Source organism: Cellvibrio sp. (genome assembly GCF_039207905.1).
In the GTDB taxonomy this organism is placed as follows: Bacteria; Pseudomonadota; Gammaproteobacteria; order Pseudomonadales; family Cellvibrionaceae; genus Cellvibrio.
Genome location: NZ_JBCECX010000034.1, coordinates 1 through 50,641, shown reverse-complemented (window position 1 = coordinate 50,641; position 50,641 = coordinate 1). Strand labels below are relative to the sequence as shown.

Below are 50,641 nucleotides of genomic sequence, written 5' to 3'. Positions count from 1 at the left end.
TCAATGGCCATGTCCTGCGGGCAATATTGCTCGATGATTTGGGTGAGTGAATCAAAAATAACCTTGAGACGCGCGGGCAGCTCATCCGCATCTTTCATGCGGATCACACCGCTGGTGACGTATTCGTATTTGCTGCCGACTACATTAATAATGCCAAAGCCGGTTTTGCGGGAGCCGGGGTCAATACCGAGGATAAGTGCCATAAGTTGTATCTATATACAGTAGTTATGGCGCAGTGTTGCATGATGGAAGGCGGCAGGCAAGCACCTGATGATCACCCATCAGATGCTTGATAAAACAATTAACCCAACTGCTCCATAATCTCTTCCGATATATCGGCATTGGTATAGACGTTCTGCACATCGTCCAAATCTTCGAGGGCATCAATTAACGCGAGAATTTTTTCGGCAGATTCTTTATCAAGACTAACAGTCAGCGACGGGATTTGGGTGATCTCGGATTCGGATTCGGTTAATCCAGCACTGGCTAGTGCATCTTTTACGCGAAAGAAATCTTCGAACGCGGTCATCACATCAAACGAACCGTCTTCATTGCTGACAACATCATCAGCACCTGCCTCGAGCGCAGCTTCCATCAAAGCATCTTCATTGATGCCAGATGCAAAACTGATTTGTCCTTTGCGCGCAAACAAATAAGAAACCGAGCCGCTAGTACCGAGATTGCCGCCTTTTTTATCAAACGCATGGCGCACATCGCCAGCGGTGCGGTTGCGGTTATCGGTCATACATTCAACAATAAACGCTACGCCGTTTACGCCGTAACCTTCATAGGTCAGTTCTTCGTACGCATCGGATTCCGACGTACCTGCACCGCGGGCAATCGCTCTTTCTACTACGTCTTTTTTAAGATTGTTGAGATAGGCTTTTTCAACTGCCGCACGCAGACGCGGGTTATCTGCAGGATTGGGGCCGCCTTTCGCAGCAACGGTAAGTTCACGAATAATTTTAGTGAAGACTTTAGTTCGCTTGGCATCCTGACGCGCCTTGCGATGTCTCATATTTGCCCATTTGGAATGTCCGGCCATTTAACTACTCCAACTGATTTTCCAACTTCTGAATTTCTGAAACAAAAAAGGTGGGCAAAAGCCCACCTTTTTAACCCCCTCATCTTTTGAAGGGGAGGGTCGGGGTGGGGTCTTACATGCCGTATTCAGGTGTATCTTCTGCGGCAACGGCTTTTTCTTTCTTGCGCAGACGGATGTGCAAATCGCGCAATTGCAATTCGTCCACAGTGCCCGGAGCGTCGGTCATTACACAAGCAGCGCTTTGGGTTTTCGGGAAGGCGATTACGTCGCGGATTGAGCTTGCGCCCACCATCAACATAATCAAACGATCCAAACCGAACGCCAAACCGCCGTGTGGTGGTGCGCCATACGCAAGTGCGTCGAGTAGGAAGCCAAACTTCTCGCGCTGTTCTTCTGGAGAAATACCGAGGATTTTAAATACCGCTTGTTGCATGGTTGATGAGTGGATACGAACCGAACCACCGCCCAATTCAGTACCGTTCAATACCAAATCGTAGGCGCGTGACAATGCAGCACCCGGGCTGGCAACCAGCTCGTCCGGTGTGCAACTTGGTGAAGTGAATGGGTGATGGATTGAAGTCCAGCCACCTTTGTCATCTTCTTCAAACATCGGGAAATCAACAACCCACAGTGGTGCCCATTGGGTGGTGTACAACTCAAGGTCTGCACCCAGTTTGCAGCGCAGTGCACCTAAAGCTTCGGTTACCACTTTGTGCTTATCAGCGCCGAAGAAAATCAGGTCGCCGTTTTCTGCACCAACACGCTCAAGGATTGCCGCGCGCACTGGCACTGGCAGGTTTTTAACAATCGGGGATTGCAAACCTTCTTCCAGATCAGACTTGTCGTTAACTTTGATATACGCCAAACCTTTAGCGCCGTAGATACCAACAAACTTGGTGTAGTCGTCGATTTGTTTACGGGTCAACTTCTCGTTACCGCCAGGTACTTTCAATGCGGTAACACGGGATTTTGGATCGTTCGCTGGACCAGCGAATACTTTGAAATCCACTTCGGTAACCAGGTCTTTGATATCAACCAATTCCAGCGGGATACGCATGTCCGGCTTGTCTGAACCGTATTTGGCAATCGCTTCCGAGAACGGCATGTGATTGATCGCCGCAAACTCTACGCCGAGCAAATCTTTGAACAATTCGCGGAACATACCTTCGGTAATTTCCATGATTTGTTCTTGCGACATGAATGAGGTTTCGATGTCGATCTGGGTAAATTCCGGCTGACGGTCAGCACGCAAGTCTTCGTCGCGGAAGCACTTGGCGATTTGGTAGTAACGGTCGTAACCGGCCACCATCAACAATTGCTTAAACAATTGCGGAGACTGTGGCAATGCAAAGAATTTACCGTCATGGGTACGCGATGGAACCAGATAATCGCGCGCGCCTTCTGGAGTCGCACGAGTCAGGATTGGAGTTTCAACATCGAGGAAGCCGTTGCGATCCAGATAGTTGCGGATAACGCTGGTCACTTTGCTGCGGAAACGCAGGTTTTTCTGCATTTCGGTGCGGCGCAAATCGAGGAAGCGATACTTCAAACGGGTCTCTTCGCCCACGTTCGAGTAAGAATCCAATGGGAACGGCATGGTTTCCGCTTCGTTCAGGATAGTCAGCGCAGTGCCGTACACTTCGATCTCACCGGTCGACATATTCGGGTTAACGGTTGATGGTGCACGCGCACGCACTTTACCGGTTAACTGCAATACGTATTCGCCGCGCACTTTGTCCGCCAAGGCAAAATTCTCTTTTGCATCCGGATCGAACACCACTTGCACAATACCTTCGCGGTCGCGCAGGTCGATAAAGATCACACCACCGTGATCACGACGACGATCCACCCATCCGCAGAGGGTAACTTCTTGATCGATAAACGAGGCATTTAAAGCGCCACAGTATTGGCTGCGCATAGGTAGTTCCTAGTATTTTTAGAAAGTATTGATCAACAATGAATTTGCTTAACGCGGTGATAACTTAGCTGGCAGATGAACTGCCCGACGAATCACCGGCGATGTTCTTTTTCTTGCCCGATTTAAAATCGGTCTCATACCAGCCACCGCCCGACAAACGGAACCCGGCCGCTGAAATTTGTTTTTTGAGGCTTGCCTTGCCGCATGCAGGGCAATCAACCAGCGGGGCATCGCTCAGTTTTTGCAACGCCTCCAAACTGTGGCTGCAAGCTTCACATTGGTATTCATAAATAGGCATCGCCATTACCCCGATTACAACAAGATAGTTACAACAATTGGACTAAACAGGATACCAAGACCCTAAAAGGGTCGCGATTGTAACGTAAATCCCCAGCGGCGAGAACCGCGCCGTACAAGAACAAAGCGATATTCGCGCCACAGGATCGGGGTTTAAACCTTTGGGATTAAGGAATACGGGAGTGGCGCATACGTGCCTGGACGCGGGAGGCGTGTTTGACCACCCAGGCCGGCATGGCTTTTTCATACTTGCGCGGATTGGGCAGCATAACGGCCATACGCGCCGCCGCTGATGGGCCTATCTGTGCAGCCGGGACTTTATAGTAATGGCGCGCGGCGGCTTCCGCCCCGAATACGCCATTGCCCCACTCCACCACATTCAAATACACCTCCAGAATCCGGCGTTTATCCCACACTAGCTCGATCATCATGGCAACTATGGCTTCCTCGACTTTGCGTACATAAGAGCGCGAGGGCGATAAAAACAGGTTTTTAGCGAGCTGCTGGGTGATTGATGAACCCCCGGCAACCGATTTACCCCGACGCTGATTTTTCTCCAGCGCCTTTTGGATGCCGCGCAAATCAAAACCATGATGCTCCATAAAGCGATCATCTTCCGCCGCAACCACGGCGCGCTTCAAATGCGATGAAATTTGGGGATAATCGACCCACTGGTGCTTTAACTCTGCTTTTGGGTTTTTCTCGCGCAGCTCATCCAGCCGGATCGACATAAAGCTGGTTTCGCCGGGATTCACCCACTTCCACAGCAACACATGGCCAAACAACCACAGCTGATATGCCAGTAACAGCAGCAATAGCCACTTTGCTATTCGCCAAGAGAGTCGCCATGAAATGCGCCAGAACTTTCTCATCGTCCGCTACTGCATCTGCTCCTGTTGTTGCACGCGCTGCTTCATCGCCTCAGCTGCTGCTCGAGCCTTGTCCAATGCGGACTCAGAACCTGATTGTTCGTTGGCAACTGCGGTCGCAGTTGATTTTTTGACCTTATCATCAGGCTCGGAGATAGCGTTTTGTATTTTTACTTCGACTTGTTCGGCACCCGCTGCCGTTGGCTTATCACCAAAGTGAACCTGACCATTGGCATCAGTCCATTTATATACCTTGGTAGGTGCAGCTGGTTCGGAACCGGAGTATTTATCTGCAATCCCTTTAACAGCCTGCTTGGCATCGGTTGCCAATTGATCTGGCGACACACTATCGCGCAGCCCTGCGAACCAATCGCCACCAAATTGATCGCGCATATCCCGCAACGGCATATTGCCGGTTTTAAGGTAGATCAAATAATTGCCAATCCCGAAAACCAACAACACCACAACCAGCGATTTAAATAGTAAACGTCCCATAGCAGTCCTTATTTATTATCGATTTCCAAACACTCAGCGAAGCTCAACTCCGATAGTGTTTCCCTCATAGATTAGCGGTAAAAATTGCAGTGCTTGCGCACAAACCGGGCTGCGTGAGCGCCCCGTGGTTAAATCAAATTCAATGCCATGCAGCGGGCAACGCAATGCGTTATTACTCAGACTGGCGTGAGTCAGAGGCGCGCTGGCATGCGGGCATTGATTTTTTATCAACAGGGTTTTGCCATTTTCTTGCAGCAGGAGCAAATCCTGCCCCGCCAGTTTAATCGGCTTGCGATAACCATCGAATAACAGGTGTAACTTTTCCAGCGCAACAAAAGGCATATCACTACCCACCGCAATAGAGCCACAAAAACAGCTCAGCTAAACGACGATCAAGCCAAAATCGCCCCATTCTGGCGATTTATCCAGCAAGACGCTAGCGCCAAAGCGGTATACGACAAATTCTGGCCACAAATGCCGAGCAACCAGATAGAATGGCGGCATTCCAATAGCAACAATGTTGGGTGTTTTTGCACCTTGGTATTCGGCCTGTTCTTGCACTTTTTTGTGGCAGCCTTGTTATGACCGACCCAGTCTATCTGGAGCGTTTAAAGCAGTTATCGACGCGCCTGGTATCCTTACAAAAACCGATTCGGATTCTCGACGCCGTTAAATGGCCTGCTGGTATTGAGCAGCGCTTTCGCGAACAACAAGGTAAAGAATTACCTGCACTGGATGCCGATTTTTATCAGCGCCAAAAATTGGCGTTTGATCCGGAAACCGTTAACCAATTATTAAAAGAATTAAAAAGCGATGTGCGCCGTCAGCTCGGGCGCGATGATGCGTTAGGCAAAATCCTGCAAGCAACCATTGATCAATACCAAATCGTTATTGAATTGTTGCGCGCACGCGGCACTCAGCAGTTCGGTCATTTCAGTCGCCAACTTTACGGTTCCGCCAGCGACAACTTACGCGGTGATCGTAAAACCTTGCGGCAGATGGGCGAGCAGCTTTGCCACATTTTTTCGTTACCGGCCGTAGAGCATTTGAATCGCCCCTACCCTAACGACATCAGTTCCGAAGAAGCAGTAAAAGTATTGCGCGAGCGCATGACGAATTATTTCGGCGCGGGCGAAGTGCGGGTGCAGATCAGCGACGATATTGTTTCCGATGCTTCAGCCGGTGGCGATTGCATCAAAGTGAATCGTCGCGCGTCTTTTTCTGAATTGGATTTGCAAGTATTGGAGGTGCACGAGGGTTGGGTGCACATAGGCACAACATTGAATGGCCGCGAGCAACCTTGGGCAACCTGGTTGAGCGTGGGATCACCGCGCATCACCGCAATTCAGGAAGGAATGGCGGTGTTGATGGAAACCTTGACCTTCAGTTCATTTCCACAGCGCGCGCGCCGAATTAGTGACCGCGTAGTCGCCGTGGATTTAGCCGAACAAGGCGCAGATTTTTGCCAAGTCTATCGCCACTTTTTAGAGCGCGGAGTGAGTGAGCACGATAGCTATCGTGTTACCCAGCGTGTATTTCGCGGCGGCACCCTTACCGGTGGCTCCGTGTTTACCAAAGATATTTCTTATGTAAAAGGATTTGTTGAAAATGTGAATTTTATTCGCAGCGCAATTCAATCAGGTGTGCCGGAAATTATTCCCATGCTATTTGTGGGCAAGGTGACACTCGATGATTTGCCATTGCTTTATGAGCGCTATTTGGAAGGTGTTATTGCTGCACCTAAATATTTACCGCCCATGTTTAAAAATTTGAATGGATTGTATGTGTGGTTTGGTTTTTCAAGTGGGATATCGCTGATGAATATCGCGCGGGTGCAAGAGCACTTCAGCAAGTTATTCAACAAACTGCCCACACCGGCCTACTTGCCGTCAAACCCCGATGCCGAAATAGACTGAGTTAGATAGTAAATTATGACGTATTACAAAGTTGTTCTCTCAGGCGAGAATATTTTTTTTGAAAACTCCAGTGATGCTCCAGACCCCGTCATTGGTTTTATTAGTTGCAAACTAATCAATACCGACACGGAAGAACTCGCCATCGCCACAGCTAAACGGGATTTGCTCGTGCACTGGAATCACAGCTTTAATTCCGACCGCAAATTGGGTATGCCCAAATTAGCGGTGGAACACATTGCTGAAGTGCGCGGTTGGTTTAAACCAAAAAGCAAACACGACTACTATTGGTTTACCGATGAAGAGCACAAACAAGCGCAAATTGAAGAATTGACACAACCACCGCGCCAATGGTTTTGGCGCAGTGCAGGCAAGAAAACCAAATCATCTACAGAAGAGTAAGAAAATCAGGAAGGAAAACGCGATGCAGCCCTGACAATCGCTAGGGCATCAATCAGGCAGTTGCTGCAACTGCCTGCGCAGGATCAATCAAATTCAAAAGAATAGTGCGCAGACCGGTGGACGTAATTTCTTCACTGCGCGCCGACAAAGGGGAATTTCCCACCCACTCAAAACGCCAGCGAAACAACTGGGTAGCATCGCCAGCTTCACGCACCTCAATCAATTCAAAACGACGGGCATCCAGATCAAATTTTTCGCGCAGCTGGAATGCAAATGGCTCTGCATTTTTGCCGACAAAACTGGAGGCTTGCTGGGTAGGTGCGGCGACAAACACGTAATCGCGCCCCTGGTACTGCAGATGGCAAACACCGAGACGGACACCCTGTCCGAGACGATTGCTTAAAGAAGTATCCACGAATAAAGGATTCATCAACATAAAGGTTCCGCTGCGCTTTTTATAGTGAATCTATGCATGTTGCTGCATTGATTCACAGGTTGATTATTCGCCACCCGGTTCCGTAAAAAGTCCCTCTGCTGCGGCGAGGCGGCAGTCTACGCACAATTTATGACAGTTCAAGTAAAAATCTGCCAATGACACCTTCTCGCCAACATCAGGAATTACTTTGTTACTTTATTGCCAAGTACTGGAAACAGGAGTGACAAACCTACCCTCTTTGGTTTGTGTCAGCACCAAGGCAATCTGGTAAAGTTAAAGCTAAGGCTGCGCGCTTCCTGAATAGTTCCTTAATATTTGTCGTCTCAACCGATTTATTTTTTGAACACTTTTTAGCCTACCAAAACCTGTTAGCTCACCAAAACTATATATAAAAGCTCGTAAAGGAATAGCTATGAATTTCAATCACCTGCGTATTGCGTTGCTAACTTGTATCGGCCTCACCACCGCTTCCGGCTGTACTTATATCTCCCAAGGTGTGCTCGTTGATAGCGACCGCCACGCACAAGTTGCCGCTGCAGATAGTTTCGGCGATAGCGCTGAGCGCGTGGTGTATCCAGATCAAAACTGGAGCGGCGCCGATAGCTTGTGGTTTTACAACGTTAGCCAGGGTTCAAATCTGATTCCCTACCAGCTGTTCCTGCATTTGGAGATGCCGGACAGCGAGTTGTTGTTTCGCAGTGATAGCAATATGAATCACCTGCGTTACCTGCCCCAACGCGCGTCTGTTTCCAATCCCGATGGTTTACCCGTTGGCTGGGTAAGGGATAAACACGCTGGCAAAGAGTTCGTTGGTTTTACCTGCGCGGCCTGTCACACCAGCCAGATTAATTATCAAGGTGTTGGAATTCGTATCGATGGCGGCGCGGCGCTGGCCGATATGGAACAAATGCTAAACAGCTTATCGGCATCGTTAAATGCGAGCCTGATAAACCCTGAAAAGTTTGATCGCTTGGCTAAAAAGGTATTAGAGAAAAAATATCCTGCTGATAAAGAGATATTCCGGGCAGAGCTCGCAGACACAGCAAAACAAATCGCCACTTACAATCAGATTAACGAACCGCGCCACGGCGACCAATCCGTTGCTTACGGTTATGCGCGGCTCGATGCATTTGGCCGCATCTACAATCGCATACTCGCGCACCTCACCCCCAAAGAGGACAACTTCAATCCCGCCAATGCGCCGGTGAGTTATCCCTATTTATGGGATACACCGCAACACGATTTTGTGCAGTGGAATGGTGTGGGTGACAACGAATTGGCGGGGCCGCTCGGGCGCAACACCGGCGAAGCGCTGGGCGTATTTGCGCAATTTAATTTGGACAAACAACGGGGCGATCTCGGCTATCGCTCGTCAGTCATAGTACGCAACCTGACCCGGATCGAACGCCATCTGGAAAGCCTCTGGTCACCCAGTTGGGAGGAATTGGCCAAACAAAAAATATTGCCGCCGGTTGATCCCGTACTGGCTGCAAAAGGACAGCAAGTGTTTGTTGAGTACCAGTGCCATACCTGTCATGAAGCGATTGATCGCACCGATTCCAAACGCCGCATCACCGCGCAATTCTCCAGCCTGCAAACCATTGGCACAGATCCGTTTATGGCGATGAATGCGCTCAAGTACACAGGCAAAAATGGTTATTTTGCAGGGCAAAGAATTGATCCACTAAAACTCAACTCGCCGCTCTTTCAAGAGACCGGCCCGGTATTACCGGCATTGAGCCTCGCGGTCGCAGGTGTGATAGTGCAGCCGGATCACGACAAAAGTGCAATCCGCCGCTGGACTGAAAATACTTACGACGTATCCACATCGATTTCCGACAATCCGATCCAGAGGACGGAGCGCAATCTGGACTTTGAAGTCGTCAACAAGAACAACCCAGCCACGCTGGTTGCTTATAAAGCACGTCCGCTCAATGGTATTTGGGCTACCGCTCCTTACTTGCATAACGGCTCGGTGCCGAGCCTCTATGAACTCTTTATGCCGAGCTGCAGTGACGAGGAAATCGCGAGCGGAAAGGTCTGCCGCCCGAACCGCTTTATCGTTGGTGGACGCGAACTGGACCCGGTCAAAGTCGGTTTTGTGCAGCGGGACCCAACTGAGTATCCAGGGCTATTTGTGTTCGACGCGCGCCTGCCCAGCAATTCCAATAAAGGCCATGAATATGCCGCTGGCGTGACTCCCGTCTTTGTATTGGATGCCCGTGGTCGCCCGGTAAAAGATGCAGAAGGAAAACCGCAGATGCGCACACTCACCCCAATCACTGCCGAGCAACGCCTAGCGCTAGTGGAATACTTAAAAACACTGTAATCCGCGACTGCCAATCGCCCTCATCCACAACCAAACCGGATGGGGGCGATACAGTACCAAGCGCCAGGTTTCACAATTGCTCACAACTTACTGCTTATATTTACACTAAATTGTCCCTTTCATCTGGCGCCACTGAACCAATCCAACGTTTTGGCGGTCTTTAGGCCACCTCGCTGTGCGTGAGGAAAACGCACTTGAACCCTAATATTGCAGGCGATTGATTGACACCAAGCGCCGCGACACACAGAATCACCGACCAGTTTTAAACCTCAGGAACCTGCTGAATGAATATTGATCGTTTCTCACCGCTGTTGAAGCGCACCACCCTGCTCCTGTCGCTCTTGGGGGGGATAACTTTATTAACCGCCTGTGGCGGTGGTAGCGACAAAAAATCCTCGGCAAGTTCGTCCTCGGTTAGTTCATCTTTACGCAGCAGCTTCGCCGCCGCGTCTGTGCCTGCTAATGGCTCAGGTGTCTGGCCGAGCGTAAAAGTGGAAGCACAAAATCCCAAGGTGCTCACCTTCCAATGGAGCGCAGTTGACGGCGCAACCCACTACAAATTATTCAAACACGACGCTGCGACCGGCGGAGTGGTTCAAGTGGGCGACGACCTGACCACCACCACAGCAACGGATGAAATAGGCGTTCACGTTCACGACTGGGTGAACAATTACTATTATGTAGACGCTTGTAATAATGGCGGATGCCAGCGCTCAAGCCTGACATTCACTGCTACTGAGATGATCAAAGCGATTGGTTACGTAAAAGCATCCAATACCGAAGCGAATGATTTCTTCGGCTGGAGCATTGCACTGTCTAGCGATGGCAAAACTCTCGCAGTAGGTGCACCGGCAGAAGACAGCAATGCTGTTGGCGCTAACGGCGATCAAACCAACAATGAAAGCACTAACTCCGGTGCGGTGTATATCTTCGTAAAAAATAATGGCGTATGGGTTCAGCAAGCTTATTTGAAAGCATCCAACACCGAACAGCTGAACTTAAACCCATACCGTATGCTTGTTAACGACCGTTTTGGTTATAGAGTTTCGCTGTCAGATGACGGTAATACTTTGGCGGTATCAGCGCTACTGGAAGACAGCCCGTCATTCGGTATCAACTGTAATCAGAACAACTACGAAACAACGAGCCGTATTAGCGTTAGCTCCAACTCATCTGCATCTTCAGATCCATCCGGTGACTTTATTGCTGCACAAGATTTTAATGTAGGAGCAGTTTATATATTTAGCCGCGAGGGTAGCGATTGGACGCAAGATGCTTATGTAAAACCCTACTACGCAGTGAACCACGCCTTTAACAGTACTGGCACCGTGGAATTACGCTTCGGCGAAACACTTGCCCTCTCTGGCGATGGCAAAACCCTTGCGGTAGGTACAACCAGTGATTTCATCGCCAGAAGCGGTGTATTCAATCTGGTTCATAATTCAGCCAGCAGTAATTCGTCTGCGAGAGAGTGTTTGGAGTTTTACCCATCAAGCCCGTCATCAGCTAGCAGCTCTTCAACGTCGACCAGCAGCTCCTCATCGTCAAAAAGTTCTGCATCGTCCACCAGTAGTTACAACGGCGGCTCAGGTTCAGGCGCCGTTTATATTTATCGATTGGAAGCGGATGGATGGAAAGAAGATACACACGTAAAAGCATCGAATGCACAATCAGGCGACGCATTTGGAGCCAGTGTTGCCCTGTCAACTGACGGTAAGACCCTTGCTGTTGGTGCTATTGGTGAAGACAGCCAAGCCAAAGGGGTTAATGGCAATCAGGCAGACAACTCTTGTTTCTATCAGAACAGAGACTTGCTCTACATTATGGATCTCGGCTGTGAAGACGCTACTTACGGAACCTACGGTATCAACAATGGCGCCGCTTATGTATTTACTCGCGGCGAGATTGATTGGGTTCAAGAAGCTTATCTGAAGCCAGCATCCACCTTCTTCTCTACACTATTCGGTTCAAGTGTTGATCTATCCGGTGATGGCAATACCTTGGCAATTGGCGCCAAGGGCGATGCTGGTGGCACACTTAACACTGATGACCCCAAAAAGATCGACAGAGACCAGGTGCAAGAAATTGCCAAATCAGTAGGTAATGGATCAACTTATGTATTCAGCCGCACCGGCTCAACCTGGGCTCAACAAGCCTACCTGAGACCATCCACCATTACTTCCGGTGGTGAGTTTGGCGGTGATGTGGCCCTGTCGTTGGATGGCAATACTCTGGCGGTCGGCTCCTTCCGTGAAGCAAGCAATGCCAAAGGTATTAACGGTGATCAAGGCGATACCAGCCTTGAGCGTGCAGGTGCCGTGTTTGTATTCAAACGCGATAACGCCGGGTGGAGCCAACAAAGTTACGTTAAGGCCAGCAATACTGATTCTGACGATCGCTTCGGCTTGAACGTTGCGATTTCCGGTGATGGCAAAACCATGGCAGTTGGAGCGCACCGCGAATCGGGCCGTGGCTATGCAGCTGCATCCAGTGGTGCCAGCACTAGCTCGGTAAGCAGCAGCGGTGTCTTGGATCAAAACGATAACTCGGCTACCGCAGCGGGTGCCGTCTACCTCTTCTAAGTGGTAGCTGGCTAAAAAAACGGGATGCAATTGCATCCCGTTTTTTTTGACCTATTATTTTTCAAACAGCGCTTGTATTGGATATTTTATTGCCAGATTAATCGATAGCCGTCTTCATCCTCAGCAGCCACATAATCAGCACACACCAATAAATCACCCACCGCTACCAAATTTGCTCCACTGAAAACCAGCGGCACCTTATCGCGCAACCAAGGCTCGAGTGCGTACTCTTGCAACAGCTTTTTTAACGTTTGCGAGTGCGCACGACCTGCAGGCCTGCAGCGTTCGCCTCCTTCGCGATAACGAATTTGCACATCAGGTAAATTGATTTTTAAACGCGGTTTACTATCCACATCCAGCAATTTAAATTGCAGCGTCATCTCCGGTAACCGCAGCGGTAGCGCATACAAACGTTTCTGATAAACCCGTAACGATACATCGCCCCAGTTCACTTGCGCCTGCGCATCCTCACGCCCGTGCAATAATTGTTGTTCGATCTGCTGCCAGTGCAATTGTTCAGGAGTGGAGTGATTCAACAACCGCAACCAGTAACGCAGCAGATTTTGTTGGCGCACTGCGGACAAGCTGGAAAAAATATCCAGATCAATACTTTGCCCAACCCGCTCGATTATCGGTGCTACGCGCAATAAATCCTCGTGGGCGATCTCCTCCACCAATGACTCCTGCTGCGCACAAAGTTCGGCAGTTTGTTGCCACTTATGCCGAAATTTCGGCCAGCGGTTTTGTAATAGTGGCATCACCTGATTGCGCAAAAAATTGCGGTCGTAGTCATCATCAAGATTACTTTCATCATCGACCCACACCAGCCGATGGGCATGAGCGTAGGCTTCCAACTGCTCGCGGGTAAAATGTAACAATGGCCGCACTAAAGACCCGGCACCTAACGCGCGCATTGCCGCCATGGCCCCCAAACCGCGCGGCCCGGTACCGCGCATTAAACGCAGCAATAATGTCTCCGCTTGATCATTAGCATGATGCGCAGTAAACAATACATCATGCGGTGCGATATTTTTTTCAAACACCTTGTAGCGTGCAGCGCGAGCCGCATCTTCAATTCCCTTGCCCGTATTTTCCACACGCACTTTTTCCGCATGGAATGGAATTGCATAACGCGCGCAAAAATCGGCGCACTGCGCTTGCCATGCATCCGCGTTAGGTGAAATTTGGTGATTGATATGCAACGCGCGCAAATGCACGGGTAAATGCAATTGCGCCAGCGCGTGCAGCAGCACGGTTGAATCCAAACCACCGCTAAAACCCACCCACCAGATTGCGCCTGATGCTGGAATCGGTGGCAGATAAATGCGTAGTTGTTCTGAGGAAAAAGCCATAACAACAGCTACCATAAGTAAATCCGGTTGATGGATGCATTAAAGCCGAAACCTGAACAAATAAAAACCCTGCCTTGCCCTTGCTTCATAATGAGAGGCAAAATACCTCATTCTTTGTATTTCTATTTGATTATCTAACATTATGACCAGCACTTCTTACGGCCACTGGCCCTCCCCTATTACCACTGAATTGCTTACCACCCAAGGTGTACGCATCAGCGAGCCACAAGCAGTTGGCGAACGCCTTTATTGGCTGGAATCACGCCCGCAAGAAAAGGGCCGCAATGCATTGGTCTGCGAAACAAACGGTGTACGCAGTGATTTACTGCCAGCACCGCACAGCATTCGTACACGTGCGCATGAGTATGGCGGAGCGCCCTACCTCGCCACAGAGCAAGCCATTTTTTATGTGCTGGATAGCGATCAACGTATTTATCGTTACGATTATGCACAAGAAGAAACCCGCGCGTTAACCGCAGAAGGAAATTATCGCTACGCTGATTTTTGCTACGATGCCAAACGACAAAAATTATTAGTAGTTCGCGAAGATTGCACAAAAGATGCGCACCATCCCGAAAGCAATATTATTGCAGTGGATGTAATCGGCGGTACCACGCAAGTTCTTGCACAGGGCGCCGATTTTTATTCCAATCCACGATTATCGCCCAGCGGCGATCAACTCAGTTATTTGCGCTGGAATCACCCCAATATGCCGTGGGATGCAACCGAGTGCGTGCTTGCCGAATTGGATCAACAAGGTGCAATCACTAACACTAACGTAGTTGCCGATGGAGATCAGGAATCTATTTTTCAACCCCAATGGTCACCGGCTGGCGAATTATTTTTTGTATCAGACCGCAGCAACTGGTGGAATATTTATCGCTGGGATGGAACCACCGCAACTCCGGTTTATAGCGCTCCCGCAGAGTTTGCCACACCGCAATGGGTGTTCGGCATGAGCTGTTATGGATTTTTATCCAACACGGAAATTTTATGCTGTTTTAGCCAACAGGGTTTCTGGCAGCTCGGGGTAATCAATATTGTAGATAAAACTCTGGCCACTATCGCTTCTGACTTTCGCGATATCTCCAGCATCCACTGCCACAACGGTGCAGGCTATTTTATTGCAGCCAGTAATAACCTGGGCGCGCAGCTCTGGCATTACGCCGATAAAAAAATTGCCCCACTAACCACCAGCCCACAAGCGATTAATAGCCAATTTATTGCAGCTGCACAAACAATCGAATTTCCCACTCGCGATGGTGAAAGCGCCCGCGGTTTTTTTTATATGCCAACCAATCCAGATGTAACTCCACCTGTCGGGCAATTACCACCGCTACTGGTGATGTGCCATGGTGGCCCCACTGGAGCAACCGAAAGCTCGCTCAATTTTAAAATCCAATTCTGGACCAGCCGTGGCTTTGCAGTACTGGATGTAAATTATCGCGGTAGCACCGGCTACGGGCGAGAATATCGCGACCGCTTAAAAAATAATTGGGGTGTAACTGATGTCATTGATGTGTGCAGCGGCGTTGATTATTTAATTGCACAAGGTGTTGTCGATAAAAATAAAGTAGCGATTCGTGGTTCCAGCGCTGGCGGTTACACCGTATTAGCTGCACTCACTTTTGGTGATAGTTTTAAAGCAGGCGCAAGTTTGTATGGTATTGGCGATCTTGAAGCACTCGCGCGCGATACTCACAAATTTGAAGCGCATTATCTGGATTCACTGGTAGGTCAATATCCGCAAGAGCAAACTATTTATCAACAGCGCTCACCCATCAACCATATCGAGCAACTCAATTGCCCGGTGATTTTTTTACAGGGTTTGCAGGACAAAGTAGTTCCGCCAGCGCAAGCAGAAGCCATGGTCGCCGCATTGCAACAAAAGGGGATAATGACTCGTTACGTCACTTTTGAAGAAGAGGCGCACGGCTTTCGCCAAGCGCACAATATCCAGCGCGCGCTGGAGGAAGAATTAGCATTTTATTTAACGGTTTTTAGTAACCAATAATTGTTGGAGAGAACTGATGGGACGTTGGCGCCCCCCCAGCGAAAAAGGTTCGGCATACATTACTGCCGCCGGATTTAAACGCATGAAAGATGAAGTCACGCAGCTATGGAAAATCGAGCGTCCGCAAGTGACCCAGGTTGTGCATGAGGCGGCAAAAAACGGCGACCGCAGCGAGAACGGTGATTACATTTATGGCAAGCGCCGATTACGGGAAATTGATTCGCGCGTGCGATTTTTATCCAAGCGTATGGAAGCGGTTACGGTGGTGGATCGCCTGCCCGAAGACCAAAGCAAAATATTTTTTGGTGCCTGGGTTACATTGGAAGATGATGATGGGAACGAAAGTTCGTATCAAATTGTCGGCCCCGATGAATTTGATGTGGCCAAACATAAACTGAGTATGGATGCACCGCTGGCGCGCGCAATGATGGGAAAAAGGCTAGACGACGAGATCGTATTGAAAAAGCCGGAAGGTGAAGAGTTTTTTTATATCGTCAAAATCGAATATAAACCTTACGATGAATAAATAGTTAAACACTGCCATTTTCAACTTGTCGCTGAGTAGCATCACCTTCAACGTAAGCAGCAGGCAAACACAGGGTGAAGCATGCACCTTCACCCGGATTACTGCGCACAACCAAACTACCGCCGTGCGCTTCCGCTAGTTGGCGGGCAATATACAGCCCCATTCCCAAGCCTTCGCGCACTTTATTATTTCCCAACCGCTCGAACTTTTCGAAAATACGCTGTTGCTCGTTCGGTGCAATACCGCTGCCCTGATCTTGCACATGAACTTCTACTCTATCGCCAACAACAGCGAGCGTAATAGCGACAGGTTTTCCGCCACCATAACGCAGCGCATTGGTAATCAGGTTAATGATGATTTGCTCAACCCGAAAATCATCCCAGCTGCCGTACACATTCTCTACAACATCAATAGTAAAGCTGCTACCAGCGGCGACTGCTTGCAAGGTGAAATCACCCACTACGCGCAGCACCAGTTGCGATAGATTAATTTTTTCGGGGCGGATCGAAAGGTTGCCAGTATTAACGCGGGAGACTTCCACCATATCGTTAATCAAACGCACCATGCTGTTGATCTGGCGCGTATCGCGCTCCACCATGGAGTGAAGACGCTCTTTATTAAAGACGGATAGGTCACCACGCTGCAATTGCAACTGGCGCACTTGCGATTCAATGTGCAAAGTATTTAACGGCGTGCGCAACTCGTGCGCAACCAACGAAATAAAGTCATCGCGCATTTTCAACGCGCGCTCCAACTCTGCTTGGGTAGCGTGCAATTGGCGCTGGCTTTTTTCAAGCGCTTCAACTTGTTGTTTAACTTGCGTGCGCTGCTGGTGCAATGAAACAAACACATTCACTTTGCTTTTAACAGCGCCGATGTCCAATGGCTTATGCAGAAAATCTACCGCGCCGGTTTCGTAACCTTTAAATGCATAGTTAAGCTCGCGCCCACCAGCGCTGACAAATACGATAGGAATATGGCGCGTTTTTTCGGTGCCGCGCATCAACTCTGCCAATTCAAATCCATTCATATCCGGCATCATCACATCGAGGATCGCCAGAGCAAAATCATGTTCAAGCAACAATGCGAGCGCAGCATCGCCAGAGGATGCTTGATATATCTCCCGATCGTCTTGCTCAATAATCTTGGCAAGCGCTTGCAAATTTTCCGGCAGATCGTCGACGATCAGCAGCTTGGTACTTTGCATTAACATTGCTCCACTCTGAAAATGAACTTCTGGATTTCCTGTAATGGAAAAACAAAATCCGGATTAAATAAATCAAGTGCCGATTTCGGCATCACCGCAATTTCTGCCTCTGCAGGATCTTGCACTACAGTAAGCCCACCCATCTCATGAATTCGCGCCATACCTTCTGCGCCATCCTGATTTGCGCCGGTTAACAGGATACCAGCAAGTGCTGCACCATAGGCATCCGCAGCGGATGCCATCAATACATCAATCGACGGGCGCGAATAATGCACCGGATCTTCACAGCTAACCGAAAAACTCCGGTCACGTTCAATCGATAGATGATAACCCGGCCCTGCAAAATACACGCGCCCGGGCTTGATGCGGTCTTTATCTTCGGCGATGACTACCTTTGTCGCTATATGATGCTGAAAAACCTCAGCCAAACGAGTTTCGCGCGATTCAGGCATATGCAGCACGATAATAATCGGCACGGGGATATTTTGCGGTAAATTCCCCAACAATCCCAGCAATGCTTTTATGCCGCCGGCCGAAGTTCCAATCACTATGGCTTCGATGTTGCGTTTTTTTATTTTCTCCTCCAGATTCTCACCGGAGGATTCAGCAGTAATTCGTTGTGCACTTTCCACATTCGCCATAGGCTTCCACCTTAACGTTTGCGATAAATACGCTGTGCTTTTACCAAAGGTTCAAATGCGTTGGCATGACCGGAAAAATCGATGCTCTCTTTACTGCCAAGCCCTAAAAATCCGCGGTGGCACAAGGACTCATGAAATAATCCCAGTGCGCGCTCCTGCAATTCATGATTAAAATAAATCATCACATTGCGACAGCACACCAAATGCGTTTCCGAAAACACACTGTCTGTTGCCAAACTGTGATCGGCAAAACTGACATTCTCGCACAGGCTGCGATCAAACAAAGCAGCATCATAGGCGGCGGTATAGTAATCCGAAAATGATTGCTTTCCACCCGCCGCTTGATAATTAGCAGTGTAACTACGCACGCGCTCCAACGAAAAAATACCTTTCTTCGCTTTATCTAATGAATGTGGATTAATATCCGTAGCATAAATAATACTACGATCCAGCAATCCCTCTTCCTTGAGTAAAATCGCCATTGAATAAAGCTCTTCGCCCGTACTGCAACCTGCAATCCAGATTTTCAGCGAGGGATAGGTTTTTAGAAACGGCACCACCTGCTCACGTAACGCAAGAAAGTAATCCGGATCGCGAAACATTTCTGTTGTCGGAATCGTTAAGTACTGCAACAACTCCATAAAGGTATCAGGGTCATGCAACACCTTCGCCTGCAATTCCGAAATAGATTCGCAGCGTAACTGACGCAATGCATGCAAAACCCGGCGCTTTTGTGATGCGCCGGCGTAATCGCGAAAATCATAACTGTATTTGAGGTAAATCGCCTCAATCAATAACTTCAGTTCGATCTCGCTACTCGTAGGATTATTCATCAAACAGGTTCCATTCAATGCAGCTTATCAAATACGCTCAAGCGTCGGCATCCATACGCGCAGCAAGGAATAGAGACGATCAATATCAATTGGTTTGGCAAGATAATCCGACGCACCGGCTCTGATGCATTGCTCCTGATCATCTTTCATTGCTTTGGCAGTAATCGCAATAATGGGCAATTTTTGGAAGCGGACATCGGTGCGGATACGGCGTGTTGCTTCGAGCCCATCCATCACCGGCATCATCACATCCATCAATACCATATCAATATCGGCAACCTCGTTAAGCTTTTCCAATGCTTCAACGCCGTTGCGGGCGATCTCCACCAAGGCACCTTTTTGTTCAAGCGCGCCGGTCAACGCAAAAATATTGCGCATGTCATCGTCGACTAACAAAATGCGGCGACCATCCAACGCGCGGTCGCGGCTGCGCACAGTCTTCAACATATTTTGTCGTTCGCTGGATAATGCCGATTCCACTTTGTGCAGGAAGAGTGTTACTTCATCCAGCAAACGCTCTGGCGAACGCGCGCCTTTAATGATGATGGAGCGCGAATATTTCAGCAGCTCGCTTTCTTCCGCACGGGTAAGGTTACGCCCAGTGTAAACAATGACTGGTGGGAAACAGCAAATATCTTCGGTAGACATCAGTTGCAACAACTCATGCCCCTGCATATCGGGCAATTTCAAATCGATAATCATGCAGTCAAAAATCGTGGTGCGCAGCAAATCAATTGCCTCTTCACCGGATTCAACTGCGGTGATATCGATATCTTCATCGCCAATCAAATGCACCACACTTTGGCGCTGCAGCGCATCGTCTTCCACTAACAAGACACGTTTTACTTTTTGCGTCAGCTTGTCTTCAAGTTTGGTAAATACTTCTTTCAAACGGTCACGCGATGTTGGTTTAACCGCGTAACCAATCGCGCCCATTTGCATCGCTGCTTCACTGCGATCGGTGGCCGATACAATGTGTACCGGGATATGGCGCGTCAGCGGATTCGCTTTTAATTTTTGCAGCACATTCATACCGGATGAATCCGGTAAACCTATATCCAGCAAAATGGCATCGGGAATTAAATCAGCGGCAATTTGCAAACCTTCTGCCGCTGTCTCGGCCACCAGACAGCGATACTGCAGTTCGTGCGCCAAGCTATAGAGGATCTGCGCAAACTCCGCATCATCTTCAATTACCAGTACTGCGCGCTCAGCAAGCAAGGTTTTATCGCGATCATCCTCAAAGAAACGCGGCACAGAAACTGATTCAAACGATGGACCTTTCTGATCGGCAATAACCTGCGCAGCAATTACCGGGGCAACCACAGAAACGTTTGCATCCGGTGCAGCATTTTCTTCGGTCACGGGCAATTCAAGCGGCAGGACTAAAGTGAAGGTGCTGCCTTTACCTGGCGTACTTTCTACAGTAATGCTACCGCCGAGTAATGCGGCAAGATCGCGCGAAATTGAAAGCCCCAAACCTGTGCCGCCGTAGCGACGACTGATGCTGCCATCCGCTTGTTGGAAAGCTTCAAAGATCAAAGATTGCTGCTCTTTCGCAATGCCGATGCCACTGTCGGTAACTGCAAATCCAACGCCGCCCGATGCAGGGAAAATACGCACGCTGATCTGGCCTTGCTCGGTAAATTTGATCGCGTTGGATAACAGGTTTTTAATAATTTGTTCAAGGCGTTGGTGATCAGTAAAAATCGATTTTTCGGTATCGGCATCAATCTGGATATTGAACTGCAATTTCTTTTGCGTCACCAACGGCTCAAACACCAAACGCAAAGACTCAACCAACCGCTGCAGCGGAATATGCTCAGGCGCAAGTTCCAATTTGCCTGCTTCTACTTTGGAGATATCGAGGATATCGTTGATGAGGTTGAGCAAATCATTACCGGCGGAATAAATGCTATTCGCAAACTGGATTTGTTCGGGGTTGAGATTGCCTTTTGCGTTTTCTGCCAAGAGTTTTGCCAGGATCATCGAGCTATTCAGCGGCGTGCGCAGCTCGTGCGACATATTGGCAAGGAATTCTGATTTGTACTTGCTCGCGCGTTGCAGATCGATCGCACGCTCTTCCAATTCGGCTTGAATGGTGTTGAGCGCGATATTTTTTTGATCCAGCGCGACAGCTTGATCGATTAATTTTTCGTTGGTTTGCTCAAGCTCAGCTTTTTGGTTTTCCAACAGCGCTTGCGATTCTTCCAGAATGCGCGATTGTTCTTCCAACTCTTCATTCGCGGTGCGCAACTCTTCTTGTTGCACTTGCAGCTCTTCGTTCAATTGTTGGCTTTCTTCATAAGAATCTTGCAAGCGACGGCGATTGATCGCCATCTCCAGCGAGCTGCCAATATTCGGCGCAACCAATTTCAGGAATTCGATATCGCGCGCAGCAGGCGGATGCAAGAAGCCCAACTCAATCGCACCATTGGCTTGACCATCGTGTTCGAGCGGGACAATCACCAGATAGCGCGGCTGCGCTTCACCAAGACCCGAGGTAATTTTTACATAATCGGCAGGCACATCTTTTAGTTCGATAATGCGGCGAGACAGCACTGCTTGCTCAACCAAACTATCGCCCGACTCCAGAATCTGGTCAGCTTCTTCATACTCTTTGCGCAAGCCATAACTCGCCACGCGCTTTATACCTTTGGTGCCAACGTGGCGCGAATAAAAAGTCGCTGCAGATGCGCCAAGATAATTAACAATAAAATCCAGGCTTGCCTGCCCAAGCGCAGGTTTGGAGGTCTGGCCAATAGTCTGCTCTGCCAAACGCGCTTGCCCCGAGCGCTGCCAGTTTTGCTGCTCAAGAATTAACGAGTGCTGTTGGCGCTCATCAAGCGATTCATTGAATGTTTGCGATAAGCTGACCAGTGAGCGACGCCCGAAGAAACTCAGCAAGCCGGTAACAAGCCCCATAATCACCAGATAACTGACAATCGATACGGTGGTTACAAACCGGGCTTCGTCACGCCGCTCAATCAGCAACTTGGTTTCGGTGGTTTGAAACTCAGTCAACTCACGGCGAATTTCGTTAAATTCCTGTTGGCCACGGCTGCGCACCATTTGTGCGTAGTCACCATTGTCGCGGCGTACCTGGATGATGTTTTCTGCGTACTTCATCCACTCTGTATGCATGACTTCCAAACGGCTAAGGCGATCCGCCTGAACCGGGTTATCACCAACCTGCTGGCGTAATAACTCCAATTCCGCTTTGATCTTTGGACGCGCGATATTGTAGTTGGAGAGGAAACTATCTTCGCCGGTAACAAGGAATCCGCGCAGCCCTGTCTGCATATCGACAAGCAAACGGGTTACTTCATTGGATTTACCCAGTACCGACTCTGTGTGCTCCACCCAGCGCAACGCCGAGAGCAAAAACAGGATCAGGATGATAAATGCCGCCGCATTGATAAGGCCAAACACCAACGGAAAGATGATATTGCGCGCGAGAATCTGACGAAATGTGCTTTGATCAATAGATGAAGGAGCCATTATTGTTCCGTTGGTATTCTAGTTATCAGGAGTATCCAAAACGGTGTTTTGAACTATGGGTGCCTTTTCAGTAGCACGATTCAGTAGCACGAGTCGCGCCAAGGTGTTTTTATAATGTTTGCATGGCTAAAACCGGCTGAATGGGGGGGATTGTCGCCGTATATCACCATAACAACAACCACTTTTGTACAATCACTCATCACTGTAGGTGTCGTCAAAATTGCAAATTTAACAATTTTGCAAATTTGACAAAAATCACACTCCGATTCGCTGCCGCTTATCCAAGTGCTTATTTAATCGCGACCTTGTGCGGAAAAAGCGCCTGAATCAGGACGGGAAAAATGCTATAGTGCGGCGCCTTTTTTGTGGCCGGGCAAAACTATCCCGGCCTCTATGTTTCCGAATCCAACAGGTTTGATCCATGACCCAAACACCACGCAAGATTCTCGTCACCAGTGCCCTACCCTACGCCAATGGCTCGATTCACCTCGGCCACTTAGTGGAATACATCCAGACTGATATCTGGGTGCGCTTCCAGAAAATGCGCGGTATGGATTGCACTTACGTGTGTGCGGACGATGCGCACGGCACAGCGATTATGCTGAAGGCCGAGCAGTTGGGTCATTCCGCTGAACAACAAATCGCCAATGTAAAAGCCGAACACGAGGCAGACTTTGCCGCGTTTAATATCGCCTTTGATAATTATCATTCGACCCACAGCGACGAAAACCGCGAATTGTCGAACATGATTTATGGCCGCCTGAAAGCCAACGGCCATATCGCGACCCGTGCGATTACCCAGGCTTATGATCCGGAAAAGCAATTGTTCCTCGCTGACCGTTACATCAAAGGCACCTGCCCGAAATGTAAAACTGACGACCAATACGGCGATAACTGCGAGAAATGCGGTGCAACTTATTCGCCGATGGATTTGATCAACCCGAAATCGGCGATTTCCGGTGCAACCCCCATCGCCAAAGACTCCGAACATTTTTTCTTCACCTTGCCCGCCTTCAGCGACTTTTTGAAAAACTGGACCCGCGCCGGTCACTTGCAAGATGAAGTAGCCAACAAAATGGCCGAGTGGCTGGATGCCGGTTTGCAGGAGTGGGACATCTCCCGCGATGCGCCCTACTTCGGTTTTGAAATTCCCGGTGAGCCAGGCAAGTATTTTTATGTGTGGCTGGATGCACCTATCGGCTATATCGCCAGTTTGAAAAATCTGCTCGATAAGAAAGGGGAAGATTGGCAGGAATACTGGAAACCGGATTCAACTGCCGAGGTTTATCACTTTATCGGCAAAGACATCGTGAATTTCCACGCACTCTTCTGGCCAGCGATGTTGCATTCAGCCAATTTGCGCACCCCCACCAAAATTTGTGTGCACGGTTTCCTGACCGTTAACGGCACCAAGATGAGTAAATCGCGCGGCACCTTTATTAATGCACGCACGTACCTCGATCACTTGAATCCGGAATATCTGCGTTATTACTTCGCGGCAAAACTCACCAGCGCCGTGGACGATATCGATTTGAATCTGGAAGATTTTATCCAGCGCGTGAATTCGGATTTGGTTGGCAAGGTAGTCAACATCGCCAGTCGTACTGCGAAATTTATTAATAATGCCGGCGGCGTTTTAGCAAATGAAATTGCTGATAAAGCGCTCTGGCAACAATTTATCGATGCGGGCGAAACCATCGCCAACTACTACGAAAGCCGCGATTACAGCAAAGCCATGCGCGAAATTATGGCGCTGGCCGATGCCGCCAACGAATACATCGCCACGCAAGAGCCGTGGAAGTTGGCGAAACAAGCCGGTGCTGAAGCGCAAACCCAAGCGGTGTGCACACTCGGCATCAATATGTTCCGCGCCTTGCTGACCTATTTGAAACCGGTATTGCCAGCGCTGACTACCGACGCGGAAGCATTCCTGGGCGAAACCCTGAACTGGAATGCGCCGGTGAGTTTCCGCTCCGGCGAGAAGATCAACGAATTCAAACCGCTGCTGACTCGCGTTGAAAAAGACAAAGTAGATGCGATGATCGAAGCGGGTAAAGAAGCGCTGGCAACCGCAGCACCTAAAGCGGAAGCAAAAGCATCTGACGTTGAACCTATTGCAGCAGAAATCGATTTTAATGATTTCGCCAAAGTGGATCTGCGTGTTGCGCTTATCGCCAATGCCGAACACGTTGAAGGCTCGGATAAATTGCTGCGCCTGACCTTGGATTTGGGCGGTGAAACGCGCAATGTTTTCTCTGGTATCAAGAGCGCCTACAAGCCGGAAGATTTGGTGGGCAAGCTGACCGTAATGGTCGCCAACCTCAAGCCGCGTAAAATGAAATTCGGCATGAGCGAAGGCATGGTGTTAGCGGCAGGCCCGGGCGATAAAGAAATTTATTTGTTAGAGCCGAACAACGGCGCCAAGCCTGGGCAGCGGGTGATGTAAGTTAATCCCCTCGCCTAGCCGCCCGCGCTTCTCCCCTTGGTTACGCACCCCGTTTCAAAGGGGAGGAGCAAAATTACGTACATTTCCGTTTTTTCCCGGCAGAACATTTTATGACGTTCAGCGAATTGACCATCATTCTGCTCAGTACCGTGCTGGTGAATAACTTTGTGCTGGCACAGTTCCTTGGCCTTTGCCCGTTTATGGGTGTATCCAACAAACTCGAAAGTGCTATCGGCATGGCCGGTGCAACGACGTTTGTAATGACGCTCGCGTCCATTTGTACCTATTTGGTAGACACCTGGATTCTCGCCCCGCTCGACCTGCAATTCCTGCGCACCATCTCTTTTATTCTGGTAATCGCCGCGGTCGTGCAATTTGTGAAGATGTTTATGGAGAAGACCAGCCCACTGCTCTATCGCGTGTTGGGTGTCTTCTTGCCGCTGATTACCGTGAACTGCGCGGTGCTGGGTGTCGCCCTGCTCAATACCCAAAAGGCGCATAACTTTTTTGAATCTACTCTTTACGGTTTTGGCGGAGCGCTGGGGTTTTCCTTGGTGCTGGTGCTTTTCTCAGCGATGCGCGAACGCTTGGCGGTAGCCGATGTGCCCGTTCCGTTTAAAGGCGCCGCCATCGGCATGATTACCGCCGGTTTAATGGCCCTCGCCTTTATGGGTTTTGGCGGGCTGGTCAGCCTGCAATAACCGGCCGATTCCTATGATCGATTTAATCCTCCACAACCCCATAGTTACTGCGCTACTTGCCCTCGGTGGACTCTCGGCTGCGTTCGGCGCGGTATTGGGTTTTGCGGCGGTGAAATACAAAGTCGAAGGCGATCCGATTGTTGAGCGGATCGATGCCCTTTTGCCTCAAACCCAATGCGGCCAATGCGGGCATCCCGGCTGCCGCCCTTACGCGCAAGCCATCGCCGATGGCGAAGCCATCAACAAGTGCCCGCCCGGCGGCCAAGCAACCATTAATGCCTTGGCGGATTTGCTCGATGTGCCAGCGCCCAGCCTGGATGCTGAACATGGCGAACATCTACCGATAAAGCTGGTGGCGTTTATCCGCGAGGACGAATGCATCGGCTGCACTAAATGCATCCAGGCCTGCCCCATGGACGCGATACTCGGCGCCGCCAAGCAGATGCACACCGTCATCGCCGATGAATGTACCGGCTGCGACCTCTGCGTCGAACCCTGTCCGGTGGATTGCATCGATATGATTCCCGTGGAAACTGACTTGCAAACCTGGCAGTGGAACTTGCCCGCCACCAACCAAACCCCTGTTTTCCACGTAGTGGGCAACCTGATTGCGTCTGACTTGCAGCCTGCAGGCAATCGCCTTACCCCAAATCAGGATGACAACAAAGCGGCCTAAAACCGCAACGAGAATCCGTGTACATGAACAGCCCGATCAAAGTCTGGGAACTGCCCGGCGGGATTCATCCGCCCGAGCGCAAAGCCCAATCCCTGCAATTGCCCTTGGGCGAATTACCCCTGCCGCCAGTATTGGTAATTCCGCTCAACCAACACATGGGCACACCGGCGCAAGCGGTGGTGCAAGTAGGCGATCGGGTATTAGCGGGGCAATTGATCGGCGCGGCAGATGGGACTTTTAGTGCGAATACCCACGCGTCAACTTCCGGAACTGTCATCGCGATTGAAGAGCGGGCAATTGCACATCCATCGGGTATCCACAGCGAATCAGTGGTAATCGAAGCGGACGGCAAGCACGAGTGGATTGGCCTCACACCCTGCGAGGATTACCAAAGCCTCGATCGCCTGGATTTGCTCGATACAATCCGCGCCGCTGGCGTGGCGGGTTTAGGTGGCGCCGGTTTTCCCACAGCAGTGAAACTCGCCCCCAAATCCACGCAAGTGATCGATACGCTGATCCTCAACGGCGCCGAGTGCGAGCCTTACATCACTGCCGACGATATGTTGATGCAAGTGCGCGCTGCCGAAGTCGTCTCAGGTACGCTCTTGCTCAGCCATATACTGCAACACCCCGAACAAATATTGATTGGTGTTGAAGACAATAAACCCAAAGCCATAGCCGCACTCAAAGCAGCGATTGCCGGTGCATCGGTTAGCAATCCAGAGGCGGCCAAAATCAGGGTAGTCGCATTCCCGACCAAATATCCTTCCGGCGGTGCGAAACAATTAATCCAGATCCTCACTGGTCGCGAAGTCCCGAGCGGGCATCACTCGGCCGATGCGGGCGTAATCTGCGTCAACGTGGGAACCGCAGTCGCTGCCTGGCGCGCGGTGCGCTTTGGTGAACCATTAGTTTCCCGCGTGACGACTGTTGTCGGCGAAGCCTTAACGACGCAGCGCAATATTGATGTACTGTTCGGCACACCGATTAGTTACGTCCTCACGCAGCACGGCTTTGATATCAGCCGCGCGTCGCGCGTGGTTATGGGCGGACCGATGATGGGTTTCACCCTGCTCGATCTGGATGCGCCGGTCGGCAAAACAATCAACTGTATTCTCGCGCCCGGCAAACAGGAATTGCCCGCACCACAACCAGCGCAGGCGTGCATCCGCTGCGGATTGTGCTCCGAGGTATGCCCGGTTCATTTGTTGCCGCAGCAATTATTCTGGTACGCGCAGGCAAAAGATTTTGATCGCCTTGAAGCGCACAATTTATTCGACTGCATCGAGTGCGGCGCCTGCTCGTACGTTTGCCCGAGCACGATTCCACTGGTGCAATATTATCGCGCGGCAAAAGGCAGCATCCGCTTGCACGATTTGGAAAAAGAAAAATCGGATCGCTCGCGCCAACGTTTTGAATTCCGCCAAAGCCGTATCGCAAAAGAAGAAGCCGAGAAAGAAGCCAAGCGTGTACTGCGCCAAAAAGCAGCGGAAGAAGCGAAACAAAAACTTGCCGAAAAAACCGCGAGCATTGCTGCAGCGAAAAACGATGCAGTTGCAGCTGAGACGACTATTGCACCTGCCACAGGAGCGCCTGCCGCAGGGATGCCTGCCGCAGGGATGCCTGCCACAGGATCGCCTGCCGCAGGTTCGCCTGCCGCAGATGTCATTAGCGCAGCGGTTGCCAAAGCGGCGGTTGTGCCCCAGGCATCAGCAGCGGAACAAAAAGCAAAATTGCAGCGTATTCTCGCTGCAGCAAAAAATAATCTGGAATTTAACCAGAAGCCGTTGATCCCGAATAAAACCAACCCGGTGATCAGCGACGAACAATTAGTCAAACAGCAAGTGCGCATCAAACAAGCGGAAATGAAAGTCGCCGAGGCAGAAAAAAAGCTCGCTGACTTTATCGCAGAGATAGGCGAAGAAATACCCGCCGTTGCAGATTCTGCACCTACTGTAACCGCGGCTGAGATTAATGATCCAGTCGCTGCATCCATTGCACGAGCGCAAGCGAAATTAGCATTTTCACCTGCAGATAAATTGCGTTCAAATCTGGATTCACTGCGCTTGCGTCTAGAGAAGGCAGAAGAAAAAGTCGCACAAGCAAAAGCCGATGGCAGCGCCAGCCTTGAAGCGCTGCAAATGGGAACAGAAAAACTGCAGCAGAAAATTGCCGAGACACTCGCCGAATTAAATGCATTGGATGCTAGCGATAAACCTGTTGCATCGGCAGCTGCCGAACAAACTGCAGCACAAATTGCCATCGCAAAGGCCAAAGCCAAAGCAGCGCGAATGACCACCATGAGTGATGAAGAAAAACACGCGCAGCAAATTCAGGCAATGCAATCGCGCTTACAAAAAGCACGTGAGCGATTGGAAAAAGCCGAAGCAGAAGATGATCCGAATATTGACGCTTTCCGCTTGGGTGTAACCAAGCTGGAAGAACGACTCAACGAGATGAGCTAAGCCGATGGCGTTATTAAATATCACCTCGCCCCACACCCACGGTGCCAATCGCACCGGCCGCTTGATGCGGTTGGTGGTGTACGCGACTTTTCCCGGCATAGCCGCGCTCACCTATTTTTTTGGTGTAGGTGTCATAATCAATGTCATCTTCGCCAGCCTTGCGTGCATCGCATTTGAAGCGCTGGTAATGAAACTGCGCCAGCGCCCTATTGCGTTTTACCTAAGCGATTGCAGCGCGCTGGTGACCGGTGTGTTAATTGGCGTTTCGCTGCCGCCTTATTGCCCTTGGTGGTTAGTGATCAGCGCGGCATTTGTCGCGATTGTGCTCGCCAAACAATTATACGGCGGGATGGGCTTTAATCCGTTTAATCCGGCGATGGTCGCTTACGTTTTACTACTGATTTCATTCCCGATAGAAATGACACAGTGGGCAACGCCGCTGCCGCTATTGGCTGACGGACAAAGCTTGCCCAGCCTCGTCGCCGCATTGGATAAAATAATTTTCGGCACTGCATTCCCTGGGATGATTGACGGCTACAGCTCCGCCACTGTGCTGGATATCATGAAACAAAATCCGGGGTTGGTGCTGGATGATCTCTACAAAAATGAACCGGTATTTAGCGAAGGCCGCTGGGCGGGCGCAGCCTGGGAATGGGTAAACATCGGTTTTCTGATCGGCGGAATTTATTTACTCTACAAAAAAGTATTTACCTGGCACGCGCCGGTTTCGATGTTGTTGGCGCTCACCCTAATGGCTGCCTTTTTTTACGATAGCGGCAGCTCCAATTCCGGCGGCTCACCGATATTCCATTTGCTCTCGGGCGCCACCATGCTCGGTGCATTTTTTATTGTGACTGACCCGGTGACCTCGGCAGTAAGCAATCGCGGGCGCATTATTTACGGCGCGCTGATCGGAGTATTAATCTACGTGATTCGCGCTTGGGGCACGAGCTATCCTGACGGTGTTGGCTTTGCGGTTTTATTGTTAAATTTTGCCGCGCCCTTTATCGATTATTACACCACGCCGCGCACTTACGGCCACAAAAAACCGCGCCGCGCAACTGACTCAACCAAACGTGATGGAGGTCATTAATGCTCGGCCAATCCATTAGCCAATCGATCAGCAAGAACAGTTTGGTGCTCACTGCATTTGCGCTGGTAACAGCAGGCGCGCTGGCACTCACCAATCTTGGAACACAAGATCGTATCGCCAATGCCGAACGCGCAGCGCAACAGCGAGCACTGTTTGAAATTATTCCGCTCGGCAATCACGATAACGATTTGCTTAACGATACTATCGATGTACCCGCCTCCGGTTTGGCACAACTAGGTTTAAGCGGCGGCGAAAAAATCCATCGTGCCCGCCAGAATGGCGAAATCTCTGCGCTCATAGTTCCGGCAATGGCACACGATGGCTACTCCGGTGATATCAGTATGATTGTCGGCGTAAACCGCGATGGCACAGTTGCCGGTGTGCGCATTTTGCTGCACAAAGAAACGCCCGGCCTCGGCGATAAAATCGAGCTGAAAAAACACCAATGGATTTTGAGTTTTAACGGCAAAAGTTTGCAGATGCCAGTAATAGAAGAATGGAAAGTGAAAAAAGACGGCGGTGCGTTTGATCAATTCGCCGGTGCGACTATTACACCGCGCGCGGTTGTCGGCCAAGTAAAACGCACGTTGGAATTTGTCGCTGCCAACCAGCAAGTGTTATTTAACGATCAGCAAACAATGAATACACAACAGCCAACCACAGGTGAACACCATGAGTGATGGCATCAATTACAAAGAGATTACTGAAAAAGGCCTGTGGAGTAATAACGCCGCGTTGGTGCAAGTGCTCGGCCTTTGCCCACTGCTTGCGGTGAGTTCAACCGTGGTTAACGCATTGGGTTTGGGGCTTGCCACCTTACTTGTGCTCACCACAACTAACTCCGCGGTATCACTGATCCGCCACTATGTGAGCGATGCAGTGCGCTTGCCCGCGTTTGTGATGATTATCGCCTCGGCTGTAACCTGCATTGAATTGCTGATGAAAGCATTCACTTACGAGCTGTACCAAATCCTCGGTTTATTTATTCCACTGATCGTTACCAATTGCGCCGTGCTCGGCCGCGCCGATGCCTTCGCCAGCAAAAACAAACTCCTGCCCTCGGCGGTAGATGGTTTTATGATGGGTATGGGCTTCTTGCTGGTATTAGTCAGCGTGGGCGCCGTGCGCGAACTACTCGGCACCGGCCATTTATTTGCCGATATGCAATTGCTGTTTGGTGAATCTGCGCGCAGCTGGCAACTCAATATTTTTGGCGATCATTTCCCGAATGTTATTTTTGCGCTTTTGCCACCGGGTGCATTTATTGTGGTGGGATTTTTAATTGCTGGTAAGAATGTGATCGATGCGCGCAGGAAGCAGCGCGCCGAAGCGCAAAAAGCCGATATCGTAAAAGGTAGCAAACGCGTACGCACTACTGGTAGTGTTGCGTAATCGACGCGGGAAAACTTAGCGTCAATACAACGAAAAACATCAATACAGGAATAGAAAATCAGCATGTTTAATATAGATAAAGCCGAAGCACTTGCGTTTTACAGTAAGTTTATTGCGCCCTGGAGCGTGAAGATCATGGTGGCGCTGCTGATTTTTTTAATCGGCCAGCTGATCGCAAAAGTCATTGCACGCGTGCTGGGCAAAGTACTCAGCCACACCAAACTGGATAATATTTTGGTGGGTTTTATCCAGTCGCTAGTCAATGCATTGTTGATGGTGTTTGTGATTGTCGCCGCACTGGATCAGTTGGGCGTTAACACCAACTCCGTTATCGCCGTATTGGGTGCAGCGGGCTTGGCAATTGGTTTGGCATTGCAAGGCTCACTGCAAAACTTCGCCGCCGGTTTTATGTTGCTGATTTTCCGCCCGTTCAAAGCTGGCGATTTTGTGGAAGCAGCGGGTACCTCTGGCAGCATCGAAAAAATCGGGATTTTCTCGACCACCATGCACACCGGCGACAATAAAGAAGTGATCATCCCGAACGGTTCGATTTACAGTGGCAACATTATTAATTATTCCAAGCGCCCGACCCGCCGCATCGATATGATTTTCAGCATCGGCTATGAGGACGATCTCCGTGTAGCACGCGATGTGATCGACCGCATTATTAAAGAAGAATCGCGCGTACTACCCGAGCCAAAACCACTGATAGCAGTGGGTGAATTGGCAGCCAACAGCGTGAACTTTTTTGTGCGCCCCTGGGTGAAAACAGAGGACTACTGGGAAGTAAAATTCGCCCTGACCGAAAAAATCAAACTCGCGTTTGATGCGAACAATATCACCATCCCTTTCCCACCCATTCATACGCATACCGCCAAAGCTCCGGAATAATTCTCAATACGGGCGGCACATGGTTATTGATAATGCCGCCCGGATTTGGTGCGAGTTAGAACTCTTTGTTTAATGCGCCAACTTAGCCTTGACGCATCACCGCCCTACTCTTAACCTAAGCGCCCTTTTTTTTACCCTGAGTCCCGGTTGTTATGACCTACTGCGTTGCGATCAAAGTCGATGCGGGCGTTGTGTTTTGCTCCGATTCCCGCACCAATGCTGGTGTTGACCAAGTCAGCACCTACAGCAAGATGTACCATTTTGGCATTCAGGGTGATCGCCAATTGGTTATTACATCTGCTGGAAACCTGGCTACCACCCAATCTGTGATCGCGAAAATTCGCAAGGACATCAAAGACGGCGCCGATATAAGCCTCGCCACCCTCGACAGCATCCACGAAGCTGCCGATTACGTAGGCGAAGTGAGTGTTGCCATCCAGGAAAAACACGCCAACAACAACTCCAATGTCAGCTTTGAGGCCAGCTTCCTGCTCGGTGGTCAAATCGGCTTGGAAACCCCGGCAGTAATGTTGATTTACCCACAGGGCAACCACATCACCACCTCGGACCAAACCCCTTATTTGCAGATTGGCGAGAGCAAATACGGCAAGCCGATCCTAGACCGTATCCTCAAACCCGAAACAGGGCTAGATACCGCCTCGCTCTGCGCACTGGTTTCCATGGATTCGACCATGAAATCCAACCTCACCGTTGGCCCACCAATCGAACTCATGACCTACGCTACCAATAGCGGCCAGATGGAACACACCTCATTTTCTGCCGACAACGAATACCTGCGCGAACTGACCAAATCCTGGGATCGCCTGATCGTTGAAGCCTTCCTGCAGTTGCCTGCACCGCCGCAAAACTGATTCTTCCTCAATTTGGCTGGACGGCTCCGAACCGCTGGAATATGATTAAATCCTATTCAAGTTCGAGCCGATCTCCATGCGAACTACCCAACAATTCAGTATTACGCTCCCCAATGAGATGGCAGAAGCCGTTAAGGCCAAAGTCAAAACAGGTGAGTATGCCAGTGAAAGCGAAGTGATTCGCGATGGTTTGCGTGCGCTTATCGCGCGTGACAAAGCAGTTGAAAACTGGCTACAAGATCAGGTTGGCTCATCCTATGATGCACTGAAAGCCGATCCATCCCGCGCAGTAAGTGCAGATTCATTGCGCGCCCGTCTTGCTGGAGAACACGCGAAACAATAATGAAATACAAGGTCGTATTTTCCCCCGAAGCTGAGGAACAGCTGCTAACGCTCTATCACTATCTGGCCGATGTTGCATCGCCTGATATCGCCCACAACTACACTTCCGGCATTATTGATTTCTGCGAACAACTGGATACATTTCCGCTGCGCGGTAATCAGCGAGATGATGTTAGACCCGGATTGCGCACCACTCATTTCAAAAAACAAACGGTTATTGCGTTTAGTGTCGAACACGAGAGAATCGCCATCCTCGGTATTTTTTACGGCGGACAAGATTACGAAGCACTCCTTCAATTCGCTCAAGATGACTAACGCCCACCTCAAAACCTCCATCACCTGGCATAGCTGCCGCTAATAAAAACATTATAAAGGGCACTTATGGTGCAGATATTGCCTTAGCAATAGCAGCCGTCGAACGGGCGAGCTATGCGACGGAAGATAGCGAGTGTAATAGCGTCATAACTATCGCGGATGATAATAGCTTGCCCTTTTTAAAGCCTGGTGCACACTTAAATGCACCAGCATGATCCATAAACCGCACGATGCAGGAAGGAATTAACTTATGGCTATCCGCGTTGCCATTCATCACAAAACTCATTATGAATTTGATCGCCTGACCTCGCTCTTTCCGCACGTATTGCGTTTACGCCCGGCTCCGCACAGCCGCACTAAAATTCACAGCTATTCATTAAAGATCGAGCCCGCTGACCATTTTATTAATTGGCAACAAGATCCCTTCGGCAACTTTCAAGCACGCCTTGTTTTCCCCGAGCAAACCAAATCATTAACGATTGAAGTAGAAGTTGTCGCTGATATGACTTCGATCAATCCCTTCGACTTTTTTGTTGAGGAATACGCACAGCACATTCCCTTTGCATACGATGAGCAATTGCAGCGCGAATTAATTCCCTATCTCGAAGTGAGTGAGAGCGGCCCGCAATTAATGGCGATAGTGAACAAACTCAAAACGGAGATTCGCCATCGCCAGGTAAGTGAAAAACCCTGGGCAGTAAATGATTTTATGGTGAGCATCAACCAATTGGTGCAAGAAGCGATTGGTTACGGTGTGCGGCTGGAACCAGGAATCCAAACCTGCGAAGAAACACTCACCCTCGCCAAAGGTTCCTGCCGCGATAGCGCCTGGTTACTGGTACAAATTTTCCGCCACTTGGGTTACGCCGCACGTTTTGCATCGGGTTATTTAGTGCAACTCACATCCGATATCAAAGCGCTCGATGGCCCAAGCGGCCCCGAAAAAGATTTCACCGATTTGCATGCATGGACTGAAATTTATATTCCCGGTGCCGGTTGGATTGGCCTTGACCCCACCTCCGGTTTGCTCGCTACCGAAGGCCATATCCCACTCGCTTGTACGCCAGACCCCATTTCTGCTGCACCTATCACCGGCGCCACCAGCAAATGCGAAGTGGAATTCTCTTACAGCAATGAAGTCTTCCGCATATTGGAAGACCCGCGCGTAACCAAACCCTATACCGAAGAACAATGGGCGACGATCAACGCACTCGGTGCAGCGGTTGATAAAGAATTACTTGAACAAGATGTGCGTTTGACTACTGGCGGCGAACCAACGTTTGTTTCCATCGACGATATGGAATCCGAGCAGTGGAACACCGGCGCACTCGGCGCCGATAAATTGCGTCTCGCCAAAGATTTATTACTGCGCATGCGCGCAACTTTTGCGCCCAACGGTTTATTGCATTACGGCCAAGGCAAATGGTATCCCGGTGAAGAAGTGCCGCGCTGGGCACTCGGTTGCTTCTGGCGCACTGATGGCCAAGCACTATGGCGCAATCCAAATTTGCTCGCTCGCGCCGACAAAAACTACAACCTCACTCATCTTGATGCAAAAAAATTCGCCAACACTTTGTGCGATAAAATCCGCGTTAACAGCGAGCATTTAATTCCCGCTTATGAAGACGTGCTCTACTACCTTTGGGCGGAGCAGAAATTGCCAGTGGGTATAGATCCGCTTAAAGCGGATTTAAAAGATGACCTTGAACGTCGCCGCATCGCAAAATTATTAACGCGCGGATTAAATACCGAAACAGGTTATGTTTTACCTATCGAATGGAATTACACCAATCAAAGTTGGTTGACCGGCCGCTGGAAATTACGTAACGACCAATTGATGTTAATTCCCGGAGATTCGCCGCTGGGTCTGCGTTTACCGCTTGGCTCGCTTGAATTTCCCAAACACGATTACGAACGCTACCAACCTGAAAATGATCCCCTCGCCACACGCGAACCGCTCGCACCGAGTGGGCAACAACAGGATGCATTAACGACAGGCACTACAAGTGCGCTGAAACAATCTATTGCGCAAAAAATTGCTGAGCAAAAAGCCGCGTTAGGGCGCGAACCAAAACCGCAGTATATTGAAGCAGGTTATGTCATCCGCACAGCATTGTGCTTTGAAGCACGTGACGGTCGTTTGCATTTATTTTTGCCGCCGCTCACTTACCTTGAACACTATGTGGTATTGATCGAAGCCATTGAAGAAACAGCCGCTGCGCTCAATATGCCGGTGGTGCTGGAAGGTTATGAACCTCCAAAAGATTATCGCCTGAAAAAATTCCTGATCACTCCCGATCCGGGTGTGATTGAAGTGAATATTCATCCGGTAGAAACCTGGGCTGATCTGGTGAATAACACTGAAGCACTTTATGAAGATGCGCGGCAGTGCCGCTTGGGCACCGAAAAATTTATGCTTGATGGCCGCCACTCAGGAACTGGCGGAGGCAACCACGTAACCTTCGGTGGCTCAACGCCGGCCAATAGCCCTTTCTTGCGTCGCCCGGATTTATTGCGCAGCCTCGTTACTTATTGGCAACACCATCCTGGCCTCTCGTATTTATTTTCCGGTTTATTTATTGGCCCGACCAGCCAATCACCGCGCGTGGATGAAGGCCGCGATGAAATGCTCTACGAGTTGGAAATCGCATTCAAAGAAATGCCGGAAGGTATTGTTGAGCAGCCTTGGTTAGTTGATCGCTTGATGCGCAATTTATTAATCGACATCACCGGCAATACTCATCGCTCGGAATTTTGTATCGATAAATTATATTCACCCGGCACCGCCAGCGGCCGTCAAGGCATTCTGGAATTCCGCGGTTTTGAAATGCCGCCGCACGCGCGTATGTCGCTGGTGCAAATTTTATTATTGCGCAGTTTAATCAGCCGTTTCTGGAAAGAGCCTTACAAAAAACCTTTGGTGCGCTGGGGTACGCAGCTGCACGATAAATTTATGCTGCCGCATTATGTGTGGGAAGACCTGCGCGATGTAGTACGCGATTTAAATGAACATGGTTATCCATTCCAACTTGAGTGGCTCGCTGCGTTTGAAGAATTCCGTTTTCCACACTACGGCCGCGTGCAGTTGGATGATATTGAAATCGAATTGCGCTGGGCGATTGAACCTTGGCATGTGCTGGGCGAAGAAGTCAGCAGCTTTGGTACATCGCGTTATGTAGATTCATCGGTTGAGCGTTTGCAAGTTAAAGTCAGCGGCTTAACACCGGGGCGTTATGTGCTCGCGTGTAATGGTCGCCGCGTGTGTTTGAGCCCTACGGGTAAACACGGTGAATTCGTGGGCGGTGTGCGTTATCGCGCGTGGCAACCACCTTCAGCATTGCATCCGACAATTGGTATTCACTCACCGCTGGTGTTTGATTTAATTGATACCTGGAACGGCAAAAGTATTGGCGGTTGCACCTATCACGTCAGCCATCCCGGGGGCCGCAGCTACGACCGTTTCCCCGTTAATGCGAACGAAGCTGAATCGCGCCGCGGCAATCGTTTCTTTGATATCAACCACACACCCGGTGCGCTCCCGATTACACCGGCAGGAAAAATATTGCGCGAGTTTTTTGAAAACAAACATCCACCCAGACCTATGGCGCCACCGCCCGAGGAACCGGCCGATGAATATCCACACACGCTTGATTTGCGCAAATAAGTTCAGACCAAGCTTACTCACACTGAAGAAGAGTAAGCTTGGGTTAGGAAATCCGTCAGGAGAACAAAATCAGGTTACAATGGACACCATATTTATAACAACGACATATCATCCTTATGAATCCTTATTCCACACTTATGGAAAATTCGGTCGATTCCGCCAACATTAAGGACTTTATCTATCCATCACCGCAAACCGGTGTAGATGAAGCCTATGACCACGAGGGCAGGATTCGCCCCCATTGGCGATATTTGCTCCACAGCTTGCAAAGCCTGGGGCATGATGCGATTGAAGAGCGCCAGAAAAAAACTCGCCGCATTTTGCGCGACGATGGTGCCACCTACAAAATTTACGACGAGCCGGATGCAAACCAAAGCTGGCAACTCAACCCTATTCCGCTGCTGATTAACAGCGATGAATGGAACCAGATCGAAACCTCGCTGGTTGAACGCGCTGAGTTATTTAATTTATTACTGCAAGATATTTACGGCGAACGAAAACTGATTCGCCAAGGTATCATTCCGCCAGAATTATTATTTTCCCATCACGGATTTTTACGTCCCTGCCAAAATATAAAACTGCAAGGTAGCCACCAACTTATTTTGCACGGTGTGGATTTAGTACGCTCACCCGATGGCAGCATGCGCGTAATGGCCGACCGCACACAAGCACCATCGGGTGCTGGATACGCACTGGAAAACCGCACAGTAATGAACCGGGTATTTCCCAGTTTGTTTCGCGATAGCCATGTGCATCGTTTGTCATTATTTTTTTCGCGCTTGCGCCAACGCCTGCATGAATTAAATCCCAACGGCGGCATTGCACGCATTGTTGTACTCACACCCGGTATTTATAACGAAGCCTATTTTGAACACGCCTACCTCGCTAACTATTTGGGCTTCCAATTGGTACAAGGCAGCGACTTGAGTGTGCGCAATGGCTACGTGTGGATGAAAGCGCTCGACGGTTTAAAGCGTGTCGATGTTATTTTGCGCCGCGTGGATGATATTTATTGCGATCCAGTTGAATTAAAAGGTGATTCGCGTTTGGGGGTACCAGGATTGTTGGAAGTGGCGCGCATGGGCCATGTCGCCATCGCCAATCCTCTCGGCTCCAGCGTATTGGAAAATCCTGCGCTGATGCGTTATTTGCCTGCAATATCACAAGCGCTGCTTGGGCGCGATTTACAAATGCCATCAGTAAAAACCTGGTGGTGCGGCAACAATGATGATCTTGAATATGTTTGCGCAAACCTGAAAACACTGTTGATCAAACCCACCTATCGCCGTCCCGGACTTTATGAGGTTTACGGTGCGGATCTGGATGAGAAAAAATTGCAGGCTTGGCAAAACCGTATCCGCAAGAATCCACTGCAATTTGTTGCGCAGGAATATGTAGCCGGTGCGCAAACACCGACATGGCACCAAGGGCAAATACAACCGCGCTCATCAGTGCTGCGTACATTTGCTGTGGCAAGTGAAAGTTCTTATTCGGTCATGCCCGGTGGGCTCACGCGCGTGAATCTTGATGTTGGAAAAAAAATCATTTCCAACCAGCGCGGCTCGGTATCCAAAGACACCTGGGTGCTTGCATCTGAACCGGAAAAACAAATCAGTTTGCGTTCATCCGATGCACAGCCCGCCGTTGAAAGCAGCAGTTCACTACCCAGCCGCGTGGTGGAAAATTTATTCTGGATGGGACGCTACGCTGAACGCGCAGAGTCAGCCATGCGCTTGCTACGCACTGTATTTATTCAATTAAACAAAACTGAAAAACTTCCTGACGCTGTGTGTCGCACGCTCCTTAGTGCAGTCACTCATGTCACTGCGACTTATCCGGGCTTTACCAGTTTGCAAACAGCACTGTTAAAAAACCCGGAACCGGAAATGATTTCCATTATTCTGGATCAGCAGCGGCTCGGTGGTGTGGCAAATAATTTAATTGCCATGATTAATTCTGCCGAACAAGTTAAAGAACAATTATCCAGCGATACCCAACGCGTGATTAACGATATCGGCGATGAACTGGAGCAATTAAAAATCGCGCTGGAGCCAGATGCACTCTCTGCCCCCGAAGAAGCTTTAGCGCCGTTAATTACAACCTTGCTCGCCTTTGCCGGATTAATCCACGAAAGTATGACGCGCGGCAATGGCTGGCACTTTATGGAAATGGGGCGCCGACTTGAACGCGCACTGCAAATCGTTAACACGCTACGCTCATTACTGGTGACGGGCTTTGATGAAATTGAGCAGGAAACATTAATTGAATCCAGCCTGCTGTGTGGCGAAGCTTTGATTCCCTATCGTCGTCGCTACCAAAATGGAATCCGCATTGATCAAGGCTTGGAAATGATTTTGCTCAACAACAAAAATCCGCGTTCATTGATTTATCAATTAACGCAGTTGGAGCATCACTTTGCCGATCTGCCGGATAACCGCGACGAGTTCAGCACCGAACACAAATTATTATTGGAAGCGACCACCGCATTGCGCTTAAGCGATATCAAAACCCTGGCCAAAACCGCCAATGGTATTCGCGGTGAATTGGATCAGTTGTTATCGCGCTTGCAATATTTAATCGGCACCGCCGCCAAAGCCATCGGCCAACGTTATTTCGATCACACCGAAGGCCCGCAGTTGTTGGTAAAAAACAACGAATGGCAGGAGCAGCTATGACAGGGGCATCACTATGAAATATCGCATTTGCCATAGCACCCGCTACCAATACGCGCTTTCAGTTAGCAACTGCTACAACCTTGCTTATGTGTTGCCGCGTGTTACAGAAAAACAGCGTATTGAAAATATCGATATCAAAGTGTCGCCAGCGGCAACTACCCGCAATACGCGCACCGATTATTTTGGCAACCAGTTTTTGCAATTTTCGATTGAAAAAGATCACACCGAATTGGATGTCAGCATCACCAGCGACATAATCATTAAAGAATCTGCGATCAGTATTAATCTCGATTTCGGCAACCCTTGCACATACGTAAAGTATTTACTCAAACACAGCAAAGATTGGGAAACACTGTGCGCGCGCGAGTTTATGCTGGACTCACCGATGGTGCAGCAACATCCGGATCTTGCGGAATATGCAGCTTCATCCTTCCCGGATGACCGCCCTTTCTTATCGGCAGTAATGGATTTAACCCAGCGTATATTTAATGACTTTATTTACGATCCGGATTTTTCCGATGTCGCCACACCACTTGCCGATGTATTAAAACATAAACGTGGCGTGTGCCAGGATTTTGCTCATTTCGCAATTGGGTGCTTGCGCTCGCTGGGTTATCCGGCGCGTTACGTGAGCGGGTATTTGGAAACATTCCCCGCACCAGGTCAGGAAAAATTAATCGGCGCTGATGCAACCCACGCATGGTTTGCGGTTTATTCTCCCGGCGAAGGCTGGTATGAATTTGATCCAACCAATAACAAAGTGACAGGCGAACAACATATCACTACCGCATGGGGTCGCGATTATTCAGATGTTGCACCATTGAAAGGGGTTATTTTTGGCGGAGGCCATTCACCAAAGTTATTGGTGTCTGTTGATGTGCGGCGAATTGATGAGGATGTTATCCAAGGATTATAGGCAAAAAAGCCTAAGGGTATTAGACACCTTGAGGCTTTTTCGTAACATTTGACACCACTACTTATTATTAAGTTTTAAACTGGAGTGCCAACTAAAACTGTTTTGAATTTCTGTCCGTTCACTTTCCACCAAAGCACAACATTACTTTGGCTAGCACCCTGCGAACCATCAATCTCAACAACCAATGAGTTATTATCGAGACCATTTAAAATAGCTGATGGACTACGCGCACCTGGATTACTTGGTGTTCCGCCGTAGCCATCGCTGGACGCACTTATTGCAGTTTTGAATGTGGTTTTAACATTTAATCCATCTTCAAATCGAATATTTCCTCCCACCAAAATATCCCCATCAACAGTCAGCGAAGGTGAAGAGTTATATTTAAATACTCGCACACCATTTTGCGGGGTGAGCTTAAGTTGTTGTTCGGCAGAAATTTCAAGATCATTACCAGCACATACAATTGTTGGCTGGCTTCCTGAGGCTGGCGTAAGCAGTATATTTTGTAGAACCGTTAAGTTATCTACCGTTAGATCCGACATTGTCTTCTCCTTAATTAGCATTGATCATCATACTGAGTAGTTTTACCATTAACATTGCTCTCCACGAGCAGCTGAAGAGTATATGCCCAGTATTCTCTCAAAAGCTACTGACTCCTCCAGTAACTGCAACCACCACCGCAATATCGCGCCATAATCCCAAAAATTGATGATTTAGGCGCAACACAAACAACCTATAAGCGCGGCATGATTGCTGCATTACTAAAAGGTAGGATGTACTCCATTACTTTAATTTGCACACTAATCTCTATATTTTCTGCAAACCAAACTCTTTAATTTTATTAATCAGATCGCGATGGGTTGGAATTACTTTCAACACCTCGTTGGTCTTTTTCATATTCTCACCAAAGAGTTCATGCGCCCGTGTCACTGCAGCAGGATTAGGCTTTTTCGGTGCAGGACGCTTGGCAGTTTCATAACCCATACCATAAAGAATGTATTGGAAACTGGCACAGGGGAATAGCTCTTCTGAATGCACCTCATCGTAAAACCAGGGCACTTGATAGCGCCATATTTCCAGTAGCTCCTGCAAACTTTCGGGAACACTTTTCGGGTCGCAATGATCAATCCAATATTGCGAACCGCAACGCTTGCTCAACACATAATGCAATTTCAGGAAGTTGATAATGTGGTTCCAACGATAGGTAAATACTTCGTTAAAACGTTTTGCAACAATCGTCATCGCATTTCTATCAGCCGGTAACTGTTCGCTAATCATGCGCGCGGAAAGCTCGATCAGGATAATCGCCGAAGCTTCCAATGGCTCAATAAAGCCGGCGGCCAAACCAACCGCAACACAGTTATTTTTCCAGAATACTTCGCGATGACCAGGATTAAATTTAATTTTCTGGAATTCAGTGGCGATTGCTTTTTCACGGCCGATAGTCAAGGTCAGATAATCACGAAATTCTGCATCAGCTTCTTCATCGGAAATGTGGGTGCGTGAATAAACGTAACCAACACCGCGGCGTGTTTGCAATCCAATATCCCAAATCCAGCCAGCCGATTGCGCGGTTGAAATAGTATTGGACGAAATAGGACATTCAGGATCGAGATAGGGAACTTGCGCCGCCAAGGCTGCATCGTTAAACAAAAATTCTTTTTTGCTGACCATCGGCACTTGGTAATGTTTGCCAATCAACAGGGAAGCAAGCCCAGTACAATCAACAAATAAATCCCCTTGAAGCTCGCCGTTGTTTTGCGTGCTCAATGAACGGATATCACCATTTTCTGCAGAATTAACACCAAGAACATTATCAGAAATATGTTTGATGCTTAATTTTTCCATGCAGTGTTTGCGCAAAAATTGCGCGAACTTGGCTGCATCTAAATGGTAGGAATAATTAGCCACACCACCGTATTCGGTACTGGTGATAAATTTTGGCCCCATATCGTTTGCACACAATTTACTCTGGATACAAACCGCATCGGAAAACGAGATTTCATCGCGGTGTGCTTGCCAATGCTCAGCCAGATTCAGTTCGGTATAACCGACGGGCAAAGTGAACGGGTGATAATATTCATCGTCATCTTCACCGGTATACCACTTGCAAAACTTGGAGGCCTGCTTAAAAGCTACATCGCATTCGCGCACAAATTCAGTTTCTGAAATGCCCATCTTTCTGAGTGTGCTACGCATGGTTGGCCAAGTGCCTTCCCCTACGCCTACCAATTTAATATCCGGCGATTCGATCAGGGTAATCTGAACACCTTGTTCGCCATTGGCATGCTCCGCTGCCAGCGTACCTGCCACCAACCAACCGGCAGAACCGCCACCAACAATTACAATTTGCTTGACCGCTGTATTCATGACCTATTCCATTATTATTAATGAGCTGTATTTATAAAGACGCCCTATACAAATTTCGAGGCGCCTTGGTATTGAGCGCCGTAGTTTTCCCATAAGGCATGTATTAATCTATGCGCAACTCATTAATTTTCTCTATTGAATAGTTCGGTAGGTACACATTTAATCCGCAGCGGTAAAGGCAAATGACGCAACACATATCTATCCCACTAAAAGACAGCTACAAATTATTCAACCACGGCCCCGTCAGTATCATCACCAGCGCTCACGGCGATAAACGCAACATCATGGCTGCCGCCTGGATCATGCCATTGGATTTTTCGCCCGCAAGAGTAGCCGTGGTGATAGATAAAAATACCTACACCCGCGAACTGGTTAATGCCAGTGGCGAATTCGGTTTGCAATTTCCCATGCGCAAAATCGCCAGACTCACACTGGAAGTCGGCGATGTATCTGGCCGTGATACCGACAAATTTTCCCACTTCGATATAAAGACATTTTCCGGATCAACAATCGCCGCCCCCTTTATCGAGGATTGCATCGGCTGGCTGGAATGCAAAGTCATCAAACAAGGCGCAGAAGAAATGGATTTAATCGTCGGCGAAGTCGTTGCCGCTTATGCAGACCCGGAACAATTTATCGACGGCCGCTGGCATTTTTCTGATGATCCGCAGAAACGCAGCATCCACTATATGGCGGGCGGAGAGTTTTATATAACGGGGGAATCGTTTCGAATTGAGAGTGATTATTCAGGAGAATAACACCATTCAGCAACGGTAAAGCTGGCCCTGTTAACAATGACAGGGCATAAAGCTTCGCCACCTTCACAGCTAAAAAAGGACTCAGCATCGATCATGAACAAAAAATTTACTGCAGGTTTAACCTATTTATTACTAATACTTTCTCTAAGCGGCTGCGAGAGCAGTGACAATAAAGCAACAGAACCGAGCTCCAATATAAGCACCGAGCTTGCACAGAGAAAAACAAATCCCTACCTCTCTTACGAACATAACCTTAGTGTAGAACTGAAAAAAGATGCAATTTCTGAAAAATACAAGGCATTAATTGATCATTGCAACGCCGACAGAGAAAACAATTGCACGATTCTAGAATCAGAGCTTTCTTCAAATAATTACAGTCGCGGTGAAATCAAGATCAGAATTAAACCAGCCGGAGTAAATACCTTTTTAGCACTTGCAGGCAACAAGGGCGAAATCACCAATGAATCAACTACGGTAGAAGATCTCTCAACACTCATTTTCGATACCGAAAAACGAATCAAACTTTTGCAGTCATATCAGGATAATTTGCTGGAACTACAAAAGCAGGCAAAAGGTGATATAGAGTCACTGATTAAAGTATCTCAAGAAATAGCAAACACGCAGTCCCAGCTGGAAGACTTGATTGGAAACAACAAAAAGCTAATGCAACGAGTGGAAATGGACATCATTAAAGTTCGCCTACACAGTCGTTATGAAGCTTCTTTCTGGACACCAATTACAACTGCGCTAGATGAGTTTAAAGAGAATCTTTCCGAGGGTATCGCTAGCGCGATTACCGCTATTGCTTATCTGATACCTTGGTCAGTAGTCTTCGTGATTCTATTCTTTATGCTGCGGTTCTTCTGGCGAAAGCTGAGAGGAAAATCAGCAAAATCTTAAGCGTTATTCTACACCCAAAAAGCAGCTACTGAGATAGCTGCTTTTTTTATTGCTTAAAATAAAAAAGGCCCGAATACGGGCCAGGCCTCAGAGAGACAACACGCAAAGGGTAACGCGGCTGGGCCGCTGTAAATCAGGCTGACTTTTGCTCCTGGGTTTGTGCCATGACCACTGGCAGGAACCAGGTTTCGGCAATTTTGAAATGCAAATTGCCGATTTCAAATTGCAACTCATCAATATATTCATGTAAGCCGGATTTTAATAATTCATCCAAATCCGCTTCGTCCAACTTATGTTGGATATTCACAATCGCTGACAATACTTTTTCGCTATTGGGCAGAGCCCATAAACATTGCTCCAATTGCTTGAGGCAGTGGGCAACTGCGCGCGGGAAATCTTCGTTTTGCAATAAAAAGGTCACTACGGCATTGGCGTTTACGCGGTCACGCACATGCTGGCGATACATTTGGTAAGCGCTGAGCGAACGCAGTACACTCATCCACAAAATGTTGTCATAGGGTTCCAATACTTCGGTTCCGCCCGCCGAAAGGTGTGGCAAGAGATTAACCAAGCCAGCATCAACAATACGCGTACTCATATCGGCGCGTTCGAGATTGCGGCCAATGCGAATTAAATCGTAAGCGTTGTTATGACTCATGCAGCCAGCAAGCAAACCAGTGAATTGCTGCACGCTACTAATCACATGCAATAAGATAATACTGCGGTCACGGCGCGAGGTTACTTTATCGGCGCGGTCGCGAATATAGTGGTACAAATCGTTGATTAATTCCCACGCTTCCATCGGCATGGTTTCGCGGGTGATGCGAGAATTCTCGCGCGCGAAACTAAGTGAATTAATCAGTGAAGCCGGATTTTTTTTATCCGCCAAAATAAAATTCACTACGGTTTTTTCGTCGGCTAATTGCGTATCGCGTTCAAAATAATTACCAGTACCGCTGATATCAATCAATGAACCCCAGCCGACACGAACACCTGCAGGTAAATCCAGTAACAAATTGGAGTTAACATTTACCAAGCGCGCAATATTTTCGCTGCGCTCCATATAGCGACCTAACCAATAAATTCGCTCTGCTACACGTGACAACATGTTTAGTCCTCCACTACAATCCAGGTATCTTTACTGCCGCCACCTTGCGATGAATTCACCACGTAGGAACCTTTGCGCATGGCAACGCGGGTTAACCCACCGGGAGTAACGCAACTTTCACGCCCTTGCAATACAAATGGGCGCAAATCGATATGGCGCGGCTCTGCATTACCATTAGTGAGAATAGGTGCGGTCGATAACGAAATTAGCGGTTGTGCCATGTAATTGCGTGGATCTGCTTTAATACGCAACGCAAATTCTTCCAATTCTTTTTTGCTCGCTTGCGGGCCGATGATCATACCGTAACCACCGGATTCATTAGCGGGCTTAACCACTAATTTGTCGAGATTGGCGAGTACGTAATCGCACTGCTTTTTATCGACACACAAAAAGCTGGGCACGTTAGGCAGGATGGGTTCCTCACCCAAATAATATTTAATCATGTCAGGTACAAAGGTGTAGATCACTTTATCGTCTGCAACACCGGCGCCCGGAGCATTTGCCAAGGCAACATTACCTTTTAGCCAAGCGCGCATTAAGCCGCGTACACCGAGTACAGAATCCGGATTAAACATTTCCGGATCTAAAAATAAATCATCAATGCGACGATAGATAACATCAACACGTTTTAAACCATCAATGCTGCGCATATAAACGCAGTCATCGCTATCGACAACCAGATCGCTTCCCTCAACCAACTCCACACCCATTTGTTGGGCGAGATAGGAATGCTCAAAATAAGCGGAATTATAAATGCCGGGAGTAAGCACTACGATTTCGGGGCGATCCGCTTTACGCGGCGATAAAGATGCAAGCGTGTCGAACAACTGGTTGGGATAATCTGTCACCGGAACAATGTTGTGATTTTCAAATAATTCCGGGAATACACGCTTGGTGACTTTACGGTTTTCCAGCATGTAAGAAACACCGGAGGGCACGCGCAAATTATCTTCCAGTACAAAAAATTCGCCTTTGTCATCGCGAATTAAATCGCTGCCGCAAATATGCGACCAGACACCATAGGCAGGCTTCATGCCGATACATTCTTTGCGGAAATTGACCGAATCTTCAAATAAGTATGAGGGCACGACCTTGTCTTTGATAATTTTTTGGTCGTTGTAAATATCGTTAATAAATAAATTCAGCGCGGTTAAACGCTGGATCAAACCGCGCTCGGTTTTTTGCCATTCGCGCTGCGGAATAATGCGTGGGATAATATCGAACGGCCATTCGCGATCGATGTTGCCTGCATCGCTGTAAACCGTGAACGAAATGCCCATGGTTTTAATTGCGAGTTCGGCGGAGAGTTTTCGGTCTTGTAATTCTTGACCGGATAACGAGGCGAGATATTGGGCGAGGTGTTTGGTTTCAGGTCGGGGTTGGCCGGGCGCGCTGATCAATTCATCGTAGAAATGGCCAGAATGGTAATTCTGCCAATCTATGTTCATCTCACTCATGGTGACTTCCTTCAGCATCGCGGCCTCACTTATGTATGCGTTCTTAGCATTGTTATAGTGCCCGCTGAATCACCTCCCTGATTTCCATTTCTCCTGTCCAGGAAGATTTTCAGCAAGCTACCAGCAAGTACTTGCAAATTCGTTGCCAACAGCCGCAATTCATTTGCTGGCAAACGCGCTCGCATACGAACAACACACTTATTCCTTTTCACAAGAGCTATAGGTTATATCTTAAGAACTCTTGAGGGCTTTTTGCTCTGATAATCAAGAAATTACGAATCCCGCCGAGGGTTTCATAACGCCTTGATACGAAACCAACCTGCAATGCTTAGTCGCAACTGTGTTGCTGGCAACACCTCATGTGGAAAATCTTCGCTGAGAAAGATCACCAGCTTGCCACATTCCGGTGCAACCCGAGCCAATTGGGTTGTGTCTGCTTCATCATAGAGCACCAATTCGCCACCAGCCACTAAATCCCATCCGGGATTCAGGTAGAGCACGGTCGATAACTTGCGGCCAGGATTTCCTTTAAACGCATCGCGGTGTTTTTGATAGAAGGCGCCGGGAGCGTAAACCGCATAGTGGGCTTCGTAATCAAACAAGCCTAAAAATAAACGTTGGTTGATCGCTAACCTCAGTGTATCCATCCAGGATAAAAATTCTGTTACAGCGGAGTCACCTGGCTCAAGCCATTGAATCGCATCACCGCGGATATTCTGGTTGAGTTGATAATCCCCTTGCCGCCCTACACCGGCGGGTTTTAACACTGGCTGTTGCGCCTGCAAGTTGCGAATCAAACCGCTGATTAAGGATTCCGGTAATGGCTGGTCGAGCACAATAAAACCGGGGCCGGCCAGTGCATCTGCAATTTGGTCGAACAAGGACTCGGGATCGGGAGAGTTCATGTGGGATTTACCGGGCTGCTGGCAAAGCGTCGGGAAGTTTTTTGATGGTGTAAATATCGTAACGACTGGATTTTCCCTCCAGCTGATAAGAAGGTGTTTGATTATTTAACAGCGGAGCCTTACGCGGGCGCTTTACCACAACGCGATAATTTACATGGGCCAACGCCAAAGGCAGAAGCGCATCGGCATCTTCATCTTTACCAACAATCTGGTGAAACGCCGCCATTTCTTTTTTTACATCGGCCGTTTTGTGACGCTCGGGAAACATCGGATCGAGATAAATCACATCGGGAAATTGATCAGGCGATAATGATTCCAGATAGCGGCGACTATCTTGTGTTAGCAACTGCATGCGATTAATGGTTTGCAGTAACTCTGCATCCTGATCGCGCGCAAAAATTTGCGCACGCGCCAAGCCATCGGCCAATAAGGTTTGTACTATCGGCGAGCGTTCAAGCATGGTGACAGTGCAGCCCAAACTTGCCAGCACAAAACTATCCTTACCCAAGCCTGCGGTTGCATCCAACACCTGCGGATATACACCAGCTTTTATTCCCACGGCTTTGGCAATCATCTGGCCTTTACCACCACCAAATTTGCGCCGATGATCAACAGCGCCTTCGGTAAATTCTGCGATAACTGGCCCCGGCGCTTTGCGCCCGGTTTGCTGTAATTGAATCGATTCTTGCGTAAATAACACCACGAACTCAGCAGCATCAATGGCGTCTGGAGATTGATCAGTCAACAAGGATAATTGCAGTAAGTTAGCAAGCGCTTCGGCCTGACTTAACAGCGGCGGATAATTGCAAAGTACAGCAATGGAATTTGGCATGGTGTTCACGACAGCAATATTTAGCTGTGCATTATCCAGCCTGCATAAAACACTGACAATGATTTAGTTCAAACAAAACCCTATCCCCTAAAACGACAAAGCCGCTGCGGTGAGGCAGCGGCTTTGTATTCAAACAGATCAATTACTGTTGATGAGGAACCAACTCTAACTCTACACGGCGGTTTGCTTCGCGACCGCTTGCAGTGTCATTGCTGGCAACGGGATAACGTGAACCGTAACCGTAAGCCTGAATACGCGCACTGCTCACTTTCTGGCTGCGTAAATACATGGCTACACTATCAGCACGCCCTTCACTCAGAGGTTGGTTAATTTTGTCACTACCGGTTGAGTCAGTATGACCAGTTACTTTGATAGAAGTCTTGCTGAACTCTGCCAATACTTTGGCTACTGAATTCAACACAGGGAAAAAGTCAGAGCGGATATCAGCGCTGCTAGTGGCAAAGGTAATATTACCTGGCATTACCAGATACAGATTATCGCCTTCACGTCTTACCTGCACGCCAGTGCCTTGCAATTCCTGACGCAGCTTGGCCTCCTGACGATCCATATAGTTACCTACACCAGCACCAGCAACACCACCAATTGCTGCACCTTTCAATGCGCGCTCACGGCGATCTTTTGCGTTATCCCCCGTTGCTGCGCCCAATACTGCACCCGCTACCGCACCTATACCTGCACCTTTAGCGGTATTGCTGGTTTTTTGCTCGCCAGAGTACGGATCTGTAGTAGTACAGCCGATGATGGCAAATGACATAATGATTGCGAGGATGTATTTCATATTAGGTCTCTCCGTTGAAACGATAAAAACAGGAACAATAAAAACAAGAACAATAAAAAACTGCAACGATCAAACAGGAACGATAACAGTAGAACGAAAAAAAACATTAAAAACACGGACAACTAAATTGCTTGATAATGTGTAGTGATTGTTGATGAATGGAACTGAACAAATACTGAATTCTGTGATTGCTGATAAACGCTATTCTGATTAAAGTGACTATAAACACAGTCACCCCGTGAAATCGGTTCGCCTCACCACACAACCTTCCGTGCTGACACCAGTGAGAAGCTAATTTTCACCTCAATCCAGGTAAATCCATATGCACATTAAATCTTTGTTACTTTTTTGCGGGTTGGCCACCAGTCTATTGACCGCCGGATGTAAAAATTATTCCGTGAGCGTCAACGAAAATGTTGTTTATATGCCGCCGTCGATATTTAAAGATTACCAATTAGCTGACTCGTTATTACACGACTGTGTAGAGCAAACGATTTACGATTTGCGTATCACTAAAGCGGAAGATCTCACGCGCTTGAACTGCAGTAATGCCGGGATTAAATCCCTTGCCGGTTTGGATAAATTTTTTGCATTAACTGAACTGAATCTGGCGGACAATCAATTAGCGGATATTACTGAAATTGGAAAACTGGGGCGCTTGGAAAAACTTTTCCTGACGAACAACAAGATCAAAAATCCGGCAC

At 48.8% G+C, this 50,641-nt stretch carries 44 protein-coding genes; 23 read left to right on the top strand and 21 right to left on the bottom strand.

The features are described from left to right. From AAGC78_RS17450 to AAGC78_RS17415, 8 genes are all read right to left on the bottom strand, one after another. A partial coding sequence (locus AAGC78_RS17450) for a crossover junction endodeoxyribonuclease RuvC (protein ID WP_435785384.1) occupies positions 1-203 on the bottom strand: 203 nt, incomplete at its 3' end. Positions 204-301: 98 nt separating this feature from the next. Next, a complete protein-coding gene (locus AAGC78_RS17445; protein ID WP_435785383.1) occupies positions 302-1,045 on the bottom strand; it encodes a YebC/PmpR family DNA-binding transcriptional regulator in 744 nt (247 codons plus the stop codon). Between the two features lie 112 nt (positions 1,046-1,157). Next, entirely contained in the window at positions 1,158-2,963 is a 1,806-nt protein-coding gene (aspS, locus tag AAGC78_RS17440) for an aspartate--tRNA ligase (RefSeq protein WP_435785382.1), read from the bottom strand. 64 nt (positions 2,964-3,027) lie between these two features. Continuing rightward, positions 3,028-3,261: an FmdB family zinc ribbon protein gene (locus AAGC78_RS17435; protein ID WP_435785381.1), complete on the bottom strand. Its 234-nt coding sequence runs from the start codon at positions 3,259-3,261 to the stop codon at positions 3,028-3,030. Between the two features lie 166 nt (positions 3,262-3,427). Continuing rightward, entirely contained in the window at positions 3,428-4,132 is a 705-nt protein-coding gene (mtgA, locus tag AAGC78_RS17430; RefSeq protein ID WP_435785380.1) for a monofunctional biosynthetic peptidoglycan transglycosylase, read from the bottom strand. A 6-nt stretch (positions 4,133-4,138) separates the two neighbouring features. Next, positions 4,139-4,624, bottom strand: a complete 486-nt coding sequence (locus tag AAGC78_RS17425) for a DUF4124 domain-containing protein (RefSeq protein WP_435785379.1) — start codon at positions 4,622-4,624, stop codon at positions 4,139-4,141. 33 nt (positions 4,625-4,657) lie between these two features. Beyond that, a complete protein-coding gene (locus AAGC78_RS17420) occupies positions 4,658-4,966 on the bottom strand; it encodes a Rieske (2Fe-2S) protein (RefSeq protein ID WP_435785378.1) in 309 nt (102 codons plus the stop codon). A gap of 39 nt (positions 4,967-5,005) precedes the next feature. Then, positions 5,006-5,185 carry a hypothetical protein gene (locus AAGC78_RS17415; protein ID WP_435785377.1) on the bottom strand — a complete coding sequence of 60 codons (180 nt, stop codon included), beginning with the start codon at positions 5,183-5,185 and terminating at the stop codon, positions 5,006-5,008. Positions 5,186-5,205: 20 nt separating this feature from the next. Between AAGC78_RS17415 and AAGC78_RS17410 the strand changes: the two genes are divergently transcribed. Together AAGC78_RS17410 and AAGC78_RS17405 are read left to right on the top strand one after the other, a co-directional pair. Beyond that, positions 5,206-6,540 carry a flavohemoglobin expression-modulating QEGLA motif protein gene (locus tag AAGC78_RS17410; protein WP_435785376.1) on the top strand — a complete coding sequence of 445 codons (1,335 nt, stop codon included), beginning with the start codon at positions 5,206-5,208 and terminating at the stop codon, positions 6,538-6,540. A 15-nt stretch (positions 6,541-6,555) separates the two neighbouring features. After that, complete coding sequence (locus AAGC78_RS17405; RefSeq protein WP_435785375.1) at positions 6,556-6,939, top strand: hypothetical protein; 384 nt, start codon at positions 6,556-6,558, stop codon at positions 6,937-6,939. Positions 6,940-6,991: 52 nt separating this feature from the next. Here the strand turns inward: AAGC78_RS17405 and AAGC78_RS17400 are convergent, their stop codons facing one another. Beyond that, the gene (locus tag AAGC78_RS17400) at positions 6,992-7,375 is read right to left on the bottom strand and encodes a hypothetical protein (protein ID WP_435785374.1); all 384 of its coding nucleotides are present in this window, start codon (positions 7,373-7,375) and stop codon (positions 6,992-6,994) included. A gap of 412 nt (positions 7,376-7,787) precedes the next feature. Here AAGC78_RS17400 and AAGC78_RS17395 point away from each other — a divergent pair, with 412 nt between their 5' ends. After that, the gene (locus tag AAGC78_RS17395) at positions 7,788-9,704 is read left to right on the top strand and encodes a di-heme-cytochrome C peroxidase (protein ID WP_435785373.1); all 1,917 of its coding nucleotides are present in this window, start codon (positions 7,788-7,790) and stop codon (positions 9,702-9,704) included. A gap of 284 nt (positions 9,705-9,988) precedes the next feature. Further along, positions 9,989-12,286: a hypothetical protein gene (locus AAGC78_RS17390; protein ID WP_435785372.1), complete on the top strand. Its 2,298-nt coding sequence runs from the start codon at positions 9,989-9,991 to the stop codon at positions 12,284-12,286. A gap of 86 nt (positions 12,287-12,372) precedes the next feature. On the opposite strand, the gene tilS is transcribed toward AAGC78_RS17390, so the two are convergent. Continuing rightward, positions 12,373-13,653: a tRNA lysidine(34) synthetase TilS gene (tilS, locus tag AAGC78_RS17385; protein WP_435785371.1), complete on the bottom strand. Its 1,281-nt coding sequence runs from the start codon at positions 13,651-13,653 to the stop codon at positions 12,373-12,375. Positions 13,654-13,780: 127 nt separating this feature from the next. Here tilS and AAGC78_RS17380 point away from each other — a divergent pair, with 127 nt between their 5' ends. Together AAGC78_RS17380 and greB are read left to right on the top strand one after the other, a co-directional pair. After that, entirely contained in the window at positions 13,781-15,652 is a 1,872-nt protein-coding gene (locus AAGC78_RS17380) for a S9 family peptidase (RefSeq protein ID WP_435785370.1), read from the top strand. A gap of 16 nt (positions 15,653-15,668) precedes the next feature. Beyond that, entirely contained in the window at positions 15,669-16,178 is a 510-nt protein-coding gene (gene greB, locus AAGC78_RS17375; RefSeq protein WP_435785369.1) for a transcription elongation factor GreB, read from the top strand. A gap of 4 nt (positions 16,179-16,182) precedes the next feature. On the opposite strand, the gene AAGC78_RS17370 is transcribed toward greB, so the two are convergent. From AAGC78_RS17370 to AAGC78_RS17355, 4 genes are read right to left on the bottom strand one after another with little or no spacing between them, the layout of a single operon-like run. Then, positions 16,183-17,385: a hybrid sensor histidine kinase/response regulator gene (locus AAGC78_RS17370; protein ID WP_435785368.1), complete on the bottom strand. Its 1,203-nt coding sequence runs from the start codon at positions 17,383-17,385 to the stop codon at positions 16,183-16,185. Next, positions 17,385-18,026: a chemotaxis protein CheB gene (locus AAGC78_RS17365; protein ID WP_435785367.1), complete on the bottom strand. Its 642-nt coding sequence runs from the start codon at positions 18,024-18,026 to the stop codon at positions 17,385-17,387. Before AAGC78_RS17365 ends, AAGC78_RS17370 begins: the two co-directional genes overlap by 1 nt. 11 nt (positions 18,027-18,037) lie before the next feature. Further along, positions 18,038-18,859 (bottom strand): CheR family methyltransferase, encoded by an 822-nt coding sequence (locus AAGC78_RS17360; RefSeq protein ID WP_435785366.1) that lies wholly within the window; start codon positions 18,857-18,859, stop codon positions 18,038-18,040. A 27-nt stretch (positions 18,860-18,886) separates the two neighbouring features. After that, positions 18,887-22,360: a response regulator gene (locus AAGC78_RS17355; RefSeq protein ID WP_435785365.1), complete on the bottom strand. Its 3,474-nt coding sequence runs from the start codon at positions 22,358-22,360 to the stop codon at positions 18,887-18,889. Between the two features lie 421 nt (positions 22,361-22,781). Between AAGC78_RS17355 and metG the strand changes: the two genes are divergently transcribed. From metG to AAGC78_RS17285, 14 genes are all read left to right on the top strand, one after another. Then, positions 22,782-24,806: a methionine--tRNA ligase gene (gene metG, locus AAGC78_RS17350; protein ID WP_435785364.1), complete on the top strand. Its 2,025-nt coding sequence runs from the start codon at positions 22,782-22,784 to the stop codon at positions 24,804-24,806. Between the two features lie 110 nt (positions 24,807-24,916). Then, entirely contained in the window at positions 24,917-25,507 is a 591-nt protein-coding gene (gene rsxA / locus AAGC78_RS17345; protein WP_435785363.1) for an electron transport complex subunit RsxA, read from the top strand. Positions 25,508-25,520: 13 nt separating this feature from the next. Further along, entirely contained in the window at positions 25,521-26,183 is a 663-nt protein-coding gene (gene rsxB, locus AAGC78_RS17340) for an electron transport complex subunit RsxB (protein ID WP_435785362.1), read from the top strand. Between the two features lie 23 nt (positions 26,184-26,206). Further along, a complete protein-coding gene (rsxC, locus tag AAGC78_RS17335; protein ID WP_435785361.1) occupies positions 26,207-28,648 on the top strand; it encodes an electron transport complex subunit RsxC in 2,442 nt (813 codons plus the stop codon). Positions 28,649-28,652: 4 nt separating this feature from the next. Then, positions 28,653-29,741 (top strand): electron transport complex subunit RsxD, encoded by a 1,089-nt coding sequence (rsxD, locus tag AAGC78_RS17330; protein ID WP_435785360.1) that lies wholly within the window; start codon positions 28,653-28,655, stop codon positions 29,739-29,741. After that, on the top strand, positions 29,741-30,421 hold the full coding sequence (rsxG, locus tag AAGC78_RS17325) for an electron transport complex subunit RsxG (RefSeq protein ID WP_435785359.1): 681 nt from the start codon (positions 29,741-29,743) through the stop codon (positions 30,419-30,421). The genes rsxD and rsxG overlap by 1 nt, the downstream gene beginning before the upstream one ends. Next, a complete protein-coding gene (locus tag AAGC78_RS17320; protein WP_435785358.1) occupies positions 30,414-31,133 on the top strand; it encodes an electron transport complex subunit E in 720 nt (239 codons plus the stop codon). Before rsxG ends, AAGC78_RS17320 begins: the two co-directional genes overlap by 8 nt. 63 nt (positions 31,134-31,196) lie before the next feature. Beyond that, on the top strand, positions 31,197-32,024 hold the full coding sequence (locus tag AAGC78_RS17315; protein ID WP_435785357.1) for a mechanosensitive ion channel family protein: 828 nt from the start codon (positions 31,197-31,199) through the stop codon (positions 32,022-32,024). 152 nt (positions 32,025-32,176) lie between these two features. After that, complete coding sequence (locus AAGC78_RS17310; protein ID WP_435785356.1) at positions 32,177-32,896, top strand: peptidase; 720 nt, start codon at positions 32,177-32,179, stop codon at positions 32,894-32,896. Positions 32,897-32,972: 76 nt separating this feature from the next. Beyond that, the gene (locus tag AAGC78_RS17305; RefSeq protein WP_435785355.1) at positions 32,973-33,239 is read left to right on the top strand and encodes a ribbon-helix-helix domain-containing protein; all 267 of its coding nucleotides are present in this window, start codon (positions 32,973-32,975) and stop codon (positions 33,237-33,239) included. Next, positions 33,239-33,553: a type II toxin-antitoxin system RelE/ParE family toxin gene (locus tag AAGC78_RS17300; RefSeq protein ID WP_435785354.1), complete on the top strand. Its 315-nt coding sequence runs from the start codon at positions 33,239-33,241 to the stop codon at positions 33,551-33,553. The genes AAGC78_RS17305 and AAGC78_RS17300 overlap by 1 nt, the downstream gene beginning before the upstream one ends. 250 nt (positions 33,554-33,803) lie before the next feature. Then, positions 33,804-37,217 (top strand): DUF2126 domain-containing protein, encoded by a 3,414-nt coding sequence (locus AAGC78_RS17295; protein WP_435785353.1) that lies wholly within the window; start codon positions 33,804-33,806, stop codon positions 37,215-37,217. 116 nt (positions 37,218-37,333) lie between these two features. Continuing rightward, positions 37,334-39,892, top strand: a complete 2,559-nt coding sequence (locus tag AAGC78_RS17290; RefSeq protein WP_435785352.1) for a circularly permuted type 2 ATP-grasp protein — start codon at positions 37,334-37,336, stop codon at positions 39,890-39,892. Between the two features lie 13 nt (positions 39,893-39,905). After that, the gene (locus tag AAGC78_RS17285; protein ID WP_435785351.1) at positions 39,906-40,808 is read left to right on the top strand and encodes a transglutaminase family protein; all 903 of its coding nucleotides are present in this window, start codon (positions 39,906-39,908) and stop codon (positions 40,806-40,808) included. Between the two features lie 74 nt (positions 40,809-40,882). Here the strand turns inward: AAGC78_RS17285 and AAGC78_RS17280 are convergent, their stop codons facing one another. Then, positions 40,883-41,350, bottom strand: coding sequence for a hypothetical protein (locus tag AAGC78_RS17280; RefSeq protein WP_435785350.1), 468 nt, complete (start codon positions 41,348-41,350; stop codon positions 40,883-40,885). Between the two features lie 265 nt (positions 41,351-41,615). After that, complete coding sequence (locus tag AAGC78_RS17275) at positions 41,616-43,178, bottom strand: tryptophan halogenase family protein (RefSeq protein ID WP_435785349.1); 1,563 nt, start codon at positions 43,176-43,178, stop codon at positions 41,616-41,618. Between the two features lie 182 nt (positions 43,179-43,360). Between AAGC78_RS17275 and AAGC78_RS17270 the strand changes: the two genes are divergently transcribed. Then, positions 43,361-43,936 carry a flavin reductase family protein gene (locus AAGC78_RS17270; RefSeq protein WP_435785348.1) on the top strand — a complete coding sequence of 192 codons (576 nt, stop codon included), beginning with the start codon at positions 43,361-43,363 and terminating at the stop codon, positions 43,934-43,936. A 93-nt stretch (positions 43,937-44,029) separates the two neighbouring features. Continuing rightward, positions 44,030-44,836, top strand: coding sequence for a DUF4349 domain-containing protein (locus AAGC78_RS17265; RefSeq protein ID WP_435785347.1), 807 nt, complete (start codon positions 44,030-44,032; stop codon positions 44,834-44,836). Between the two features lie 133 nt (positions 44,837-44,969). On the opposite strand, the gene AAGC78_RS17260 is transcribed toward AAGC78_RS17265, so the two are convergent. The 5 genes from AAGC78_RS17260 to AAGC78_RS17240 form a co-directional block, all read right to left on the bottom strand. Next, the gene (locus AAGC78_RS17260) at positions 44,970-45,944 is read right to left on the bottom strand and encodes an alpha-E domain-containing protein (protein WP_435785346.1); all 975 of its coding nucleotides are present in this window, start codon (positions 45,942-45,944) and stop codon (positions 44,970-44,972) included. 2 nt (positions 45,945-45,946) lie between these two features. After that, a complete protein-coding gene (locus tag AAGC78_RS17255; RefSeq protein ID WP_435785385.1) occupies positions 45,947-47,392 on the bottom strand; it encodes a circularly permuted type 2 ATP-grasp protein in 1,446 nt (481 codons plus the stop codon). A 302-nt stretch (positions 47,393-47,694) separates the two neighbouring features. After that, complete coding sequence (locus tag AAGC78_RS17250) at positions 47,695-48,306, bottom strand: 2OG-Fe(II) oxygenase (protein ID WP_435785345.1); 612 nt, start codon at positions 48,304-48,306, stop codon at positions 47,695-47,697. A gap of 7 nt (positions 48,307-48,313) precedes the next feature. Beyond that, positions 48,314-49,138 carry a class I SAM-dependent methyltransferase gene (locus AAGC78_RS17245; RefSeq protein ID WP_435785344.1) on the bottom strand — a complete coding sequence of 275 codons (825 nt, stop codon included), beginning with the start codon at positions 49,136-49,138 and terminating at the stop codon, positions 48,314-48,316. Between the two features lie 142 nt (positions 49,139-49,280). Further along, positions 49,281-49,937 (bottom strand): OmpA family protein, encoded by a 657-nt coding sequence (locus AAGC78_RS17240; protein WP_435785343.1) that lies wholly within the window; start codon positions 49,935-49,937, stop codon positions 49,281-49,283. 322 nt (positions 49,938-50,259) lie between these two features. Here AAGC78_RS17240 and AAGC78_RS17235 point away from each other — a divergent pair. Beyond that, positions 50,260-50,641 (top strand): leucine-rich repeat domain-containing protein (locus tag AAGC78_RS17235; protein ID WP_435785342.1); only part of this gene is annotated, 382 nt, incomplete at its 3' end.

What these genes read in the sequence shown, in the direction of transcription:
- AAGC78_RS17255 (WP_435785385.1), bottom strand. Translation starts at nt 47,392, where the DNA reads ATGAACATAGATTGGCAGAATTACCATTCTGGCCATTTCTACGATGAA.
- AAGC78_RS17285 (WP_435785351.1), top strand. Translation starts at nt 39,906, where the DNA reads ATGAAATATCGCATTTGCCATAGCACCCGCTACCAATACGCGCTTTCA.
- AAGC78_RS17425 (WP_435785379.1), bottom strand. Translation starts at nt 4,624, where the DNA reads ATGGGACGTTTACTATTTAAATCGCTGGTTGTGGTGTTGTTGGTTTTC.
- AAGC78_RS17365 (WP_435785367.1), bottom strand. Translation starts at nt 18,026, where the DNA reads ATGGCGAATGTGGAAAGTGCACAACGAATTACTGCTGAATCCTCCGGT.
- AAGC78_RS17420 (WP_435785378.1), bottom strand. Translation starts at nt 4,966, where the DNA reads ATGCCTTTTGTTGCGCTGGAAAAGTTACACCTGTTATTCGATGGTTAT.
- AAGC78_RS17445 (WP_435785383.1), bottom strand. Translation starts at nt 1,045, where the DNA reads ATGGCCGGACATTCCAAATGGGCAAATATGAGACATCGCAAGGCGCGT.
- metG (WP_435785364.1), top strand. Translation starts at nt 22,782, where the DNA reads ATGACCCAAACACCACGCAAGATTCTCGTCACCAGTGCCCTACCCTAC.
- AAGC78_RS17400 (WP_435785374.1), bottom strand. Translation starts at nt 7,375, where the DNA reads ATGTTGATGAATCCTTTATTCGTGGATACTTCTTTAAGCAATCGTCTC.
- rsxA (WP_435785363.1), top strand. Translation starts at nt 24,917, where the DNA reads ATGACGTTCAGCGAATTGACCATCATTCTGCTCAGTACCGTGCTGGTG.
- rsxD (WP_435785360.1), top strand. Translation starts at nt 28,653, where the DNA reads ATGGCGTTATTAAATATCACCTCGCCCCACACCCACGGTGCCAATCGC.
- AAGC78_RS17315 (WP_435785357.1), top strand. Translation starts at nt 31,197, where the DNA reads ATGTTTAATATAGATAAAGCCGAAGCACTTGCGTTTTACAGTAAGTTT.
- rsxG (WP_435785359.1), top strand. Translation starts at nt 29,741, where the DNA reads ATGCTCGGCCAATCCATTAGCCAATCGATCAGCAAGAACAGTTTGGTG.
- AAGC78_RS17370 (WP_435785368.1), bottom strand. Translation starts at nt 17,385, where the DNA reads ATGCAAAGTACCAAGCTGCTGATCGTCGACGATCTGCCGGAAAATTTG.
- greB (WP_435785369.1), top strand. Translation starts at nt 15,669, where the DNA reads ATGGGACGTTGGCGCCCCCCCAGCGAAAAAGGTTCGGCATACATTACT.
- AAGC78_RS17355 (WP_435785365.1), bottom strand. Translation starts at nt 22,360, where the DNA reads ATGGCTCCTTCATCTATTGATCAAAGCACATTTCGTCAGATTCTCGCG.
- AAGC78_RS17310 (WP_435785356.1), top strand. Translation starts at nt 32,177, where the DNA reads ATGACCTACTGCGTTGCGATCAAAGTCGATGCGGGCGTTGTGTTTTGC.
- AAGC78_RS17435 (WP_435785381.1), bottom strand. Translation starts at nt 3,261, where the DNA reads ATGCCTATTTATGAATACCAATGTGAAGCTTGCAGCCACAGTTTGGAG.
- AAGC78_RS17265 (WP_435785347.1), top strand. Translation starts at nt 44,030, where the DNA reads ATGAACAAAAAATTTACTGCAGGTTTAACCTATTTATTACTAATACTT.
- AAGC78_RS17305 (WP_435785355.1), top strand. Translation starts at nt 32,973, where the DNA reads ATGCGAACTACCCAACAATTCAGTATTACGCTCCCCAATGAGATGGCA.
- AAGC78_RS17290 (WP_435785352.1), top strand. Translation starts at nt 37,334, where the DNA reads ATGAATCCTTATTCCACACTTATGGAAAATTCGGTCGATTCCGCCAAC.
- AAGC78_RS17275 (WP_435785349.1), bottom strand. Translation starts at nt 43,178, where the DNA reads ATGAATACAGCGGTCAAGCAAATTGTAATTGTTGGTGGCGGTTCTGCC.
- AAGC78_RS17245 (WP_435785344.1), bottom strand. Translation starts at nt 49,138, where the DNA reads ATGCCAAATTCCATTGCTGTACTTTGCAATTATCCGCCGCTGTTAAGT.
- tilS (WP_435785371.1), bottom strand. Translation starts at nt 13,653, where the DNA reads ATGGTAGCTGTTGTTATGGCTTTTTCCTCAGAACAACTACGCATTTAT.
- AAGC78_RS17390 (WP_435785372.1), top strand. Translation starts at nt 9,989, where the DNA reads ATGAATATTGATCGTTTCTCACCGCTGTTGAAGCGCACCACCCTGCTC.
- rsxB (WP_435785362.1), top strand. Translation starts at nt 25,521, where the DNA reads ATGATCGATTTAATCCTCCACAACCCCATAGTTACTGCGCTACTTGCC.
- AAGC78_RS17250 (WP_435785345.1), bottom strand. Translation starts at nt 48,306, where the DNA reads ATGAACTCTCCCGATCCCGAGTCCTTGTTCGACCAAATTGCAGATGCA.
- AAGC78_RS17395 (WP_435785373.1), top strand. Translation starts at nt 7,788, where the DNA reads ATGAATTTCAATCACCTGCGTATTGCGTTGCTAACTTGTATCGGCCTC.
- mtgA (WP_435785380.1), bottom strand. Translation starts at nt 4,132, where the DNA reads ATGAGAAAGTTCTGGCGCATTTCATGGCGACTCTCTTGGCGAATAGCA.
- AAGC78_RS17260 (WP_435785346.1), bottom strand. Translation starts at nt 45,944, where the DNA reads ATGTTGTCACGTGTAGCAGAGCGAATTTATTGGTTAGGTCGCTATATG.
- AAGC78_RS17405 (WP_435785375.1), top strand. Translation starts at nt 6,556, where the DNA reads ATGACGTATTACAAAGTTGTTCTCTCAGGCGAGAATATTTTTTTTGAA.
- AAGC78_RS17280 (WP_435785350.1), bottom strand. Translation starts at nt 41,350, where the DNA reads ATGTCGGATCTAACGGTAGATAACTTAACGGTTCTACAAAATATACTG.
- AAGC78_RS17320 (WP_435785358.1), top strand. Translation starts at nt 30,414, where the DNA reads ATGAGTGATGGCATCAATTACAAAGAGATTACTGAAAAAGGCCTGTGG.
- AAGC78_RS17270 (WP_435785348.1), top strand. Translation starts at nt 43,361, where the DNA reads ATGACGCAACACATATCTATCCCACTAAAAGACAGCTACAAATTATTC.
- AAGC78_RS17240 (WP_435785343.1), bottom strand. Translation starts at nt 49,937, where the DNA reads ATGAAATACATCCTCGCAATCATTATGTCATTTGCCATCATCGGCTGT.
- AAGC78_RS17295 (WP_435785353.1), top strand. Translation starts at nt 33,804, where the DNA reads ATGGCTATCCGCGTTGCCATTCATCACAAAACTCATTATGAATTTGAT.
- AAGC78_RS17300 (WP_435785354.1), top strand. Translation starts at nt 33,239, where the DNA reads ATGAAATACAAGGTCGTATTTTCCCCCGAAGCTGAGGAACAGCTGCTA.
- aspS (WP_435785382.1), bottom strand. Translation starts at nt 2,963, where the DNA reads ATGCGCAGCCAATACTGTGGCGCTTTAAATGCCTCGTTTATCGATCAA.
- rsxC (WP_435785361.1), top strand. Translation starts at nt 26,207, where the DNA reads ATGAACAGCCCGATCAAAGTCTGGGAACTGCCCGGCGGGATTCATCCG.
- AAGC78_RS17380 (WP_435785370.1), top strand. Translation starts at nt 13,781, where the DNA reads ATGACCAGCACTTCTTACGGCCACTGGCCCTCCCCTATTACCACTGAA.
- AAGC78_RS17410 (WP_435785376.1), top strand. Translation starts at nt 5,206, where the DNA reads ATGACCGACCCAGTCTATCTGGAGCGTTTAAAGCAGTTATCGACGCGC.
- AAGC78_RS17360 (WP_435785366.1), bottom strand. Translation starts at nt 18,859, where the DNA reads ATGAATAATCCTACGAGTAGCGAGATCGAACTGAAGTTATTGATTGAG.